This is a genomic window from uncultured Sunxiuqinia sp. (assembly GCF_947495665.1).
GTDB lineage: Bacteria > Bacteroidota > Bacteroidia > Bacteroidales > Prolixibacteraceae > Sunxiuqinia > Sunxiuqinia rutila.
The window spans coordinates 1-57,671 of record NZ_CANLZV010000010.1 but is presented as its reverse complement, the minus strand read 5'-3'; the positions used below and the strand labels follow the sequence as shown (position 1 = coordinate 57,671).

53 protein-coding genes (1 of these 53 running past the window's edge) are annotated in these 57,671 nt (G+C 45.8%); 28 read left to right on the top strand and 25 right to left on the bottom strand.

Going from position 1 to position 57,671, the window contains the following annotated elements:
* Nucleotides 1–712: the 5' portion of an FAD:protein FMN transferase gene (locus Q1A18_RS12985; protein ID WP_299580830.1), read on the bottom strand. The gene continues 293 nt to the left of window position 1, outside the view; 712 of the gene's 1,005 nt are visible here — the first part of the coding sequence; its start codon is at nt 710–712; its stop codon lies off the left edge, out of view.
* A gap of 313 nt (nt 713–1,025) precedes the next feature.
* On the opposite strand from Q1A18_RS12985, the gene Q1A18_RS12980 reads away from it, so the two are divergent.
* Together Q1A18_RS12980 and Q1A18_RS12975 are read left to right on the top strand one after the other, a co-directional pair.
* Nucleotides 1,026–1,736, top strand: coding sequence for a YebC/PmpR family DNA-binding transcriptional regulator (locus tag Q1A18_RS12980; protein WP_299580828.1), 711 nt, complete (start codon nt 1,026–1,028; stop codon nt 1,734–1,736).
* Nucleotides 1,737–1,857: 121 nt separating this feature from the next.
* Nucleotides 1,858–3,039: a transglutaminase-like domain-containing protein gene (locus Q1A18_RS12975; RefSeq protein ID WP_299580826.1), complete on the top strand. Its 1,182-nt coding sequence runs from the start codon at nt 1,858–1,860 to the stop codon at nt 3,037–3,039.
* A gap of 124 nt (nt 3,040–3,163) precedes the next feature.
* On the opposite strand, the gene Q1A18_RS12970 is transcribed toward Q1A18_RS12975, so the two are convergent.
* Together Q1A18_RS12970 and Q1A18_RS12965 are read right to left on the bottom strand one after the other, a co-directional pair.
* Nucleotides 3,164–5,026: an alpha-1,3-galactosidase B gene (locus Q1A18_RS12970; RefSeq protein ID WP_299580823.1), complete on the bottom strand. Its 1,863-nt coding sequence runs from the start codon at nt 5,024–5,026 to the stop codon at nt 3,164–3,166.
* Nucleotides 5,027–5,220: 194 nt separating this feature from the next.
* Entirely contained in the window at nt 5,221–6,687 is a 1,467-nt protein-coding gene (locus Q1A18_RS12965) for a PLP-dependent aminotransferase family protein (protein WP_299580820.1), read from the bottom strand.
* Between the two features lie 87 nt (nt 6,688–6,774).
* Here Q1A18_RS12965 and Q1A18_RS12960 point away from each other — a divergent pair, with 87 nt between their 5' ends.
* Entirely contained in the window at nt 6,775–7,221 is a 447-nt protein-coding gene (locus tag Q1A18_RS12960; protein WP_299580817.1) for a GNAT family N-acetyltransferase, read from the top strand.
* A gap of 130 nt (nt 7,222–7,351) precedes the next feature.
* On the opposite strand, the gene Q1A18_RS12955 is transcribed toward Q1A18_RS12960, so the two are convergent.
* Nucleotides 7,352–8,581, bottom strand: a complete 1,230-nt coding sequence (locus Q1A18_RS12955) for a 3-phosphoshikimate 1-carboxyvinyltransferase (protein WP_299580814.1) — start codon at nt 8,579–8,581, stop codon at nt 7,352–7,354.
* Nucleotides 8,582–8,596: 15 nt separating this feature from the next.
* The gene (gene aroB, locus Q1A18_RS12950) at nt 8,597–9,661 is read right to left on the bottom strand and encodes a 3-dehydroquinate synthase (protein WP_299580811.1); all 1,065 of its coding nucleotides are present in this window, start codon (nt 9,659–9,661) and stop codon (nt 8,597–8,599) included.
* 99 nt (nt 9,662–9,760) lie between these two features.
* Between aroB and Q1A18_RS12945 the strand changes: the two genes are divergently transcribed.
* From Q1A18_RS12945 to Q1A18_RS12935, 3 genes are all read left to right on the top strand, one after another.
* A complete protein-coding gene (locus tag Q1A18_RS12945; protein ID WP_299580808.1) occupies nt 9,761–10,210 on the top strand; it encodes a hypothetical protein in 450 nt (149 codons plus the stop codon).
* A gap of 50 nt (nt 10,211–10,260) precedes the next feature.
* Nucleotides 10,261–11,367 (top strand): DNA-processing protein DprA, encoded by a 1,107-nt coding sequence (gene dprA, locus Q1A18_RS12940; protein ID WP_299580805.1) that lies wholly within the window; start codon nt 10,261–10,263, stop codon nt 11,365–11,367.
* A gap of 174 nt (nt 11,368–11,541) precedes the next feature.
* Entirely contained in the window at nt 11,542–12,855 is a 1,314-nt protein-coding gene (locus tag Q1A18_RS12935; protein WP_299580802.1) for a DEAD/DEAH box helicase, read from the top strand.
* 36 nt (nt 12,856–12,891) lie between these two features.
* Here Q1A18_RS12935 and Q1A18_RS12930 read toward each other — a convergent pair whose 3' ends face one another.
* The 9 genes from Q1A18_RS12930 to Q1A18_RS12890 all read right to left on the bottom strand — a co-directional run bounded on the left by Q1A18_RS12930 (nt 12,892) and on the right by Q1A18_RS12890 (nt 22,020).
* The gene (locus tag Q1A18_RS12930; RefSeq protein WP_299580800.1) at nt 12,892–14,682 is read right to left on the bottom strand and encodes a histidine kinase N-terminal 7TM domain-containing protein; all 1,791 of its coding nucleotides are present in this window, start codon (nt 14,680–14,682) and stop codon (nt 12,892–12,894) included.
* A gap of 42 nt (nt 14,683–14,724) precedes the next feature.
* A complete protein-coding gene (locus tag Q1A18_RS12925; RefSeq protein WP_299580796.1) occupies nt 14,725–15,291 on the bottom strand; it encodes a manganese efflux pump MntP family protein in 567 nt (188 codons plus the stop codon).
* A gap of 33 nt (nt 15,292–15,324) precedes the next feature.
* Nucleotides 15,325–16,665 carry a 1-acyl-sn-glycerol-3-phosphate acyltransferase gene (locus Q1A18_RS12920; RefSeq protein ID WP_299580793.1) on the bottom strand — a complete coding sequence of 447 codons (1,341 nt, stop codon included), beginning with the start codon at nt 16,663–16,665 and terminating at the stop codon, nt 15,325–15,327.
* A 1-nt stretch (nt 16,666) separates the two neighbouring features.
* On the bottom strand, nt 16,667–17,614 hold the full coding sequence (locus Q1A18_RS12915; RefSeq protein WP_299580790.1) for a bile acid:sodium symporter family protein: 948 nt from the start codon (nt 17,612–17,614) through the stop codon (nt 16,667–16,669).
* A gap of 111 nt (nt 17,615–17,725) precedes the next feature.
* Entirely contained in the window at nt 17,726–18,874 is a 1,149-nt protein-coding gene (locus tag Q1A18_RS12910) for an alkaline phosphatase (protein ID WP_299580788.1), read from the bottom strand.
* Nucleotides 18,875–19,044: 170 nt separating this feature from the next.
* Nucleotides 19,045–19,821, bottom strand: a complete 777-nt coding sequence (locus Q1A18_RS12905) for a hypothetical protein (protein WP_299580785.1) — start codon at nt 19,819–19,821, stop codon at nt 19,045–19,047.
* A gap of 148 nt (nt 19,822–19,969) precedes the next feature.
* A complete protein-coding gene (locus Q1A18_RS12900) occupies nt 19,970–20,641 on the bottom strand; it encodes an ATP-binding protein (RefSeq protein ID WP_299580782.1) in 672 nt (223 codons plus the stop codon).
* A gap of 44 nt (nt 20,642–20,685) precedes the next feature.
* Nucleotides 20,686–21,567, bottom strand: a complete 882-nt coding sequence (locus Q1A18_RS12895) for a VIT1/CCC1 transporter family protein (protein ID WP_299580779.1) — start codon at nt 21,565–21,567, stop codon at nt 20,686–20,688.
* 3 nt (nt 21,568–21,570) lie between these two features.
* Entirely contained in the window at nt 21,571–22,020 is a 450-nt protein-coding gene (locus Q1A18_RS12890; RefSeq protein ID WP_299580776.1) for a GNAT family N-acetyltransferase, read from the bottom strand.
* A 79-nt stretch (nt 22,021–22,099) separates the two neighbouring features.
* On the opposite strand from Q1A18_RS12890, the gene yjjX reads away from it, so the two are divergent.
* Nucleotides 22,100–22,624: an inosine/xanthosine triphosphatase gene (gene yjjX / locus Q1A18_RS12885; protein ID WP_299580773.1), complete on the top strand. Its 525-nt coding sequence runs from the start codon at nt 22,100–22,102 to the stop codon at nt 22,622–22,624.
* 13 nt (nt 22,625–22,637) lie between these two features.
* Here the strand turns inward: yjjX and Q1A18_RS12880 are convergent, their stop codons facing one another.
* The 3 genes from Q1A18_RS12880 to miaB form a co-directional block, all read right to left on the bottom strand.
* Nucleotides 22,638–22,946, bottom strand: coding sequence for a NifB/NifX family molybdenum-iron cluster-binding protein (locus Q1A18_RS12880; protein ID WP_299580770.1), 309 nt, complete (start codon nt 22,944–22,946; stop codon nt 22,638–22,640).
* Nucleotides 22,947–22,987: 41 nt separating this feature from the next.
* Complete coding sequence (locus Q1A18_RS12875) at nt 22,988–23,332, bottom strand: carboxymuconolactone decarboxylase family protein (protein ID WP_299580768.1); 345 nt, start codon at nt 23,330–23,332, stop codon at nt 22,988–22,990.
* Nucleotides 23,333–23,433: 101 nt separating this feature from the next.
* A complete protein-coding gene (gene miaB, locus Q1A18_RS12870) occupies nt 23,434–24,765 on the bottom strand; it encodes a tRNA (N6-isopentenyl adenosine(37)-C2)-methylthiotransferase MiaB (RefSeq protein WP_299580765.1) in 1,332 nt (443 codons plus the stop codon).
* 216 nt (nt 24,766–24,981) lie between these two features.
* Here miaB and Q1A18_RS12865 point away from each other — a divergent pair, with 216 nt between their 5' ends.
* From Q1A18_RS12865 to Q1A18_RS12855, 3 genes are all read left to right on the top strand, one after another.
* On the top strand, nt 24,982–25,458 hold the full coding sequence (locus Q1A18_RS12865) for an SPOR domain-containing protein (protein ID WP_299580762.1): 477 nt from the start codon (nt 24,982–24,984) through the stop codon (nt 25,456–25,458).
* Entirely contained in the window at nt 25,451–27,349 is a 1,899-nt protein-coding gene (locus tag Q1A18_RS12860) for an amidophosphoribosyltransferase (protein WP_299580759.1), read from the top strand. The genes Q1A18_RS12865 and Q1A18_RS12860 overlap by 8 nt, the downstream gene beginning before the upstream one ends.
* 477 nt (nt 27,350–27,826) lie before the next feature.
* Nucleotides 27,827–28,216, top strand: a complete 390-nt coding sequence (locus Q1A18_RS12855; protein ID WP_299580756.1) for an HU family DNA-binding protein — start codon at nt 27,827–27,829, stop codon at nt 28,214–28,216.
* Between the two features lie 98 nt (nt 28,217–28,314).
* On the opposite strand, the gene Q1A18_RS12850 is transcribed toward Q1A18_RS12855, so the two are convergent.
* Nucleotides 28,315–29,271, bottom strand: a complete 957-nt coding sequence (locus Q1A18_RS12850; RefSeq protein WP_299580753.1) for a GNAT family N-acetyltransferase — start codon at nt 29,269–29,271, stop codon at nt 28,315–28,317.
* 76 nt (nt 29,272–29,347) lie between these two features.
* Nucleotides 29,348–30,190: a 1-acyl-sn-glycerol-3-phosphate acyltransferase gene (locus Q1A18_RS12845; RefSeq protein ID WP_299580750.1), complete on the bottom strand. Its 843-nt coding sequence runs from the start codon at nt 30,188–30,190 to the stop codon at nt 29,348–29,350.
* Between the two features lie 310 nt (nt 30,191–30,500).
* On the opposite strand from Q1A18_RS12845, the gene Q1A18_RS12840 reads away from it, so the two are divergent.
* From Q1A18_RS12840 to Q1A18_RS12765, 16 genes are all read left to right on the top strand, one after another.
* Nucleotides 30,501–30,956 carry a hypothetical protein gene (locus Q1A18_RS12840; protein WP_299580747.1) on the top strand — a complete coding sequence of 152 codons (456 nt, stop codon included), beginning with the start codon at nt 30,501–30,503 and terminating at the stop codon, nt 30,954–30,956.
* A 2-nt stretch (nt 30,957–30,958) separates the two neighbouring features.
* A complete protein-coding gene (rsmH, locus tag Q1A18_RS12835) occupies nt 30,959–31,861 on the top strand; it encodes a 16S rRNA (cytosine(1402)-N(4))-methyltransferase RsmH (RefSeq protein WP_299580744.1) in 903 nt (300 codons plus the stop codon).
* Nucleotides 31,858–32,226, top strand: a complete 369-nt coding sequence (locus Q1A18_RS12830) for an FtsL-like putative cell division protein (RefSeq protein ID WP_299580741.1) — start codon at nt 31,858–31,860, stop codon at nt 32,224–32,226. Before rsmH ends, Q1A18_RS12830 begins: the two co-directional genes overlap by 4 nt.
* Complete coding sequence (locus Q1A18_RS12825) at nt 32,226–34,343, top strand: penicillin-binding transpeptidase domain-containing protein (RefSeq protein ID WP_299580738.1); 2,118 nt, start codon at nt 32,226–32,228, stop codon at nt 34,341–34,343. Before Q1A18_RS12830 ends, Q1A18_RS12825 begins: the two co-directional genes overlap by 1 nt.
* Nucleotides 34,343–35,800, top strand: coding sequence for a UDP-N-acetylmuramoyl-L-alanyl-D-glutamate--2,6-diaminopimelate ligase (locus Q1A18_RS12820; protein WP_299580735.1), 1,458 nt, complete (start codon nt 34,343–34,345; stop codon nt 35,798–35,800). Before Q1A18_RS12825 ends, Q1A18_RS12820 begins: the two co-directional genes overlap by 1 nt.
* Nucleotides 35,801–35,809: 9 nt before the next feature.
* A complete protein-coding gene (mraY, locus tag Q1A18_RS12815; RefSeq protein WP_299580732.1) occupies nt 35,810–37,060 on the top strand; it encodes a phospho-N-acetylmuramoyl-pentapeptide-transferase in 1,251 nt (416 codons plus the stop codon).
* A 2-nt stretch (nt 37,061–37,062) separates the two neighbouring features.
* Nucleotides 37,063–38,400: a UDP-N-acetylmuramoyl-L-alanine--D-glutamate ligase gene (murD, locus tag Q1A18_RS12810; protein WP_299580729.1), complete on the top strand. Its 1,338-nt coding sequence runs from the start codon at nt 37,063–37,065 to the stop codon at nt 38,398–38,400.
* Between the two features lie 87 nt (nt 38,401–38,487).
* Nucleotides 38,488–39,687 carry an FtsW/RodA/SpoVE family cell cycle protein gene (locus tag Q1A18_RS12805; RefSeq protein WP_299580726.1) on the top strand — a complete coding sequence of 400 codons (1,200 nt, stop codon included), beginning with the start codon at nt 38,488–38,490 and terminating at the stop codon, nt 39,685–39,687.
* 1 nt (nt 39,688) lies between these two features.
* The gene (gene murG, locus Q1A18_RS12800) at nt 39,689–40,789 is read left to right on the top strand and encodes an undecaprenyldiphospho-muramoylpentapeptide beta-N-acetylglucosaminyltransferase (protein ID WP_299580723.1); all 1,101 of its coding nucleotides are present in this window, start codon (nt 39,689–39,691) and stop codon (nt 40,787–40,789) included.
* Nucleotides 40,790–42,175 (top strand): UDP-N-acetylmuramate--L-alanine ligase, encoded by a 1,386-nt coding sequence (gene murC / locus Q1A18_RS12795; protein WP_299580720.1) that lies wholly within the window; start codon nt 40,790–40,792, stop codon nt 42,173–42,175.
* The gene (locus tag Q1A18_RS12790) at nt 42,168–42,917 is read left to right on the top strand and encodes a hypothetical protein (protein WP_299580717.1); all 750 of its coding nucleotides are present in this window, start codon (nt 42,168–42,170) and stop codon (nt 42,915–42,917) included. The genes murC and Q1A18_RS12790 overlap by 8 nt, the downstream gene beginning before the upstream one ends.
* A 5-nt stretch (nt 42,918–42,922) precedes the next feature.
* The gene (ftsA, locus tag Q1A18_RS12785; RefSeq protein WP_299580714.1) at nt 42,923–44,221 is read left to right on the top strand and encodes a cell division protein FtsA; all 1,299 of its coding nucleotides are present in this window, start codon (nt 42,923–42,925) and stop codon (nt 44,219–44,221) included.
* Between the two features lie 21 nt (nt 44,222–44,242).
* Nucleotides 44,243–45,508, top strand: coding sequence for a cell division protein FtsZ (gene ftsZ / locus Q1A18_RS12780; RefSeq protein ID WP_299580711.1), 1,266 nt, complete (start codon nt 44,243–44,245; stop codon nt 45,506–45,508).
* A gap of 20 nt (nt 45,509–45,528) precedes the next feature.
* Nucleotides 45,529–46,947: a cell division protein FtsZ gene (gene ftsZ, locus Q1A18_RS12775; RefSeq protein WP_299580708.1), complete on the top strand. Its 1,419-nt coding sequence runs from the start codon at nt 45,529–45,531 to the stop codon at nt 46,945–46,947.
* A 42-nt stretch (nt 46,948–46,989) separates the two neighbouring features.
* On the top strand, nt 46,990–47,439 hold the full coding sequence (locus tag Q1A18_RS12770; protein WP_299580705.1) for a GatB/YqeY domain-containing protein: 450 nt from the start codon (nt 46,990–46,992) through the stop codon (nt 47,437–47,439).
* 161 nt (nt 47,440–47,600) lie between these two features.
* Complete coding sequence (locus tag Q1A18_RS12765) at nt 47,601–47,984, top strand: hypothetical protein (RefSeq protein WP_299580703.1); 384 nt, start codon at nt 47,601–47,603, stop codon at nt 47,982–47,984.
* Nucleotides 47,985–48,195: 211 nt separating this feature from the next.
* Here the strand turns inward: Q1A18_RS12765 and Q1A18_RS12760 are convergent, their stop codons facing one another.
* From Q1A18_RS12760 to Q1A18_RS12750, 3 genes are all read right to left on the bottom strand, one after another.
* The gene (locus Q1A18_RS12760; protein ID WP_299580700.1) at nt 48,196–48,765 is read right to left on the bottom strand and encodes a YkgJ family cysteine cluster protein; all 570 of its coding nucleotides are present in this window, start codon (nt 48,763–48,765) and stop codon (nt 48,196–48,198) included.
* Between the two features lie 136 nt (nt 48,766–48,901).
* Nucleotides 48,902–49,624, bottom strand: coding sequence for a LytTR family DNA-binding domain-containing protein (locus Q1A18_RS12755; protein ID WP_299580697.1), 723 nt, complete (start codon nt 49,622–49,624; stop codon nt 48,902–48,904).
* Nucleotides 49,612–50,736: a histidine kinase gene (locus tag Q1A18_RS12750; protein WP_299580694.1), complete on the bottom strand. Its 1,125-nt coding sequence runs from the start codon at nt 50,734–50,736 to the stop codon at nt 49,612–49,614. The genes Q1A18_RS12755 and Q1A18_RS12750 overlap by 13 nt, the downstream gene beginning before the upstream one ends.
* A gap of 226 nt (nt 50,737–50,962) precedes the next feature.
* Between Q1A18_RS12750 and Q1A18_RS12745 the strand changes: the two genes are divergently transcribed.
* Nucleotides 50,963–51,346, top strand: coding sequence for a MotA/TolQ/ExbB proton channel family protein (locus Q1A18_RS12745; protein ID WP_299580691.1), 384 nt, complete (start codon nt 50,963–50,965; stop codon nt 51,344–51,346).
* A 54-nt stretch (nt 51,347–51,400) separates the two neighbouring features.
* On the opposite strand, the gene Q1A18_RS12740 is transcribed toward Q1A18_RS12745, so the two are convergent.
* The 3 genes from Q1A18_RS12740 to Q1A18_RS12730 all read right to left on the bottom strand — a co-directional run bounded on the left by Q1A18_RS12740 (nt 51,401) and on the right by Q1A18_RS12730 (nt 55,061).
* Nucleotides 51,401–52,372, bottom strand: a complete 972-nt coding sequence (locus Q1A18_RS12740) for a GDP-mannose 4,6-dehydratase (RefSeq protein WP_299580688.1) — start codon at nt 52,370–52,372, stop codon at nt 51,401–51,403.
* Nucleotides 52,373–52,570: 198 nt separating this feature from the next.
* Nucleotides 52,571–53,260, bottom strand: a complete 690-nt coding sequence (locus tag Q1A18_RS12735; RefSeq protein WP_299580685.1) for a lipid-A-disaccharide synthase N-terminal domain-containing protein — start codon at nt 53,258–53,260, stop codon at nt 52,571–52,573.
* A 103-nt stretch (nt 53,261–53,363) separates the two neighbouring features.
* Nucleotides 53,364–55,061, bottom strand: a complete 1,698-nt coding sequence (locus Q1A18_RS12730) for a family 10 glycosylhydrolase (protein WP_299580682.1) — start codon at nt 55,059–55,061, stop codon at nt 53,364–53,366.
* A 212-nt stretch (nt 55,062–55,273) separates the two neighbouring features.
* Between Q1A18_RS12730 and lepA the strand changes: the two genes are divergently transcribed.
* Nucleotides 55,274–57,061, top strand: a complete 1,788-nt coding sequence (gene lepA / locus Q1A18_RS12725) for a translation elongation factor 4 (RefSeq protein WP_299580679.1) — start codon at nt 55,274–55,276, stop codon at nt 57,059–57,061.
* The last annotated feature ends 610 nt before the right edge of the window (nt 57,062–57,671 follow it).

The following is a 57,671-nucleotide window of genomic DNA, read 5'->3' as shown; positions in this document are numbered from 1 at the left end:
TGCCCGAAGTGGCCAAGGCTCTGTCCTGCAGTTCAACAATGGCTTTTAGCTTCTGCTGGGTGAAAAATTCGTTGTCATCGGGTTTGCTGATCCCAATTGACCAGTAGTTTCCTTTGGCATTTTTTCCTTTGGCAACCACTTCGCCACCAATCTCAACCATCAGGTTTTTACAGCCCTGGCTATACAAATAATCCGCCACCATGTCGCAGGCAAATCCTTTGGCAATGGCACTGGCATCGAGCATGGTGTTGGGATGATCCTTCATAAGCTGACCGTTTTCCAGATGTACTTTTTGGTAGCCAACCAGCTGCTTGAGCGAGTCGATGAGTTGGGGGGTAACCTGTTCTTTGTTTTTGAACCCAAATCCCCAGACATTCACCATCGGAGCCACGGTTATGTCGAAGGCGCCATCGGTGAGTTCCGAAATTTTCTGAGCCTGCTTAAAAATGGTGATAAAGAGCTCGTCCAGTTCGGTGGGTTCATTTTTATTCACCTTCGAAATGGTTGAGGTTGAATCGAAGGTGGACATGGATTGGTTCAACTCCATCATAACGGCTTCAATTTCCGGCTGAAGGTCTTTCCCTTGCGGGCTTTCATAGGTAACATGATAAATTGTTCCGTAAATATACCCCTCGTTTGAAATGTACTGAGCAGGTTGTTGGCAGGATGCCAGCGCGAAAAGAAGGAGGGAAAGAAGGTAAAATGTTCTCATTGATCTTGTGTTTTGAAGTTGTCCTTTAAGCGGTTGAGCCTTTGTTTTGAGCTGATGGGCGCCACAGGGCTGTTTGCTGGTGTAAATATAGCGCATTCCTGTTTGTTGTGGTAATTTTTGAACCTCTTCCATCCAGGCACCTTGCTTTTTATTGGGAGGACAATTTACGGGACAAGAAGTGTGCTTGCAGGTTGTTTTCCAGCTGATTGATGCTTTGAATGCTTCTTTTTTGGCTTTTCAGAAACATTCTTGGATGATTATTTTTAATTTTGCGTTCGGAAAAATAAAACATTCACACTAAAATATTTGAACTGTGGGAAGAGCATTTGAATACCGGAGAGCAGCCAAGGAAAAACGCTGGGGGCATATGTCCCGAATTTTTCCAAAGTTATCACGATCAATCACGATGGCCGCCAAAGAAGGCGGGCCTGATCCGGATATGAATGCCAAATTGCGGACGGCCATTCAAAATGCGAAAGCGCAAAACATGCCTAAAGACAATATTGACGCGGCCATTAAGCGTGCGGCAGGAAAAGATGCCAGCGATTATACCGAAGTCAACTACGAAGGCAAAGGTCCTCATGGGGTATTGATTTTTGTTGAATGTGCCTCAGATAACACCACCCGTACGGTGGCCAATGTGAAGTCGTACTTCAACAAAGCTGGTGGTAGCCTGGTGCCTACAGGTTCGCTCGAATTTATGTTTGACCGCAAAGCGGTGTTTCAGTTTGAAGCTTATGAGGGGCTGGACCTGGAAGAACTGCAACTGGAATTGATTGACGCCGGACTGGAAGAAGTGGAGCAAAATGAGGACACGGTTTACGTGTACGGCGATTATACCAGCTTTGGAACACTTTCGCAGGCGCTGGAAGAGTTGAAGATTGATGTGAAAAAATCAAGCTTACAGCGTATTCCAACATCGGCCGTCGAGTTTACCGAAGAACAACTGGAGGATATTGAAAAACTGCTGGATAAAATTGAAGAAGATGACGATGTGCAGCAGGTATTTACCAACATTGCCTGATTTGAATTTGAAATAAATAATAACAAAACGAAAAGCTGTTGTCCGTTGGGCAGCAGCTTTTTTTGTGCACTCAGGCCGGCAAATTGTTCTGCGATAGCTTAAAAACCATTATTTTTGTGGCATGAGAACTATTTATACCCTTTTGATTTTGATCCTGGTAGTTGCTTCTTCCTGCCAGACCCAATGGACAAATGAAGAACAAGCACAGTTGGAAACGGCTTTTAATAAAGCCGGTGAGAATCGGGTGGAGCTGGAGAAGGCCTTGGAGCAAGCACCCAAAGAGCACCGTAAGGCGGTTTTGTTTTTAGTGACAAACATGCCTGAGCGGGATTTGACCTCGTTGACTGCAGACTTTATTCTTGAAAATACACGGGTGGCCTATCAGGCGCGCGAGCAGTTTGCCTGGTGTCAGGCTTTACCCGACTCCGTTTTCTTTAATGAGGTACTGCCTTATGCCAGCCTGAATGAGCGACGCGATAACTGGCGTCAGGATTTCCTGGACCGGTTTACACCACTGGTGGCCAATTGCTCCACCATTTTTGAAGCCGTGGACTCGGTGACTCAAAATATTAAGGATGTGGTGAAGGTGGAGTACAATACCAAACGCCGCAAAGCCGATCAAAGTCCTTACGAATCGATGGAACAAGGGATGGCCAGCTGTACCGGCCTGTCCATTTTGTTGACTGATGCCCTTCGGGCTGTCGGAATTCCTGCGCGTATTGCCGGCACTCCGCTGTGGACGAATATGCGCGGAAATCATACCTGGGTTGAAGTTTACTTGGATGGCGAATGGTACTTTACCGAGTACTATCCGGATGAATTGAATAAAAGCTGGTTTTTGGCCGATGCCGGAAAGGCTGACCCCGAAAAGCCGATTCATGGTGTTTATGCCACGTCGTTTAAACAAACGGGCTTGAGCTACCCCTGCGTGTGGGACGAAGACATTCAATACATTCCGGGCGAAAACGTAACGGCCAGGTACATTCGATTATACGAAGAGCAGGTGAAGAACAGTGCGTTAAATGACGATGAGTTGTTGGTTGACTTTGTGCTATACCTAAACCAGGATACTACCAAGGGCGACAACCGCGTGTCTGACCGGGTGGAGATTTGGCAGGGCGATAAGAACATCGACTTTGGATATTCGCCGAGCACGATTGATGACCTGAATAAGTTTCTGAAATTTAAGTTGAAAAAGAATTCAGCTTACACCATTCGTTATGCCGATGGCAAGGGTGGTCAGCTGGAAGAAAACATTGAAACCGGCAATCAGGCCGAACTGGTTAAACTATACCAGGAATAGACTTTTACAGGCTTTTGGCCGAAGCAGAAAAGGCGATCAAGACAGTTCATTAAACTGCTTTGATCGCCTTTTTTTCGTTAAGCTTTTCCTGACAAGACAGGCCACTCAAATGCGTAAACGGGAATTAGCGTTTGTCATGTTCAATGGTTACTGAGCCTGGCGCGGAAAGCTCCGTCCGGACGGCTTCGTTCCAGTTCATTTCCTTTCCAAACTGGTTGTTGCTAATCACAATGTTGTTCACTTTCTCAAAAAAGAACGGATGGGTATTCCAGTGGAATGGTTCAAACTCGTGGTTGTATTGAATGGTGTTGTTTCTGAAAATCAGGCCGTCCGTTGATTTGGCATACAGAATCGGTTGGTCGAACATATCGAAGGTGTTGTTTTCGATGACGATTCCCGAGTGGAAAAACTGCTGTTGGTCTTTCAGGTTCGGAATTTCGGGGTAAATGGAAATAACCGCATTGGTAAACTGGTAATTGGCCGTCAGCGCATTGACAAAGCGGTTGTTGCGGATCAGCACATCTTTACAAGCGCCTGTTTCGAACCAGCCATTGCAGTCGCCGCAAAGGAGGATGGCGGTTCCGTGTGTGTGGTCGAACAGGTTGTTTTCGCAAACCACTCTTCGTGGGGTGCTGAACAGCGTGCCCCGGGCACGGTTGTTCCGGATGATGTTGTCTGAAAAGATCACTTCGGGTGTCCAGCTCAGGTTCTCAATGCCAAAACTTCCTGCTTCCGAAATCTGTTCAGGAAGGTCGTCGGTGAAAACCAGCTGAAACTCTTTGGCCCCAAATTCCGTGGGCTGGTCAACAGCCTGAATCGATTGGATGGTATTGATGTGTTGGTTCACCAGTTCCATTTTTTCCGATTCCACAAACTGGACCTTGTCGCCGGCCTCACCCCATTTAAATCCCCAGGCTTGCGGATGCATGTAACGTCCCTGCAGGGTGCGCTTGTCAATGCGTTTGGTTACTTTCAGGTAAGTTCCGTGCACGTTGATGGCATCGTCGGCCATGCCTTCATACAGCCCGTTTTTAGAAATAATCACCCCTTTGCAGGCCGAAAAGTGCGTGGCATCGGCCTGGGTGGTGAAAAAACGTTCGTCATCCTTGCCTCTCAAACACACGCTGAACCCGTCCAGGGTAATGTTTTCGCTCATTTGAGCCACTAAGCCCATCCCTTCGGCGTAGTGAACCGTTACTTGCTGGAAGCTGGTATTGGTACACTCGCTAACAAAAATACCGGGGGTGGGACGATGATAGGAGCGAAGCACAAAGCGTTCGCCGGGCGATGTGTGGGTGAGTTGCCCCCATCCTTTTATGCTCAGGGTGTTGGGTGATTGTTCCGAAACCGATGCCGGATTGAAAGCCACATCGGCCCGCTGGTAAGCCAGTCGTTTGTCGGCCCGGAAAGGCATGCATACGTATGGGGTAAACTCGTAACTTTCGCCTTCCACCACCAGCTTATTGTTCTCAATCCGGTAGTTTCCTTTCGGATAAATTTCGGCAATCACTTCATCGGCCTCTTTATTCACCGCCGTAATCTTTAATTGGCGCAGTGCCGGAACTTCAAAATCAATATGCACATTTTTCAGTGTGACATTGGTGCTGTTCAACAAGGCAAAGGGAATCATCCTTCCGTGGAAGATGAAGTCAGATCCTTGTCCGTCCAGCGTAATGTTTTTCAAATCTTCAAGCGCAAATCCCACTTTCTTTGGGTTGTCCTGGTCATGATTGGAGATGTAGTACTCGCGGGTGAAGGAACCGTCCTCGTAAAAGTCGTACCGTCCTTTGGGAAAGGTAACGGTTAGCGGCGAATCGTCTTCCCGCGACTGCAAATGCTCCATTAATTTCACGGCGGCAACCGATGCGTTTTCCTTTGAATCGGGTTGAACTCCAAAGGTGTCGAAGGAGATTGTTTGGTGCGACTGAGAGCAACTGAAGCACAAAAAGAGAAAAGTCGTTAATAGTAGCGTAGTCGTTTGTTTCATACTTGTTAATATGCTTTTTATAAATGTAGATTGAGTGTTGTCAAATCTTTTGCTAAAATAGCTAAACTATTGCGATCGATGAACCAGGGTGAATGTTGACTTGCGGCTTTACGGGGATTTGTATCGCTTTGTCTTTAGTCGGTTAGTTACTTGCAGGATTGTATGGAAGCTTATTAGATGTGTCATTTGGATGATTAATTCTTTAGAATCAGCTTTTCAACAGCTTGTTTGATCAGGTCAACTGTTTCCTCAAGCTCTTGCTCTTCCATCGATGCAAAGCCAAAGCGGAAGGCATTTTCAGCTTTATTGATGCAGCTGATTTTTAATCTGTTTTTAACCAATGTATCAGTTAACTCCTGAATGTCAATTATACTATTGAACCGGATCCACATGGCCATGCCTCCGGATGGAATTGAGTAAGATACGTGAGAACTTAAAGACTGCTGCAGCAACTGAGCGAGTCGCTCTCTTCGTTGATGGTATACTTTTTTTGCTTTTTTTAGGTGACGACTGATTTCTCGTTCCTGAATCAATACTGCCAAAGCATCCTGCATGTACATATCTCCTCCAATGTCAATGATTTTACGTAGTTCTGTGGCTTGTGCTATAAAATTCACTGGGGCAACCATAAAACCAATCCGAATAGCAGGATCGAGTACTTTGGAAAAGGAACCAATGTAAATGATGTTTCCATGATGTTGAGCACTCGCCAGCGGTAAGTAAGGAGAAGAGCTGTAGTGGTAGTCATAATCATAGTCGTCTTCAATGATTACAAAATTGTATCTTTTGGATAGCTCCAACAGTTTTATCCTTCGTTCGACACTTAAAGTTACGGTCGTTGGATAATGATGATGAGGGATGACATAAACAACGCTTATCTTTGTTTTTTTGCAAAGTTGCTCAACTTTATCAACATCCAACCCATTCGAATCCATTGCGACTTCAATGAGCGTTGCATTCAGTTGGTTAAAAACCTTGTTGGCCATGGGGTAATTGGGTTTGCCAACAATGACTGAAGTTTTTGGTACAGCAAGCAAGCGGGCTGCCAAATAGATACTCATTTGTGCCCCATGGGTAATTAGTAAGTTTTCTTCTGAAATGTTGATTCCTCGGGTTTCCGACAGGTAGTTGGCTAGCTCTATTCGTAAACGAATTGTTCCCTGTGCATTGTCTTGGGCTGTTTTTTTTGAAACAGATTTTCGAGCTGCAAGTAGCCGATAAGTTTTTAGCAAGGACGAGATGGGAGACAATCGGATGTCTGGCCGGCCATCATCAATAAGCCAACGAAATGAATCGGTTGGTTGAACTGTTGTGATCGGCTCAACTTCAACAAAAGGAATATTCAATGAATTTTGATATGGGGGAGTTGTTTCTTCTTGCTCCCATTTTTGAGGACGAAGGTGGGGAATCTTCTCTGAAACATGAACTTGCTTTCGGGGGAGGATTGTAATCCAATCCTGAGCATTTAGCTCATCATAAGCCGCAATGACAGTTTTACGGTGTACGCCCAGCAATCGAGCCATTTCTCGACTACTTAATAGCGGAGTTCCCGGTTTTATAACTCCATTTCTAACAGCCTGAATAATACTTACTGCAATTTGTCTGTATACAGGTAATTTCAGGGATCTGTCTATGGTAATGATGGTTTCAAAAGGGAACATGCTGGACTATCTGTTAGTTTAAAACTGGATGACAAAGATAGTCCAAGCGGGCTTTACTTTTGCAGTACAACATTAAAACTTAATTGTATGAACTTTACAATCAGAAAAGCAAACTTAGAGGATCTGGATGCAGCAGCAGCTTTGTTTGATGCCTACAGAGTGTTTTACCGGCAAGAGTCAAACTATGAAAAAGGGAAAGCATTTTTGAAAGAACGATTCCTTAATAGTGAGTCGGAAATATTTCTTGTTTTTGTGGCTGACAAAGCGGTTGGCTTCGTTCAACTCTATAAGTTATTTCATTACATCAAACTTGAGAAACAGTGGCTTCTGAGTGATTTATTTGTTCATCCCGATTATCGGGGGCATGGACTGTCTGTTGCTTTAATTGACAGGAGTAAGAAGTGGTGCGAGGAAACCCATGCGTGTGGATTGATGCTGGAAACCGAAAAAACAAATGACATTGGAAATCGTCTTTATCCACGTTGCGATTTTAAATACGACGGGTTACACAATTACTATCATTGGTGGAGGTAACTATATTTTTGAAATGTTTCGCATGGAATAGACGTGCTATTTGCTGTGTGAGATGCAATACATCAAAAGCAGAATGGGGAACACTTAGTGCTCCCCATTCTAATATCGTTTTGTCAAATTTTGTATCGATTTAGGACTGGCTGATTTCAAATCCTACTTGCTTCAAATGTTCATAGTACTCCGGGTACGATTTAGAAACCACCATCGGATCATCGATGGCAATGGGCTGGAACAGTGCTGCGGGAGCAAAAGCCAGGGCCATGCGGTGATCGTGGTAAGTAGCAATGCACGGAATTGCTTCTTTTTCAAGCGGAAATGTGCCGTCCCATTTTAGTTCGCCATGTTTGGGTTCGGTAATTTGTGCACCAAACTTAGCCAGCTCATTCTGCAGGGCGGCAATGCGGTCGGTTTCCTTAATTTTCAGTGTTTCCAAACCGGTAAAATGGAACGGAACTTTTTTGAGCACACACAGCATGGCCATGGTTTGAGCCACATCGGGGGTCTCAATGAAATTAAGCTGCAAATGTTTGGGTTGAATGTTGGCTGACTTGGTAAGAATGATGCCATCAGCGGTGGCTTTGCTGTCAACGCCAAACTCTTTAAACCAGGCGGCAATCTGACAGTCGCCCTGCAAGCTCATTAAGCGCAGGTTCTTGAGTTCAATCTCAGCTTCATCGGCCAAAGCGGCCAGCTGGTACCAATAAGATGCGCCGGTCCAGTCAGCTTCCACCGTAAATTCACGGGCTTGATAGGGCTGTTCATCCACCCGTATTTCCTGCCCTTTCCAAACTGATCGGACCCCAAATTGCTTCATCAACTTCAGCGTTAACTCGATGTAGGGGCGCGAGGTAATCTTATTTTTCAGGCGCAGCGTTAGCCCTCCTTCAATGCAGGGGGCAATCATCAGCAAGGCCGAAATATATTGGCTGCTGACACTTCCATCCAACTCAAGAACTTTGCCTTTGAGGTGTGAGCCCCAAATCTTCAGGGGCGGGAAACCTTCGTTTTCCAGGTATTCAATTTTGGCTCCCAGTTGATTCAGCGCATCTACCAGAATGTGAATGGGACGTTGTTTCATCCGTTCTGATCCGGTAATGGTCCACTCGCCAACAATTTGCGATAAGAAAGCGGTCAGGAAACGCATAGCCGTTCCGGCATGCCCAACATCAAACCGGTTGGTGTTGGATGTCAGTACTTTTTGCATCACGTCGATGTCATCGCTTGTTGACAGGTTTTTCAGCGAATAGGGGCTGTAACTCAGGGCATGAATAATCAGTGCCCGGTTAGCAATGCTTTTAGATGAAGGAAGGGCAATGCTTCCTTTGATTATTTTGTCCGCTTTGGAAAGACGATAGTTCATGATTGAATACGATAATTAAAGTTGTTGATAGGCTTCAAGGGCTTCCAAAATGAGTTCTTTCGAACAATCCTGGTTGATTTCAACCTGCCCAATTGCTGAAATAAGGGTGAAATTGATACGGCTGCCCTCATTCTTTTTGTCGTGGGTCATCAGCTCGTAAAGTTCGTCGTAAGCTGACGGCTCGATCTCAAATTTGCCATAGGTTTGAAGTAGCCATTGGTTAATTTCGTTCAGCTTAGCCTGGTCAAAACCACACACTTTTGCCGACAGGAATAACTCGACAATCATGCCATAAACAACGGCAAAGCCGTGTAGGATTGGTCGTCCGGCATGTAAGGCATAGCTTTCAAAAGCATGGCCAACCGTATGTCCAAAGTTCAAAGCCTTCCGAATATTTTTCTCGGTCAGGTCATTCTGAACATGCCAGTCCTTGACAGCTACTGAATGGGCGATAATGTCAGCCAGCAGTTCATAGTTGATGTTCTCCAGGTCGTAGGCCATCAACTCTTCCCAGTGTGCCGGGTTTTTAATCAATCCGTGTTTGAGCATTTCGGCATAGCCCGACAGGAAGTTCGCCTGATCAATGGTTTTCAGGAATTTGGTGTTGATAATGACCGCATCGGGTTCATTGAATACTCCAATTTCATTCTTTAACCCGTTGAAGTTGATGCCTGTTTTGCCGCCCAATGAAGCGTCAACCTGAGCCAGCAGGGTAGTGGGGATGTTGACAAAAGCCATTCCACGCTTAAAGGTAGAGGCTACAAAACCACCCAAATCGGTCAGCATGCCGCCACCAATGTTAATCAATAGCGATTTGCGGTCGGCTCCGTTTTTCGACAAAAATTCCCAAACCTGTTCCACCGAGCGGATGGATTTGTTGGTTTCGCCCCCGGCAATGCTGGTACACAAAATGCCATACTCTTTGATAAGTTGTTCAAGAGGAGGCAGACAGAGTTGTTTAGGGATGTCTTCGGTCAGTAAAAAAACTTTACCGGCCGGGAACCGCTGTACGATTTTTTCGAGTTCTTCCGCTACGTTTTGGGAAAAGATAATATTTGAGTGTATTTTTGATGGTGTCATTTGCAGATTGATTAGAAGAAGGCAAAGTTAAACTATTTTTTTCAGCCCTTTAAAATCGTTAATTAAAAGGGGGGAATATTTACGATTCATTAAAAGAACATGGAGATTTCAAACCAAAAACGATCACGGAAAATTAAACGCGCTTTTTACCTGGGAGGCCTTCTTTTGTTGATTCCGATATTTATTTTTTACTTGATGGATATGGATGTAGCTGCGCTGGTTAGTGGCGGGGTTTTGGTGGTTTTTGTTTTTGGGTTTCAGTTCATCGGTTTGAATTATGTCCATTACCTGTCCAAAGGCGACTTGCTTCAGATTCGGTACTACCCGATTGTTTCGTTTTTTGGAAAAGAATACAGTTCCATCGAGTTTCATAAAAAACGGTTGTTTAAAGCTGAAATTAAACGCTCCTTTCTCTTTCAGGACCTGCACCTTGAAATTCGAACCAGGGAAGGGATTGCCGAATTTCCGGAAGTGAGCCTAACAGCTATGAGTCCGGATGATATTCAGTCCATTGAGAATGACCTGGACGAGATCAGCCATTCAAAATAGCGCTTGCGAGTTTCGGGGCTATTCCGTAAATTGACTGTAAAAGCCCCTGCATGAGTCCTTTCGAACAACTAAAGTATCAAATTGCACTGTCACTTATTCCGGGTATTGGCTGTGCCAATGCCAAGCGTCTGATGGCCTCACTGGGAGGGATTCCCGAGATTTTTAAGGCTAGTAAAAAGCAACTTTTAAAAGTGCCGAACATCGGAGAACTTAAGGCTCTTAAAATTTTGGAAAGCGATGTTTTGGGGCGGGCAGAGGCTGAAATCTCCTTTATTGAAAAAAATCACATTCAGCATGCTTTTTATTGGGATGATCATTACCCGGTGCGTTTGAAACGTTGTGTTGATGCGCCTTTGATGCTTTACTGGAGGGGGAACGTGAATTTCAATGCCGAAAAAATAGTCGCTATGGTTGGTACGCGTAATGCGACTTCCTATGGTCGTGCCTTTTGCGAAGAACTGGTTGAGGCTATGGCACAACGCGGCGGCTATACGGTGGTGAGCGGACTGGCTTATGGTATTGATGTTGCTGCTCACAAAGCCTGTCTGAAATATGAGGTACCTACGCTAGGTGTATTGGCACATGGGCTGGAGCGGGTGTATCCTTCTTTGCATCGTTCGGTGGCTGATCGGATGTTAAGCGATGGTGGTCTGGTCACTGACTTTATTAGTGAAGTGGAAATTGAACGCACCAATTTTTTGCGTCGCAACCGGATCATTGCCGGCCTGGCTGATGCCACCATCATTGTTGAGTCAGCTGAAAAGGGTGGTTCCCTGGTGACGGCTGATATTGCCGACTCCTACAATCGCGATGTGTTTGCGCTTCCTGGACGCAGTACCGATTCGTATTCTAAAGGATGCAACCAGCTCATTAAATCGAACAAAGCTTTGATGATTGAAAATCTGGATGACCTGGAATATGCCATGGGCTGGCAGCAAGCAATTGACCGGCCATCCAAAATTCAGAAACAATTGTTTGTTGAGCTGACTGCTGAGGAGCAGCAACTGGTGGATGTGCTGGATGTGCAGGAAGTGTATATTGATCAGTTGTGCTCGAAAGTGAAAATGCCCATGGGTAAAGTGTCTTCTATTTTGCTAGCCCTCGAATTTAAAGGTTTGGTTATTAGTCTTCCGGGTAAAATGTACAAACTAAGCTAAAAGCACCATCCGGATAGCAAATCGTGTCATTTGTTCTGATATTATTTGAGGTGATCGGTTTGGCCGATGCATTTTTTAATGGTTTTTAGTAGCTTGTCTTGAGACCTGATTCGCTGAGTGTTTGTTGAAAAAGTCATTAGAATTTTGAAATTTTTAAGCGTATCTTTGCGCCCTATGACAAGTTTCAGCGAATTAAAAGTTAATAAATCGATATTGAAAGTGTTGGATGAGTTAGGGTTTGAACACCCCACACCCATCCAGGAAAAAGCAATTCCGGTTATCCGTTCAGGAGCAGATGTGGTTGGAGTAGCGCAAACAGGAACGGGGAAAACAGCCGCGTACCTGTTGCCCATTTTTATGAAATTGGTGAAGGCTGAAGGGATGGACCCACGGGTGCTGATTTTGGTACCTACCCGAGAGTTGGCTATTCAGGTGGGGGAAGATATCGAGGAGTTGACTCGCTACAACAATATTCGGCATGCTGCCGTTTATGGCGGTATTGGGTGGACGAAGCACGCCGCCTTGATCGAGCCGGGGATTGATATCCTGGTAGCGACACCCGGGCGTTTGCGTGATTTGTACCATGCTGGTGCCGTTTCGTTGAAAAAGATTAAAACCTTGGTGATTGATGAAGCCGATCGCATGCTCGACATGGGCTTTATGCCGCAAATTCGGCAGTTGCTGGAGATTATCCCGGTGAAGCGTCAAAACCTATTGTTTTCAGCTACTTTTGATGAGAAAGTTGAGCTGATGACCGAGGAGTTTCTTGATTTTCCGGAGCGTATCGAAGTGGCTCCATCGGCTACACCTGCCCAACTGGTTAAACAATCGTATTATAAAGTTCCGAATTTCAAAACCAAACTGAATTTGGTGCGGCACTGGTTGCAGGATGAAGAAGTGTTCAACCGGGTGCTCATTTTTGTGCGAACCAAGGAGCACGCCGAAAATGTTTACAAAGTTATCAAGCGAAAGACGGAAGGTGAAAAGCGGATTTTGCATTCCAATAAGGGACAGAACACCCGCATGAATGCGATTCAGGCATTTAAAGATGGGGAGTTGAGGATTCTGATTTCGACCGATGTCTCTGCCCGTGGATTGGATGTGTCTCTGATTACGCATGTGATTAATTTTGACCTTCCTCAGCGTTACGAGGACTATGTTCATCGCATTGGACGTACGGCACGCGCGAACAACCATGGGGAAGCGATTTCGCTGATTGACCCTTCTGAAGAATTTCACCTGAAAAAGATTGAGGAAGTGATTCGGATGTCGATTGACGAAAAACCTTTGCCGGAGGATTTGGTTGTTGAGCCTACTGGAAAAGCGGAGCATCAGGAGCAAATGCGTGAAATCGATCGTCAGAAGAAGATGGAAGATCCGGATTACAAGGGCGCTTTTCATGAAAAGAAGAAAAGACCTGCCAAAAATATAAAGCCGGCAGAACGGGCAATGCTGAAACGTAAAAATAAAGGGAAACGCCGGCGCTAAGCACTTTGCGGAATTGGGTGGTGTGAGCCGGTAACCTTAGTCTTGCGGGAGGGTGAAGTAAAAGATGCAGCCTTCTCCCGGAATGGCATTGCTGATCACACCCACATCGCCACCCAGTTTTTCAACAATACGTTTTACAATGGAAAGGCCCAGCCCTGTACCTTCAATTTGAGATTGGTTAAAACGCTCGTATTTTCTGAATAGCTTTTTCTGCTTGGCTGGACTCAAGCCGTCGCCATTGTCTTTGATCCAATAGCGGATTTTCTTTTCGCTGTAAAATTGGGTGGAGCCCAACTCAATAACCGGCGGCTTGCCCCCATACTTAATGGCATTGCTCAAAAAGTTCACCCACACCTCTTCAATCCAGGGACCATAGCCATAGGCCGACGGCCAATCCTTGGGTTTGATGATGGTTGCCTCCGAGGTTTTAATCATATCCGCCAGCCGTTTTTCGCTTTCTTCAAACACCCGAAGCATGTCCACAGGTTCTGATTTTACATCCTGTTGCCGGACACTGGCCAGGGTCAGCAATTCTTTAATAACATGCAAGGATTTGTTGGCTGAAAGCTGAATGAGTTCAATGATTTCACCCAAGTCCTGAAAGTTTTGCTGTTCCACTTCAGACTGAATTAAATCCGTTGAGGTCACAATGGCGCCGATAATATTCTTCAGGTCATGAGCTACCGTATGATCAAAGGCATCCAAATCAGCAATCAGCTTTTCTTTCTCTGCAATTTCTTGTTTTAGCTGCTGGTTCGTTTGATTGATTTTTTGTTCGTAAACCGTTTTCTCGGTAATGTCACGGAGGGTGATTAACTGGCCGGAGAGGCTGTTTTTTGGATCGTAAAGGGGCGTGATCCGAAGGTCAAAATAGATGGTTTCGCCATGAATTTCAGCATCCAGCTCAATGGGCTCAAGAATTTCTTTGGGGGCCAGCTGTTCCATCAACGATTTTACTTTCGGAAATGCGGTAACCAGTGACTTCCCAAGAATGTCATTCCGATCTTGCTGTGTAAGTCGTAAGAATGCCGGGTTGACATCGATAATTCGTTGGTGGCGGTCAACAACGGCAATTCCATCAGGAAGCATATCCAAAAATTTATTGCGGGCAATGGGAACAAGGTCGAAGGTGCCGTAACGAACATTCATAAAGGTGAGTGCCAGTCCTGAAAACACAAAAAAGATGGGCGTCCAGTCGAAGCCCGGTACCGGACTGACGTTGAAAATGTACATGAGGTTACCAACAACCGGAAAGATGCAGGCCATGGTAAGCAAAATAATCTGGGTATGAAAGTTCTCCGGAAATTCGAAAATCAGCGAAACAATGTTGATAATGCTTAAGAACAGCAGGGTGTAACAGAACATAAAAACCAGCCAAAATAGAATCCCATATTCATAATTGGTGGTGTTGAATTCCGGGTTGATGCTGTAAGATGCCCAATGCAAAAAGTGAAGATCATTGGTTAGTACCAGCAGTAAAAAGATTGAAGCCAAGCTAAATAGGCCAATTTTTAATTTTCGGGTTATAGCAGCGTGCTTGGAAGCAAAATGAAGGCTGAAGAGATAGAAAAAAACGGGTGTAAACACAATGCCCAAATAGGAGAGTTTGGACCAAAATATCTTCAAACTTAAAGAAGTTGCAGCATATTCCAACCCATAAAAAAAAGCCCACGCCGCTGTTCCGAATTGCATGAGCGCCAGGTAAATCAGTCCGGTGGATCTTTTGTATTTAAGTAGATATAGACTGATAATCAGGCCCGCAATTCCTGAAAAAACAAGAACAAGTAAAAGTGGGGTGATAAGATATGGACCTACCTCGTGTCTCATTAGTTATAAATGAGCCACGAAGATACAAAACTTTAAAAGAAGTTAGTATGGCAAGAAGAGGTGTTCAATCAAAATTTTAGCACCAATTGACAGTAAAATTAATCCGCCAAGAAGTTCGGCATAATGGGTAATATGCGGTCCGGTCTTTTTGCCGATCAGTATTCCAGTCATGGAAGCAAAGTAGGTGGTTGATCCGATAATCAGAATGGCAATCAGTAGTTTTGAGAACAGGTTGGCCACGCTAAAACCTACAGCCATGGCATCCATGCTAGTGGCCAGCCCCAGGAAAAAAGCGACCCGAAGGTTTAAAGGGTTTTTGATGCTTTGGTTTTCCCGGTTTGTGAAACTGTCGTAAATCATTTTCAAGCCTATTCCGGCGAGAATAAAAAAGGAAATCCAATGATCAATGGGAGCAATGAGTTGGCGGACGCCGCTTTGAAGTCCCCAACCCAATAAGGGCATAATAGCCTGAACGATGGCCAGGATAATGGCCAGGCGGGATGCTTGTAAAAACTGAATTTTGGGCAGGCTGAGACCACTGATAACCGACACAGCAAATGAATCAAGCGATAAGCCAATGGCTAGAATAAGAAGGGTTACGTAATCCATGTGTTCTCAAAATCGCCCCAAAAGTATAAAAAATCAGTCGTTAATCAACTGAAATAATTGGTTTCGGAGCTCAGCCTTTTGGCGCAGTAAGCGGGATGATTGGTTGGGATCTTTTCGGGCGAACAAGAAAAAACGAACATTGTTAATCAAGTCCAGAAGGAATTGCATGGCTTGGTAAGCTAATTTGCCCAGCAGCCAAAAGCCCAGTAAAAGGCAGAGGGTAAGGAGAGCATCCTGGGTGTACCGGTAAAACACAATGCCTAACACAAGCCCAATTACGGAATAAATGATTAGTCCGACAACGAATTGAACCGAACCGTAAAACAACTGATCTTTTACTTTGCGCTGAATGAAGTGGCGCGGGATAAAAAATGGGATTAAGTGCAGGATGAACCCCAGTAAAAACAACGGAAGCAGCAGCAAGGCTCCGAAACTTTTTTTAACCAGGTACCAGGCCGAAAGCTTTGTTTGGCTGACTTGTTGGTTATGAATATTGAGCTGATTCAGTGTTTCCCGGTAGTTGGTTAGTTGTTGATGAAGCTCGCCAAACACCGTCGGTTGACTGGCTTCCTTTTCCTCCAGCAAGCTGATTAGCTTTTGGTCGCTGTAAAAACGGTTTTTCAAACGGTTTTTATCGGCCTTGGATTGGTGTGCATAGTCGGCACCAACCAATTCCCGCATCAATTCATAGTTATCGTAATACTCCTTGCTTTTGATGTTGATGGTCAGGGCTTCAACGCGTTTCGATATTTCGTTTCGCAAGGCCATATTGGCTTTGTGGCTGTCGCGTTTAAATTCAGCTTCATAATCTTTAACCAAAATCGGTTCGCCATAATGCACAATCAGCTCCCGGTTCAGGTGCCAGTAGTGGCTGTAGTAAATTCCGACCGGAATAATGTGAAGATTGAGTTGGAAGTTGTTTTTCTCTTCGGCTAAAAAAGCGATGCGAGGAATGGCTTTTTTGTGAGCCAGCATTTGTCTTTTCCCCGAATGGGCTGCTTCTGGAAACAGGGCTAACTCCCTCTTGTTTTCCAGCACTTCAATGGCTTGTGCAAATACTTCTTCATTTTTCCCCAGGTTGTCTTTGCCATCGCGGAAGCGGTACACAGGCATGATCTTTAAAAACCGAAGGATCGGGCGGGCGGCTTTCAGCTTAAAGATATCTGCCCGGGCGAGCCATACGGGTTGGGTGCGGCTGGTACACAAAACAGCCAGCGGGTCCATCAGGGCATTTTGGTGGTTGGGGGCAAAGATCACCGGCGTGTCCGGGGGAATGTTCGTTTCGCCAATCACGCTTATTCGTTTGTGAACAAGCCACATGGCGGCACGTACTATTTGTTTGACAAAAGCGTAGGCAAAGGACCAGTGTTTCATATTAAGCCAGCATTGGTTTTTTTGCCCATAAACAGGCAACTGTCAATCCGCTTAAAATATGCCAGATTCCCCACCAGGCAGCAATTACAGCCATGCCTCCCAGTTCCAGCTCCGGCGGAAAAATTTTGGGGTTGAACATGAGCGTCAGCGCCAGCCCGGAGTTTTGAATACCTGTTTCTATGGTGATTGTCCGCCGATCAATACGTGGACGTTTCATCAGCGTGCTAAAAAGAAATCCGGTTCCTAAAGCCAGGGCATTATGAATCAAGACAATGAAAAATACCAGGTGCACAAAACGCATGAAATGGTCGAAATTGGCCGAGAGCATGGCCACCACCATCACCACAAAAAAGGCGAGGGAGGCGATCTTTAACGGCTTGATGATTTTTTTTGTAATTGCCGGAAAACGAGAGGCAAAGAAAATGCCCAGAATGACAGGAACGCCAAGCAGGATAAAGACCGTTTCAAACATTTGCATCTGATCGATTTCCAGAGGACGAAGCAGAGCCTGAGCGGACTGGTTGTTGTAAAAACGCACATACATGCTTCCCCATACCGCAAAGTTAAGCGGGGTCATAAAGGTTGCGCTAAGGGTGGCAAATGCCGTCAGACTAACCGATAAGGCAGCGTTGGCTTTGGCTATGGAGCTCATGAAATTGGAGATGTTTCCTCCGGGGCAGGAGGCGACAAGAATCATGCCCAGTGCAATTGTTGGCGCTGGCTTGAAGCTTATAACCAGCAAGAATGTGAGAAAGGGAAGGAGTAAAAACTGGGAAATGATGCCGGTAATGGCCGACTTCGGTTTTTGGATAATGTCTTTGAAATCCTGTAGTCTAATGCTCAAAGCAACGCCAAACATAATAAAGGCCAGGGCAATATTCAGAAAAAGTAAGCCTGAAGGGGAAAAGTTCAACCGCACATGATCCAATACATCCATGGAGGTATTCATAAACTTCAAATTTTAGTATCGGGGGCTAAAAATAAAAAACTATTGAAGGAAAAGGGCTTCCTTGCAATAGTTTTTTAGGTATTTGTCCTTTTCAGGAAAGTTATAAGGGGCTTATAAGCCCAGTAGTTTCATCATTTTTTTCGGGATGTCCGTATTCTGCATAATGCCGGTAAATTCCTCAGCACCCGGCCCAAAAGCAAATACCGGAACCATTACCCCCGTGTGACCTCCGGTTGTATAGCCACCTTTTACCGTTTGTTGGGCAGTGTTGCCGTTGTTAATTCCCATGCCACCAGTTTCGTGGTCTGCAGTCACAACAATCAGTGTTTCTTTGTCTTTGGCTGCAAACTCAAGAGCCTGGGCAATGCATTGGTCAAAATCAAGCACCTCTTCAACAACATAAATGGTGTTATTTTGGTGGCCACCCCAGTCAATTTGTGAGCCTTCAACCATCAGGAAAAAACCATCCTTACTTTTGCTAAGCAGCTCAATGGCTTTGCTTGTGGCTTTCGGTAGCATGCCGTTTCGTTCTGGCGCACGCCCGTTGTGTTCCGGTGCTGTCAGTCCGGCCAGTTTGCCTGACTTGAACTTCTCAATTTGGTTGATGTCTTGCAATACCGTATAGCCTTTCTTCTCCAGATCAGTGGTCAGGTTGCGTCCATCTTTGCGGTCGGTAAAATGTTTGTATCCACCACCAATGAAAACATCAATGTCTGTTTTGAGAAAGTCGGCTGCAATGGCTTCGTACATGCTGCGCGAAGGCTGATGCGCGATGAACGAAGCTGGTGTAGCGTGCGTGATGGCCGAGCTGGATACTAATCCAGTGCCCAGCCCTTTATCTTCGGCTTTTTCTAGAATGGTGGGCTGAGCGATTGTATCGGTATCAACACCGATTGCGCCGTTGTAGGTTTTGTACCCGGAAGACAATGCAGTTCCTCCGGCGGCCGAGTCGGTTACGTAGTTGCTTGCCGAACTTGTTTGTGAAAATCCAACATGCTTAAAATTGGTCAGAAACAATTGTCCACCATTGGCCGATAGACCAGCTTGTACTTGCGAAACTCCCATGCCATCGCCAATCATGAAAATGATGTTTTTGGGCTTTTGGGCTTTGTGCTTTTCCACATAGGTTTTCACCTCGTAGGTTTGCTGTCCAATGTAAATTTTTAAAGAATCTTCCTTGGACAGGGTTTTGTAGTTTTCTTGAGCCAGCAGCGAATTGGCCAGCAGAAAGCTAACAACTATAAGAAGTAAGTTTTTCATACAAATGATATTTTTAAATGGATCTGAGTCAACATCAAAAACAAGAAGCCATAGAATTGGTTCAGGATTCGAGTTGGCGTTTTCTATTTCAATGTAACAAGTGGAACAAAACTAATGATAAAATGCAAAAGTGGATTCGGAAAGTGATTAATAATTGGTTAAACCTGTCTTTATTTGCCGCCATTGCCTTCCAGGTCTTGCAGGCATTGCTCCCGCAAGGAAGGGACATTCCCACCCGGAAAATTGACATAGAACAGACTGGTTGCTGCCGTATAATGCATCAGGCAGAAGTTATTTGAACAGTGGTTGTCATGTTGGGTGTCCAGGTGGTTGGTTAGCATGGGCGTACCTTTGTTGACCAGGCCTAGCAGATGTCCGAATAGGTGTTTTAGCACGGAGGACTCGAGCACATGGGGGGATGGCTGTTCCTCGCCGCCACTAAATTCCTGGATGCTTTTTCCGAATAAGGCGATTGAGCTTGTGGCGTAAGGGATGCCGAGCGTTTTTACGGTGTCTTTATTTTCGGCATAATCGGTATCTACAATGGCAATCCAGGCCGAAAGCGTTTTGTCTATAGGCAAATGCTGGCGGTATTGCACTTCAAGTGCTTGCAGGTCGGCAATGGCGTAGTTGGCTTTTCCCTCAGACGGAATGGCCTTGGAAATAATGGAGATGCCTCCGCTTTTGTGTATGCGCTCTTCCAGAAAAGAGGCCAGCAGGTAGATTGAATTGGCATTCAGCTTGAAGCCTTCCATATAAACGATTTCTACAATCAATTGGTCGTATTGGGCTTCGGACAGAAAGTCGACAGGTTCAACAATGATTTCTTGTGGCTCTTCCGTGTCGGTAGGTTCCGGCTCCTGATCGTTTGGAGAATGGTTGTTGCAAGTGGTTAAAAGTGACAGGCTTGCCAGTGCCAAGAGTGTATATATTATTGAGCGTTTCATTTCAGGCTGTTTCTTTATCAAGTAAACTGATTTTAAGATTAAAAGTTTACGTTTTGCGCCGAAATGATTGGCCGTTTTGCTTATGGTGGGTTTTGTGCCAGTGTCAGATGGATTCAGGCTGTATGGGCTGTGTCAGGAAGCTTTTGGACTAATTGGGATTTTCCGTATCCCATTCTTCACGATCGAAATCTTCTGAAATAACATAGCGGATTTTATCATCCTCTGTGTTGATCTCCAAAACACCCAATACAATCAGGTCTGAAAGAATGCGTACAGACTCGCGGTAGGTGATGCATGCCTGCTTGCTGAAAGCCGATTGGCTGATGGAGCCGCTTTTCTCCAGTAAGTCAAGCAACAGTTGTTCTTTTTCGGAATAGTGAAGCAGGATGCCTTGTTTGCGTTTTTGCTTTCTCCAGACCTCAATCATGACTTTGTTGGCCAGTTTGTTTTCATCCTTCAGCCGGAAATAGGCAAGCCATTTTCCCTCCTCAGTCTTTGCAAAATGGGGTTTGTTTTGGCTGGATTCAATCGTTACTTCAAGCACCGTCTTGCCTTCCGCCTGATGTTGGCGAGTGGTAAAATCAATTTGGGGTTTGCTGAATACTTTAGCGGCCGCCTCCACCATGTAATATTCTTCTTCGGACTGCACACCTACGATATTGCCATTGTCCTTAACGCCAATCAGCAGGCGGCCACCGTCAGTATTGGCAAAGGCAACCAATGATTTGGCGATCTTTTTAGAGTCGCTGATGCAGTATTTAAAATCCTGCTGTTGGTGCTCACCTTCTTGTATCAATTTGGCCAGGTAATAGCTCCCCATAGTCCTTCACTTTTTGAAATCAACAAGCCCGTGATGGGATTGTTTTATAGTTCAATTCCGAATGCAATTCGTACCAGATAACCCAATCCGAACGAGATGAGCCCGACGACAGTGCTTAAAACAACCATTTCGCCAAAGCGCTTCCGGAAAGGCTGATCGTTGGCAATGGAAATGTAGTAACTGTATAGAAACACCACAAAAATGGAATCAGCAACAGCTACGGCCAGGGCTACAAAGGGCGAGGTGAAAATTAAGTAAGGGGCCACCAAAAACACCACGGCAAACAAATAAGCAATGCCGGTAAATACTGCTGATTTGAGAGCTCCTTCGTCATTGCCTTCTGAACGATGAGAAAGGTACTCGGAAGAAGACATGGACAAGGCCCCGGCGATTCCGGCAATGATTCCGGTGAGCGCTACAATTTTAGTGTTTTGCAAGGCGAAGGTCAATCCGGCCAAGGTGCCTAAAATTTCCACTAAGGCATCGTTTAGTCCCAACACAATGGAGCCAATGTATTCGAGTTTGTCTTCTTTCAGGATTTTGATCAGTTCTTCTTCGTGGTCATTTTCTTCCTGGCTGATGGTGGTTGCTTCGGGAATTTCTTTGGCCAGCTGATTGTAGTTGATCTGTGCATTTTCTTCTCCTTTTTCCATCAGCTTAATCCCGAAGGTGATTCCAAAAATACGGGCGATCCAGTAAAATTTGAAAATCTCCCAGCGACTGGGGCTAACTTCACGGCCGGTGTATTTTTGCCAGATTTTGTAGTGTTTCAGCTCATCCTCGGCAATGGCCCGCAAGACCCGACTGTTGTGCTCGTCTTTTATTTTTGAAGCCAGTCGGTGATATATGGCGTGTTCCGTAATTTCGCTGCGCTGGGCAATGATTAGTTGCCGGCGTGCTTCCGGAGAAATCGGTTTTCGTTCCATCAGTTAGTTTTTTAACCATTCAAAAAGTTGGTAGTGCTCGGCGGTCATGCCCAGTTTTTGGTAAACCTGCTGGGCGCGGGTGTTGCTTTGGTCAACATACAAGCGGATTCCCTTCAAGTTGGAGTCTTTTTCAACCAACTGCTGAATGTGCTGGTACATTTTTTTATATACCCCACTTCCGCGGAAAGCCGGCAACACATAAACAGACTGGATCCAAAGGACGGTTCCGTTGCGCCAGTCGCTCCACTCGTAGGTGGTAAGCAGGGAGGCAATGACCTGTCCGTTTTTTTCGGCCACATAGTAGGTTCCTTTGGCACGGTCATTAAATACGTGTTCAACACCAAGGGTAACCGTATTTTTATCGAGTTGAAGGTTCTCGGTTTCCATAGCCATTTCCAGCTGGAAAGCTGCTATTTGCCCGGCGTCCTCTGTTTTAGCTTCGCGGATAATCATTTTCGGATTGAAAATTTGATGTTTTTAAAATGTAAAAGTAGTTTTATTGCCTCAATAACGATTTAAACGATTCATTCGAATGAATATTCTCATTGCCTCGCAAAATCCGGTCAAAGTTAATGCCGTAAAAGAAGCTTTCAAAATTTGTTTTTCAGAGCCTGTGCAGGTTTATGGCCGGACCTCTGATTCTGGTGTTTCCGCACAGCCACTAACTGACGAAGAAACACGGACAGGAGCAAGAAACAGGGTGCAGGGCTTGCTGCAGAGTGGGGAGTCGGCTGACTATTTTGTTGGCATTGAAGGGGGCATTGAATTGGTGGATGGAAGCTTACAGGCGTTTGCGTGGATCGTGGTTTCGGATGGGGAAAAGCAGTCGCTGGGGCGATCCGGAAGTTTTGAGTTACCGCCTGAAATTGCCCGCCTGATAGCCCAGGGAATGGAGCTGGGTGAGGCTGATGACCACGTGTTTGAAAAGCAGAATTCGAAACAGCAGAACGGCGCGGTGGGGTTGTTGACCCAGGACCGGGTTACGCGCCAAAGCTTATACCAGCACGGCTTGGTGCTGGCTTTAATTCCATTTATGAATAAAGGGCTTTATCCCTGATTGAAGCGGGGGATCAGAATTGAATTTTCTTGACAACCTGGCTGATTTTGATGCGCTCTTCTTCGAGCATAATGATCTGAATATTTTTCTGCTGCAGTTTGGTATGCGCCTTGGGACCAACTTCGCCGGTAATTATGCGGTCCACTTTTTCCTCGGACAATAATTTAACGACCCTAGGGGCTACATCATGCTCTTCCTGACAATAAGGGTTGACGATAAACCGCGACTCTTTGCCGTCAGTAAGGTAGAAATAAGGGGCGCGCCCGAATCGTAAATCCATCGGAGCGGTCAGTTTTTTGTCAGTAGCGCTGATTGCGATCATCTTTTTTTGTTTTAAGTATTCATGTTTCCGGGCAAGGCGGCTTATTGCTGTTGAAGGGCTTCCCAATACTCCACGGCTCGCCTGGTATGAGGAATAACAATTGTACCTCCCACAAGGTTTGCAATACTGAAAACTTCAAAGATTTCTTCGGTGGTGGTGCCCTGTTCAAAACATTTTTCCAGATGGTATTTAATACAATCGTCGCAGCGCAAAACCATGGATGAAACCAGCCCCAGCATTTCTTTGGTTTTCACGCTTAAAGCACCTTCCTGGTATGCCAACGTATCTACGCTGTAAATCCGTTTCATGACTTTATTGTCCGCCGAAAGGATTTTGTCGTTCATTTTTGAACGGTATTCCTGAAATTCATCGATTAAGTTACTCATCGTCATTGATCTATTATAAGTTCCAAATTTGAAGGTTTCAAGTAACCGGCTTGGTAGCAAACGTATTTGTTGCCAAGCCGGCTTTGGCTGAGCTGCCGGTTTTAGTCAACCAGCTCGCCAATCAGGGTTGTTTGTGTGCAACGGGTTACCCTGACTTTTACCAATTCGCCCTTCTGAAAGTTGCGGTTTGGGAAAACGACCACTTTGTTGGTTGAGGTTCTTCCAAAAAGTTCCTCATCGCTTTTTTTCGAAGTGCCTTCAACCAGGGCTTCTACCACCTGGCCAATGTCTGCTTGGTTACTTTCAAGCGACAGCCGGTTTTGAAGTGCAATAATTTCGTTTAAGCGGCGGGTTTTGATGTCTTCCGCAACGTCGTCATCCAAGTGCTTGTGGGCATAGGTTCCGGGCCGTTCAGAATACTTAAACATGAAAGCCATATCGAATTTTGCCCATTCCATCAGCGAAAGTGTTTCCTGATGATCTTCTTCTGTTTCGGTGCAGAAGCCTGAGAAAACATCGGTTGAAATCCCACAGTCCGGAAGAATGGTCCGAATGGCTTCAATGCGTTTCATGTACCACTCGCGGTCGTACTTGCGGTTCATCAGTTGAAGTATTTTGGAGCTACCCGACTGCATGGGCAAGTGGATGTGGCGACAAATATTGGGATGAGCGGCAATAACTTTCAATACTTTGTCCGACATGTCTTTCGGGTGCGAGGTGGTAAAGCGGATGCGCATCTCCGGGAATTCGGTAGCAACCAGCTCCAGCAAATCCCAAAAACGTACAGGTTTGCGTTCGCCTTCCGGCAAGTATTTGTAAGAGTTTACATTTTGCCCCAGCAGGGTAACTTCCTTATAGCCTTTTTGACTCAGGTCACGAACTTCATTGATAATATCCTGCGGAAGGCGGCTGCGCTCACGTCCGCGGGTATAAGGAACAATACAATAGGTGCAGAAATTATTGCACCCGCGCGTGATGCTTACAAATCCGCTAATGTTTTTGTCTCCCAACCTTACGGGAGTGATGTTGTCGTAGGTTTCGTTTGTGGAGAGCTCTACATTGATGGCGGGTTCATGGTCCAGTGCCTTATCCATCAGGTAAGGAAGGTCACGGTAGGCATCAGGTCCGGCAACCAGATCAACAGTTTCATGTTCCAAAAACTGGTCGCCTATGCGTTCGGCCATGCAACCCAAAATACCCACCACCAGGTTTTTGTTTTTCCTTTTAAATGCTTTCAGGTGGTTCAATCGCCCCCAGATACGTTGTTCGGCATTGTCGCGAATGGAGCAGGTATTGATGAAAATGGCATCAGCCTCTTCTGCTTTATCACACAATTGATATTGGCGGTCTTGCAGAATTGCGGCCACCACTTCGCTGTCGGCTACATTCATTTGGCAGCCATAGGTTTCAATAAATAGTTTTTTCTCTCTCATCTCTTTCAAAATCAGTTGGCAAATTTATTGATTTTAAGCAGAATCAGAAATGCAAAATTTTTTCTTTGTACAGGCGTTATGAGATAACAAGGGAACAGAGGAGCCGAAGCATCTGATGTTAATGTAAAGTTTTTTGATTTTTTGGAATGATAAAAACCATGTGCCCTTGTTTTCCATCAATTAAATATATATTTGCACTTTTAAAAGACACCTGTTATGAAATTAGTATTTGTAGGGATCTTTTTTATCCTTTTTGGCTTGACCCTCAGCGCTCAGGAATCTTCTTACAACCCCAACCCAAATGCTTCTTCAAACACCACCGAAACAGTTTATCAACATCTTCCGGTGATGCAAGATGCCCGAATTGACACCTTGTTGGAACGGCATATTGAAATGAATAAGCGGCTGAATGGTACTGATGGGTATCGTCTGGAGATTTTTTTCAGCTCGAGCCTGCGGGCTCGGGAAGAAGCGATGGAAGTAAAAACGGAGTTTTTGAAGAAGTTTCCCGAAGAGCAGGCTTACATGATTTTTAGAAGCCCGGATTTTAAAGTGCGGGTCGGAAATTTCAGGACAAAAAATGAAGCATTGGCCTTGAAAGCAAAGATTAAAAAAAGCTACCCCAATGCCTTTATAGTGAAAGATATTATTCAGTTTCCAAAATTATTTACTGACAAACAGAGCAATGAGTGAATCGATAAAACACGAGTGTGGAATTGCGCTAATCCGACTGAAAAAACCGCTAAGTTACTACCAGGAAAAATATGGCACCTGGCAATACGGGATCAACAAGCTTTATCTTTTGATGGAAAAACAACACAACCGCGGGCAGGATGGTGCCGGGGTGGTGAGTGTTAAAATGAACCTGAATCCAGGACAGGAATACATTAATCGGTATCGTTCGATTGAGCAAAACCCCATCAAAGATGTTTTCGATAAGATTACCAGAACGGTAAAAAAAGCCATTGATGATGGATGTGACATAGATGACACCCAGTGGGCGTATGAAAATCTGCCATATGCCGGTGAGTTATATCTTGGGCATTTGCGCTATGGTACGTTTGGCCGGAACAGTATTGATTTTGTGCATCCGGTGATGCGTCAGAATAACTGGAAATCGCGCACCTTGGTTTTGGCGGGCAACTTCAACCTAACCAATACCGATGAGTTGTTCCAGAAGTTGATTGATTTGGGACAGCATCCTAAAAACTATACCGACACGGTTACGGTACTCGAAAAAGTAGGACACTTTTTGGATGAGGAAAACCAGTTCCGCTTCCGTCAATATAAAAACGAAGGTTACAGCAACCGCGAAATTTCGCCCTTAATTGAAGAAAACCTGGATGTGCAAAGTGTGCTTGAAAATGCCAGCAAAGACTGGGATGGAGGTTACGCCATTGCCGGAATGGTTGGGCATGGCGATGCTTTTGTGACGCGTGATCCGTGGGGAATTCGTCCGGCTCATTTTTACGAGGACGATGAAATCGTAGTGGTTGCATCCGAGCGTCCGGTAATTCAGACGGTCATGGATGTAAAGGCTGAGCAGGTGCAGGAAATTAAGCCTGGTGAGGCGATGATTATCAAACGCAATGGAGAAGTGTCGCATGAAATGGTTCGGGTGCCACACAAGCGGGTGTCCTGTTCATTCGAGCGCATCTATTTCTCGCGTGGTAGCGATAAAGATATTTACCAGGAGCGGAAGCAGCTGGGACGTTTGTTGGCTCCTTCCATTTTAAAGTCGATTGATTTCGACATTGAAAATACCGTGTTTAGCTACATTCCGAACACATCGGAAACGGCTTTCTACGGAATGATGCAAGGCGTGAACCAGCATTTGCTGGAGCGTAAGAAAAAACTGATTCGTGCCGGTAACGGAACCATGACCGAAGAGGAATTGGAGGATATTATTTCGCTGGAACCCCGGGTTGAGAAAATTGCGATCAAAGACGTTAAGCTGCGTACGTTTATTGCAGATGATGCCAGTCGCGATGACCTGGTAGCTCACGTATATGATATTACCTATGGTGTGATTCGTGAAAACAAGGACACGCTGGTGATTATTGATGACTCGATTGTACGGGGTACGACACTTAAAACCAGTATCCTGAAAATTCTGGATCGTCTGAATCCAAAGAAAATCATTGTTGTCTCCTCGGCTCCACAAATTCGCTACCCCGACTGCTATGGAATTGACATGGCTGTGTTGGAGCGGTTCATCGCTTTTGAAGCGGCTATTGAATTGCTGAAAGATAAGGGGCTGCAGTCGGTTATTGATGATGTTTATGCGAAGTGCAAGGCTCAGGAAAATCTTCCAAAGGAAGAGATCATGAACTATGTGAAAGATATTTACCGCCAGTCTACTGCCGAGGAAATTTCGGCTAAGATTGCCGAGCTGCTTAAACCGGAAGGATGCAAGGCAGAAGTTGAAATCGTATACCAAAGCATTGAAAACTTACATGAGGCTTGTCCGGGCGATAAGGGCGATTGGTATTTCACCGGCAACTATCCAACTCCGGGAGGAAACAAGGTGGTTAATACCTCGTTTATTAATTTCGTTGAAGGCAAGGAAGGTCGTGCCTATTAAGCAGGCGGGACGCCCTTACCTTAATTCGTGATGACTTGCTGACACCGCACCGGGCTTGAGACCCGGTCATTGAATAAGCCGAAGGCCATTGAATACACGTATTCAATGGCCTTTTGTATAATGCCGCATTTAAGAATACAACTACTCCGCAATGGTTCTCCCGTTCATGTTTTCGGGCAGCTTTCCTGCTGTGCTGCGCCGCAGGAAGCTTTGGCGGGGCGTTATCTGCCCGGCAGCTGCATAACAATCAGGCAACATTTGATTAAACCCATGGGAGCTATTGACAATTTCCTCAGCAACTATTAATTTTATATTATAGGTCTTGAAAGTGTAAATCCTAGGTGATAATGTAGTAAAACCTACAATGTAGTGTGTTGTGACTTAGGTCTTCAAATTAAATTGACGGCAGTTTTTGCTTAGCCCAACAGATCCCTGAACTTAGTTGATGGGCTGACATTCACTAAAACGAAAAGCATCATGAGTATTTTTTACCGTTTAGATGAACAGACCGACAATCTGAACCCGGAAGAAAAGCGAAAGCGGGGCCTGTATCCTCGTGTTATTCGTCAGCGAACGGTGGGGCTTCGCGAATTATGCGAACGCGCCGCCAAGGGGACAACCTTCAATGCAATTGAATTGGAAGCTGGCGTGCAATTGGCTGTTAAGCGGCTGGTCGAAGAATTGGCTGATGGCAATCATGTTTGTATTGAAGGCTTTGGAACCTTTTCGGTAAGCGCCAAGTCCAGTCGTCCCGCCACGGAGCAGCACGACATCCGGGCCGAATCGATCAGCCTGAAGCGAATCGTATTCAAAACCTCAAAAATATTGATGAAGCGCTCCATCTTTCAGTTTCGGCGAAAGTCATAGCAAAAACAAGTCCGTACGAGCGATTGGGTTGGAATTGATAAGGCATAAAAAAAGCAGGTCGTTAAACCTGCTTTTTTATTATCGAATTATTTGTTTGCTTATTCCGGCATTGGGAAGTCGTCTTCTTTTCCTTTGATGTAAGTCTCGATGTGACGGTCTTTCTTTGCTTCGTAGATGTCTTTAATAGTCAGGATAATTCCTGTTTCTTCTACATCGCCAAACCGGTCATTCAAAACTGCTCCAAAGGTTTTCATCGAAGGACTTAGGTTCATGTATGCATTAATCAGTGGTGGAATGTTTTCACCATGCTCCCGAACCTGTTGCGTTAAAATTTTGTAATCTTCTTTGTACGATCCACCATTGAAAATCTTTCCCAGGGCTTCCATGTCCATGTGCATTTCCAATGGTTTCTTAGGAGTTACCAAGTTGTCATGGTCGCGGAAATACTTCAGAAAGAAATACTGGATCAAGTTTCTGGCATCCGACTGGAAGTGCGAATACATGGTTACCTTTCCAAAGAAATATTTCATTTCCGGGTGATCCACGATCAGGGCGCCAAGACCATCCCACAGGTTGTCCAAAGCGAAAAGCGCTTTGGCTCCGGCCTTGCTCGATTGGTAAGCTGGCTGTACAAACGAACGGCCTAGTTCCAAGGTATAGGGCAGGTACTCTTTTTTAAACTCTTCTGAAAAATGAAACAGGCGGGAAGTCGCCAGAATTACATCTCCATTTTCGTCAACAGGAAGGTTGGGGCACATGATGTAGCGATAGCCTCCAAGGATTTCCTGCGCGTCGGGATCCCAAACAATTAGTTGTTTGTAAGGGTTTTCACTCGTGTCGTATTGGTCAATGTCGATCTCTTTCCCTGTTCCGCCTCCTGCATCGCGAAATGTAATTTCACGCAGGCGGCCAATTTCATGCATAATACAAGGAGAATCGTGATGCGTAATCACGTAGATCTCATTGGCACCTTTGTTAGTTTTCCGTAAGAGCTTCTCGGGTGTTAACTCCGCGATTATCGCTTCTTTAGGCATCGGTGCAACAATATCTTTCATACTTCGTTCGCTAATTTTGTTGAGGTACAAAACTATAAAAATTTATTGAAGAAATAGGTTATGGAGTTCTTTAAATTCAGTGCTTTTGTGATTCGGACATGGCATATACTTTGTCACGAACAACATCGGCCCATTGCTTGTGATTCTTGCTCTTGTCAAAGCTTGTCCAAGGGATTGGTTTTCCAAAGGAAATGGTGAATTCCTGGCCACGATGTTTAAAGGTTTCATCGGGTAGAAAGAACTGCTCCAAATTCCATTTCAGGTGTAGGTGTTTACGCAAATTGGCCAGCCGGTAGAAGAAATTTGAATTCCGTCCACTAACATGAACCGGGATGACATCGCGCTGGTATTGAATGGATTTTTGGATGAAGTGTTTTTTCCATTCCATGTCGGTAATTTGTCCCTTAATTTTTCGGGATGCATAACCCGAGGGAAAGATCAGAATTTGTGCATCTGACTGGTATTGTTCGTGGACAATTTTGGCAATGTCGCGGCTGTGGCCTCCCTGTTTGTTGATCGGCACAAATACGCCTTCAAGTTGAGGGATGTTCATGAGTACATCGTTCACCAGGAAGCGGACATCTCCGAGCAATTTGTTGACATTGGACATCAGTAGCAGTCCGTCGAAGCCTCCGAGGGGGTGGTTGGCTGCAAAAATAAACCGTCCCTGACTGGGGATGTTTTCCAGCCCAATTACGCGTTCCTTGACATCAAAATGCTTTACAATTTGATGGACAAATTCAATGCCCTCAAGCTCTCCGTAGTTTTCCAGAATTACATTAATATCGTTGATGTGCACAATGCGCGTGATGTAGTCGTACACAAAGCCAGGAATAAATCGGGCTAGTTTTGGATTTTTTTCCTGAAAAACTTTTCGAATGTCAATAGGCTTTACTTTCTTTGGACTCTGATCATCCATGCTCTTTTATTTTTAGGGTCGAAAAATAGAAAATAAAATTGAGCTCCGCGTCGTTTGACCTGATTTTGTATTTTTTTAATCTTTGCACTTCCATTTTATTAACCGCTGTTGAAAAGTTTTTCTTTTGATGCTTACTCCTGGTTATTAGGGGTTTGTGTTGTTGTGTTTTGATTTGACATCAGATTATCAACAAGATATAAACAACCAGTAAGCGCTCTCAAAGTGGAGAGAAGTGACTTAAAGTGACTTGAAGTGGTATTTGGACGGAGAAATTACTATTTTTACAATAGGAAAATAGACGTTGAACACTATGGATTTCTCAGCAGAAAAGAAAGCAACATTTGATGAAAAGGGACGTGTTGTGCTGCCTGTCGACTACAAAAATGAGATGGGTGGACGGGTTCCTAATGGGCAGCTTGCTGTGGAGATTGATCCGTTTGAGAAATGTCTAAATATTTATCCAATTGAGGCTTGGGAGAAAAGACTGGCCTCGTTTAAAGCAAAATTGAATCGAAACAATCGCCGGCAAAGTCGTTTGCTGGATATGATTTACCGCAACTTTAAGATCATAAGCGTTCCGGAAAATTGCCGCATGAATTTCCCCAATAATTTTTTGGAGGAGGTCAATATCACCAAAGATGTGGTCTTTGTTGGTGTTGGTGATCGGATTCGTTTGTGGGATGCCTTGGAATACGACGCTTACCTGGATTCAGGTGGCGACTACGGAGAATTGTTTGCAGAGTTTTTTGGATCAGAGGAGGAATAATAGTGGAGCAGCCGTATCATATACCGGTTTTATTGAATGAAAGTGTCGAAGGACTAAACATTCAAAAAGAAGGTGACTATGTAGATGTCACTTTTGGAGGGGGAGGTCATTCCCGCGAAATACTAAAGTTTATTGAGTCGGGACACTTGTTTGGTTTCGATCAGGATGAAGATGCCGCCAACAATGCGTTTGACGACCCGCGTTTCATTTTTGTAAGACACAATTTTAAATATATCCGCAATTTTTTGCGTTACCATGGAGTTGAAAAGGTTGATGGCATTTTGGCCGACCTGGGAGTTTCATCGCATGATTTTGATGTGGCTGAGCGCGGTTTTTCTTTCCGTTTTTCAGGCGCGTTGGATATGCGCATGAATCGCGATGCCAAAATAACCGCAGCTGATGTGGTGAATGATTACAGTGAGGAACAGCTGATTAAAATCTTCCGGGAATATGGTGAAGTAGACAATGCTTACCGGCTGACCAAACAGATCGTTGCAGCTCGCCAGCAGCAGCGCATTCAAACCATCGATGAATTTAAAGCGGTTATTGCCGAATGTGTGTCGAAAAAGAATGAAGCCAAGTACCTGGCCAAGGTCTTTCAGGCGCTTCGGATTGAAACCAACCGGGAACTGGATGTGCTGAAAGACTTTTTGGAGCAGAGCGCAGAATTGCTTAAGCCAGGTGGCCGGCTGGTAGTAATAACTTATCATTCGCTGGAAGACCGCTTGGTGAAGAACTTTATTAAAGCCGGAAACTTTGAAGGAAAGCAGGAGAAAGACTTTTACGGCAACGTGAGCTCGGTGCTGAAAGCAGTTAACCGGAAGGTCATGATTCCGACTGACGAGGAAATTGCAAGAAATCCGAGAGCGCGAAGTGCCAAACTTCGAATAGCGGAAAAGGTATGAGTGTAGAGGAGCCGAAATCAGGAAAAAGCAAAACCCGCCGGATTGGGTTGAAATCGTTTTTGGGCGGCAGCTTGTTGGCCAGCGAAAAAGCGTTGAAGCACATGCCTTTTGTTTTTTTTATTGCATTTCTGGCCATTTTAATGATTTCGAACCGTTACTGGTCTGAAAAGACTATCCGGAAGATGGAGGCGGTTCAGGATTCGATTAAAGAGTTGCGTGCCGAATCGGTGACTTACGAAACGGAATTGATGAAGATGAACCGGCCATCGGAAATCGTCAATAAAGTTAAAGCCAGTGGTTTGGATTTGTTGGAGCCAACAGAACCGGCCCGGAAGCTGAATGTTGAAAATTTGGAAGAGGAGTAATGGAGATTAGAAAAGACATAACTGCCCGCTTTGGGATTATTTATTTTCTGGCTGCGTTGATAGGAATTATCATCGTGGCAAAAATCTTCATGATTCAAAATATGGATACCAATAAATGGAAATCCATTGCGAAGAATCTGAAAAACAATACGGCTGAAATTCCGGCGAAGCGCGGAAATATTTGTGCCGACGACGGAAGTATTTTGGCCACCTCTGTGCCGAAATACGCATTGCGTCTGGATTTGGCAGCACCGATGGTTAAGCGTGTTTATCAGGAAAAAGCCGATGCTTTTGCGCTGGAAGTTGCTGAATTCTTCGGCATTTCCAAAAGTCAGTTTAAGCGAAATATGGATCGGGCGTTTAAAAAAGGAAGCCGTTGGTTTTTGATTTATCCGCATGAAGTGAATTACAACCAGCTACAACGGTTCAAGCGTCTGTCTATGATGGAGCGCAGCAGTTTTGGGTCGGGGCTGATTGTAGTTACCGATAACGAACGGGTCATGCCGCACTCTGATTTAGCTAGCCGTACGATTGGCACCTTAAATAAAGGTGCCTTTGGTGGTATTCATGGTAATGTTGGTTACTCCGGCATCGAAGGATTGATGGAGGGGTACCTGAGTGGTGAGAATGGGAAAGCGGTAAAGCGCAATTATTCCGGACGCTGGATCAATGTGCCGATTGTTGAACCCAAGGACGGCAGCGACGTGATTACAACGCTGAATGTCAACCTGCAGGATTTTGCCAGCAATGCATTGCATCGTCAAATGAAGACTTCACAGGCGGAATGGGGAACAGCCATCGTGATGGAAGTAAAAACCGGCGAGGTAAAAGCGATTGCCAATTTGGGGAGACGCAAGGACGGTGAATATGCTGAGATATATAATTATGCCTTGGGTAATGAAGGATGCAGTGAGCCCGGTTCAACCTTTAAACTGATGTCGTTGATGGTTGCCATGGAGCATGGTTTTGTAGATACCTCCGATGTGTTTGATACAGGCAATGGTGCCTGGAATTACCACGGCCAAACCATTTACGATAGTGACTATCATCACGGAGGTCATGGTAAATTGACCATGAAACGGATATTTGAGCTGTCTTCCAATGTGGGGGTGGCTAAAATTATAACGAAGTATTACGAAGGACGCGAAGAAGAATACATCGACCGGATTTACAATTTTGGCTTGAATAAACCGCTGGGATTGGGGTTTGCCGGTGAAGGTGTTCCCTATATTAAATATCCCACCGACAAGGTTTGGTGGGGGCCGTCGCTGGCCTGGATTTCCTACGGCTATGAGATTAAACTTACTCCCTTGCAAACGGCCACTTTTTACAATGCGGTTGCCAATAACGGGAAAATGGTAAAGCCAAAGTTTGTCAAAGAAGTGCGTCGAAATGGACTGTTGGAAAAAGAGTTTAAAACAGAAGTGATCAATCCGGCTATCTGTTCGAAAGAAACCCTGGTGAAAGCTCAGGAGCTTTTGAGTGGGGTGTGCAGTGCCGGAACCGGACGCTCGCTAAATAACCCCTATTTTCCCATTGCCGGAAAAACGGGAACCGCGCAGGTTGCCTACAATGACCAGGGGTACACCAAAGATGGTCGAAAAAATTACCAGGCTTCGTTTGCCGGCTATTTTCCGGCCGACGACCCGCAATACACCTGTGTGGTGGTGATTGTTGGGCCCAAGGGCTTGTATTATGGAGGTTCTGTGGCTGGGCCGGTATTTAAGGAGATTGTTGGGAAAGTGTATGCCAGTTTTATGGAACCACGCAAAAACGAGGAAGAGCAGCTGGCCAAGCTACCTGATGTGAAGTCGGGTTTTAAAGATGAGATTGCCCTGGCTGTTGATGAACTGGACCTGGATGTGGATGCGGGTGATGTTGACTCGGACTTGATTCGGGTGAAGCCGGATCAGGAAAAGTTCAGTGTTGAAAAACTGGCTGTTGGAGAAGGTTTGGTGCCTGATGTTCGAGGAATGGGCGGAAGCGATGCGCTCTACTTGCTTGAAAGTTCCGGATTAAAAGTAAAAATGAAAGGAATTGGCAAGGTAAAAAAACAATCGCTGAAAGCAGGCCATAAGATTAGGGCCGGACAAACTATTTATATTGATTTAGGCTAATGATGAATTTAAAGAAAATATTAAACAAGCAAACCTATGAGTTGGTCGAAGGCAACTTGGCTATTGAAGTCGGAAACCTGCATTTTGATTCAAGACAGGTAAAGGCGGGTGATGTTTTTGTTGCCGTTGCCGGCACGCATGTGGATGGCCATCAGTTCATTCAAAAAGCCATTGATCAAGGTGCTGTAGCAGTGATTGCCCAGCAGTTTGAGGGCATTGAAGCAACTGGTGTTAGTTTGATTAAAATGGCTGATACGGCACTTGCCTTGGGGCAATTGGCTGCCAACTATTACGACAATCCTTCTGCAAAGTTGAAGGTGGTTGGCGTTACCGGAACCAATGGCAAAACAACTATTGCGACTTTGTTGTACCAGCTGTTTCAAAAGCTGGGCTACCAGGTTGGTTTGATTTCTACCATTAAATATTATGTAGGCGACCACGACTTGCCTGCGACACATACCACTCCTGATGCTTTGCAAATTCAGTCGCTGATGGCCAAAATGGTTGATGCTGGCTGTGAATACTGTTTTATGGAGGTTAGCTCGCATGCGATTCATCAGGAACGGATTTCAGGCGTGGCGTTTGACGGCGGAATTTTTACAAACCTGACCCACGATCACCTGGATTACCACGAAACCTTTGCGGAGTATCTGAAAGCCAAGAAGAAGTTTTTTGACCAATTGCCACAAGCGGCCTTTGCGTTGACCAATGCGGATGAAAAGAACGGTATGGTCATGCTTCAGAATACCAAGGCTGTGAAAAAAACATATGGTTTGAAGTCTTTGGCAGATTATAAATGCAAGGTGTTGGAAAAACATTTTGATGGCATGTTGCTGCGGATTGGCGAACATGAAGTTTGGACGCATTTTGCCGGGGTATTTAATGCTTACAACCTGATGGCTGTGTATGCATCGGCCTTGTTGCTTGGCGAATCGGCTGAGTCTGTTTTGCCTGTTATCAGTGACTTGAAGCCTGTGGCAGGGCGGTTTGAAATGTTGCGTTCGCCCGAAGGTAAATATGCGGTGGTGGACTATGCGCACACACCCGATGCCTTGAAAAATGTGTTGAACGGAATTACGGAAATCCGAACCGGAAACGAACAGGTGATTACGGTGGTTGGTGCCGGTGGCGATCGTGATAAAACCAAACGACCAATAATGGCGCAGGAAGCTGTTCAGCAAAGTGATAAAGTGATTTTGACTTCGGACAACCCGCGTAGCGAGGTGCCTGAGCAAATTATTGCAGATATGCAAACCGGTGTTGAGCCGCACCAAACCGGCAAAGTGCTGGCTATTGTTAATCGTCGGGAAGCAATTCGTACGGCATGCATGCTGGCACAACCCGGCGATATTATTCTGGTAGCCGGCAAAGGGCATGAAGATTACCAGGAAATTATGGGTGTGAAACACCACTTTGACGACAAAGAAGTGATTAAAGAGGTATTCAATTTAATATAGGAGAAGCAGATGGTTTATTTTCTGTACGAGTGGTTAAGAGATTTAGATATTCCGGGATGGGGGATGGTTCCTTACATTTCATTCCGGTCGGGAGCTGCGGTGATCACTTCGTTGCTGATTACAATGGGTTTTGGCCGTAAATTGATCAATTACCTGCAGCGGAAGCAAATTGGAGAAGAAGTGCGCGATTTGGGGCTGGAGGGACAATTGCAGAAAAAAGGCACGCCTACCATGGGGGGCTTGATTATTTTGGCATCGATTATTATCCCCACATTGCTGTTTGCACGCCTGGACAATATTTACATTCTGCTGATGTTGGTAACCACCGTGTGGCTGGGGCTGATTGGTTTTGCCGATGATTACATCAAAGTCTTCTTAAAGGACAAAAAGGGATTGGCAGGCCGGTTTAAAATTCTGGGGCAAGTGAGTCTCGGTATCATTGTGGCGTCTACCCTTTATTTTTCAGAGGATGTGATTGTGCGTGAGAAAGTGCTTTCGGTGACCGGCGATTATAAAAAAGAAATTGTGGTGGATGTTGAAACAGGCATGCAGGAGGTTCGTGTCATTACCAATGATGTGAAGTCGACCCGCACGACCATTCCATTCATTAAAAATCATGAGTTTGACTATGCCTGGCTGGTTCCTTTTGCCGGAGAACGTGGTGAGTTCTGGCGCTGGCTGATCTATGCGTTGGCCATCATTCTGATTATTACGGCAGTTTCCAACGCCGCCAACCTGACGGATGGCATTGACGGACTGGCAACCGGAACTTCGGCGATTAGCGGAGCTACCTTGGGTATTCTGGCTTATGTAAGTGGAAACATTATTTATTCCGATTATCTGAATATCATGTATATCCCCAATATTGGAGAGCTGACCGTGTTTATCTCTGCTTTTATTGGGGCCACCGTTGGGTTTTTGTGGTACAACTCGTATCCGGCCCAGGTATTTATGGGCGACACCGGAAGTCTGGCCTTGGGAGGAATCCTGGCCGTTTTTGCGGTGGTCATTCGTAAGGAAATTCTGATTCCGCTTTTGTGCGGCATTTTCCTGCTCGAAAATTTATCGGTCGTTATTCAGGTGGCTTATTTCAAGTACACCAAGAAGAAATACGGTGAAGGTAGAAGGGTTTTCCTGATGAGCCCGATTCATCATCATTACCAGAAAAAAGGAATTCCCGAACCCAAAATCGTTACCCGGTTTTGGATTGTAGGAATTATCCTGGCTGTATTTACCATTGTGACTCTTAAAATGCGTTAACCATGGCAAAGCGGCTTGTCGTCATAGGTGCTGGTGAAAGCGGTGTGGGATCCGCCATTTTAGCTCAGAAACAGGGTTTTGATGTCTGGGTCTCGGATGCCGGAAAGATTCAGGATAAATATAAAGACGTTCTAATCAAGTATACGATTCCTTTTGAAGAAGGAAAACATTCGGAAGAGCAACTTCTGAATGCTGACCTGGTGGTCAAAAGTCCGGGGGTGCCTGATGCGGCTCCCTTGATAAAGCAGCTCAAAGCACGGGGCGTTCCCGTGATTTCGGAAATTGAATTTGCCGGTCGTTACAACCAGGCAAAAACCATTTGTATTACCGGAAGCAATGGCAAGACCACCACAACCATGCTGATTTATCATTTGCTGCAAACAGCTGGCTTAAAGGTCGGATTAGCCGGAAATGTGGGGCAAAGTTTTGCCTGGCAGGTGGCCGAAAAAACGTATGAGTACTATGTGCTTGAGTTGAGCAGCTTCCAGCTCGACGGCATGTATGAGTTTAAAGCAGACGTGGCCATTCTGTTGAACATCACTCCGGATCATCTGGACCGATATGACTATCAACTGCAGAATTATGTGGACTCCAAGTTCCGGATTCTGCAAAACCAAACAGCAAATGACTTTTTCATTTACGGAGCAGATGATCCAATCATTCAAAAGGAGCTGGATAAAAGATCCATTTCAGCTACCTGCCTGCCATTTGGCTGGGAAAAAGCTCCGGGAAATGGAGCGGGAATTGAAGGCGAAGATTTAGTTATCAACTGGAAAAAAAAATCATTCAATATGTCCATTTTTGATATTGCATTACAAGGAAAACATAACACCTACAACTCGATGGCCGCAGGCTTGGCGGGTATGGTGTTAACCATAAAAAACGACAAGATCAGAGAAAGTTTATCTGATTTTAAAGGAGTCGAACACCGACTCGAACGTTTTTTAACCGTACATGGGATTGAGTTTATCAACGATTCTAAAGCGACCAATGTGAATTCGACCTGGTATGCTTTGGAAAGTGTCAGCAAACCGATCATCTGGATTGCCGGCGGTGTTGATAAAGGGAATGACTATGAGGCGTTAAATGATTTGGTGAAAGACAAGGTCAGGGCCATCATTTGCCTGGGGGTTGACAATCAAAAGATCAAGGAAGCTTTTGCCGGTTTAGTGCCTGATATTATTGAAACTGAAGATATGACCGATGCGGTACGATCGGCTTATTACCTGGCTAAAAATGGCGAGACCGTTTTATTGTCGCCGGCTTGTGCCAGCTTCGATTTGTTCGAGAACTACGAAGATCGTGGGCGTCAGTTTAAAAACGCTGTTCGTGAATTGTAGCCACATCCATGTGACGATGGATTTTTGATTTGATTTTTTTTGTGTAGCATATAAAACTGGAAACAGGACTAAAAAATAGAAACTGGAATGAATTTCTCCTTGGGAAAATTATTGAAAGGTGACCGGATTTTGTGGGTGGTACTTGGTCTTTTATCACTCATTTCACTGTTGATTGTCTACAGTGCAACCGGGCGTTTGGCTTATCGCGAAGCAGGCGGTAATACCTTTTATTACCTGGGACGACAGCTCATATTTTTACTGTTGGGATTTGGGCTCATAGCTTTCCTGGTCAATGTCATTCCGGTCAAATTTTATACGTACATCGCGCCCTTGCTTTTGGTGGTTACGGTGGGTGCGCTGGTGGCAGCCTTTGTCCAGTATAAGCTGAGCCCGGGCAAAGCCACTCCGCGTTCGCTTGACCTGGGCTTTCTGAGCTTTCAGCCGGCTGAACTGGCCAAAATATCGTTGATGATGTTTGTGGCTAAGGTGTTGGCCAAGAGACAGAAGTCGCGGGAAGAACTGAGAAAAGCTTTTTATTGGGTAATGGGTGCTAGCGGCCTTGTTTGTGGCATTATCTTTTTGGGAGATATTTCCACCGCAGGACTGATTTTCATGTGCATCATGATTTTGATGCTGATTGCCCGTATTCCTGCCAAATACTTATTGATTACGGTAGGCGGAGGCTTGCTCTTATTAACGACAGTGTACTTTACCGCTGACTTTATTCCGGCCTCGGTTGGACGTGTTCACACCTTCAAGGAGCGAATCGACGACTTTATCTTTGGCGATGATCATGCCGAACTGGGAACTACCCAGGCCGATTATGCCAAACTGGCCATTTATGAAGGGGGAATGCTTGGGAAAGGACCGGGACAAAGTGAAGTAAGCAATTACATGGAAGCGGCGTACAATGACTTTATCTATGCCATCATTATTGAGGAGTATGGCATTTTTGGAGGATTTTTTGTTGCCTTACTGTACCTGATTCTTTTGTATCGGGGAGTGGTCATTGTCCGAAGGTCCAACAGGACATACCCCGCATTTTTAACAGCGGGGCTGGTTTTGTTGCTGGTCTTTCAAGCCATAATTAATATGGCGGTTTCCGTGGGAGTTGCTCCGGTAACGGGGCAGCCGATGCCCTGGGTTAGTATGGGAGGTACTTCCATGCTGTTTACCGCTGTTTCTTTTGGCGCAATTTTATCGGTCAGTTATCACAACCAGCGAAACAAAGAAGTTGTAGAACCACCGGTCATGATTGACATGCCGGATGAAGATGAGGAACTGTAAAATGGAAAAATTAAAAGTAATAATCAGCGGAGGAGGAACCGGAGGGCATATCTTTCCGGCCCTGGCCATAGCCAATGAAATTAAGGCGCAAGTTCCTGAAGTTGATATCCTGTTTGTAGGTGCGCAAGGCAAAATGGAAATGGAGCGTGTACCGATTGCTGGTTACCCAATTATTGGTTTGCCGGTCATTGGCTTGCCGCGTAAGTTGTCCTTGAAACTTTTCAGTTTTGTGTGGTTCTTATTTGTAAGTATGCTTAAAGCCCGCAAAATCGTTCGGGACTTCAAGCCGGACGTGGTGGTTGGTGTTGGTGGATTTGCCAGCGGACCGGTATTGAAAGCGGCCTCACGAAAAGGCATTCCAACCATTTTGCAAGAGCAAAACTCGTATGCCGGAAAAACCAACAAGTGGCTGGCTAAACGGGTCAAAAAGATTTGTGTGGCCTATCCCAATATGGAAAAATACTTTCCCAAATGGCGGATTGTGCTTACGGGAAACCCTTTTCGTCAAACCTTGTTGAACAAGGTGGACAAACAAGTGGCCTATAAAACCTTTGGCCTGAGTGAAGGGAAGCCGGTGATACTGGTCATGGGGGGAAGTTTGGGAGCCCGCACCTTGAATGAAAGTATTCTGAAAAACCTGGATTTGATATCCAAATCAGGAGTACAGATTATCTGGCAATCCGGATCATTTTATTATAAAGAAATATTGGAGCGGTTCAACGGACAACTGCGTAAGAATATTCACCTCTATGAGTTCTTGTCGCAAATGGATTTGGCTTATGCCGCCGCTGATCTGGTTATTTCGCGGGCAGGAGCAAGTACAATCTCTGAAATTTGCTTGCTGGGAAAAGCTTCCGTGTTGGTGCCTTCACCCAATGTGGCTGAGGATCATCAAACTAAAAATGCCATGGCCTTGGTAGAAAATGATGCCGCTGAAATGGTGAAAGATTTTGAGGCCGTTAAAAAATTGTTCCCGGTGGCCCTGGAACTGGTTCAGAATGAAGAACGACTGAAGACATTGTCGGAGAACAGCCTGAAAATGGCAAAACCGAATGCCACGGCCGATATTGTCGAAGTAATATTAAATGAAGTAAAGAAATAAATGATTGGGTTAACACATATTAAGCAGGTTTATTTCCTTGGAATTGGAGGAATTGGGATGAGCGCCTTGGCTCGCTACTTCAAGCATGCCGGCTATGCCGTGTCAGGCTACGACCGAACGGAGACCAAGCTTACCCAAACCCTGCAGGCCGAAGGCATAGATGTGCATTACGAGGATCAGCCTGACTGGCTGGCTGATCATTTGCAAAAAGAAGTTTGCCTGGTCGTTTATACACCTGCTGTTCCCGCTGATTTGGGAGAGCGGACTTTTATCGAAACCCATGGTTTTGTGATGAAAAAGCGCTCGGAAGTGCTGGGCATGATTTGCCACGAACTGCAATGTTGTGCGGTGGCTGGTACCCATGGAAAAACTTCCGTTTCGACGATGCTGGCGCATATCCTGCATAGCTCGGAATTGGGGTGTACGGCTTTTATGGGGGGCATTTCCAAAAACTACCAAAGCAACCTGCTGCTGGATGGACAAAGTGATTGGGTCGTTGCTGAAGCTGATGAGTTTGACCGTTCGTTTTTGCAGCTGTTCCCTAACCTGGCGGTGATCACTTCAATGGATGCCGACCATTTGGATATTTATGGAACGGAGCAGGCTCTGGTGGATTCGTTTAACGCTTTTGCCGGTCAGGTAAAGGACGGCGGAGCCTTGGTCGTGAAAAAAGGCCTGGTCGTTGATCAACAACCGGATAGTGCGGTTCGTTACTATACGTATTCGCTTAACGAGAAAGCTGATTTTTATGCCGAAAATATCGAGCTGGTTGACGAAGCTTACCAGTTTGACCTGGTTCATCCGAAAGGGAAGATTGAAGGGGTGCACCTGAATTATCCGGGACTAATGAATGTGGAGAATGCGGTTGCTGCCTCATCGCTGGCCTTGCTGGCCGGAGTAACTTCCGAAGAACTAATGATTGCCTTGGCTGCTTACCAGGGCGTGAAACGTCGCTTCGACATACAGTACCGTAGCAAACGGTTCATTTTGATTGATGATTATGCACATCATCCGGCAGAATTGAAAGCGACGATTGCTTCGGTGCGCGACATGTTTGCCGGTCGTAAGGTAACCGGTATTTTCCAGCCGCACCTGTTTAGCCGCACACGCGACTTTGCTGACGACTTTGCCCGGGAGCTGGACCAATTGGATGAAATCATTTTGCTGGATATCTATCCGGCGCGTGAAAAGCCGATGGAAGGCGTGAGGTCAGCCTTGATTTTTGATCAGCTTAAAAACGAAAACAAGCAACTGGTTACCAAAGCAGCATTCCCCGCCTGGGCTGAAAAGCTTGACGATGGGGTGATTCTGATGATGGGAGCCGGTAATATTGACACCTTGGTGGAGCCTGTTAAAGCTATTTTGAAGGAGGTAGAGCATGTTTAAATCGGTCATAAAAATAGGGGCTTTGGGACTGCTGGTGGTTGTGGTTGCCATCACCATGGCATTCTCTTCAGGTAAGTTGGCACGGGTCAGCTGTCAGGACCTGATCGTGCGAATTCACGAAGATTCGCCCCGTTTTATTGACGAAGAAGAAATTATGCGGCTGGTGAAAAAGGCAGATGACAAACTGTTTGAAAAAAAGTTGAATGAAATTAACACCGAGCAGCTTGAGCGGGCTTTGAAAAAGGAAACCGCCATTAAAAATATTGAGATCTACCGCCGGGTGGTGGGGCAGGATATGGATTTTAAAGGCAAACTGATTGTGGAAGTGGCGCAGCGAGAGCCTGTCGTGCGAATCAGAAATGCCAAGGAAGATTTTTACCTGGATAGCGAAGGGGTGCGTATTCCGGCAAGTGGTGCTTTTACCAGCCGGGTATTGCTCGTTAGCGGACAGCCCAGTGAAAAATATGCCCGGGAGGAATTGTTGCCGCTGATCAATTTTATTCATGGCGATGAATTCTGGCATGCCCAGATTGAGCAGATGCAGGTGAATGCCAATGGAGAGCTGATTATGTCAACACTGATTGGCGATCAATTGGTTGAATTTGGAAAACCATCCGATTATAAAATCAAACTGAGGAATTTGAAAGCCCTTTACGAGCAGGCATTTTCTTCAACAGGATGGGATCATTATTCGAAAATAAATTTGAAATATACGAACCAGGTCGTGTGCACTAAAAAATAGAGTATATGAGCAAGAGTGGAAAAATAGTAGCAGCCGTTGATGTCGGTACCACCAAGGTGGTTGTAGTGGCCGGCAGGAAAAATGAAGCCGGTAAAATTGAGATTCTGGGTTACGGAAAAGCTCGCTCCATGGGAGTGAAGCGTGGTGTCGTGCTGAATATCGATGAAGCCTTTTCTGCTATTCACGAAGCTATTCGTCAGGCTGAAGATGCCTTTCAGGGAGATATTGAAGAGGTTTACGTCAACATTGTTGGGCAGCAGCTGAAGACTTTGACCAACAAGGGGGAACGGTACATCGGCGAGCGTCGGATTGTGTCGGAAGAAGATGTGGATGCCCTCTTTCAGCAGGTGAAAAAGGTTGACCTTCCTGCCGGATACAAAATTTACCATACTTCTCCCCTGCTTTTCACCATTGATCATGAGGCGGGGATTCCGAATCCCGTGGGCATGGCGGGCGAAAAGATGCAGGCTGATTTTAAATTGCTTGTTGCTCCTGAAGTGTACGAAGAGAACCTGAAACTTTGCTTTGAGCGGGCGGGCATTACCATCCGTAAAACGATGATTGATCCGTTGGCTTCCTCGGAAATGCTGCTTTCAGAGGATGAAAAGGAAGCGGGCGTTGTGCTGCTCGACATCGGAGGCGGAACCACCAAAATGGCTGTCTACCGGGATGGCGTTTTGTGTTACTCAGCCCTGATTCCGTTTGGAGGCAATGTGATTACACACGATATTAAAGAAGGCTGTACGATTTTGGCGCGTCAGGCCGAATCGTTGAAAGTACAGTTTGGACAAGCGATGGGCGATTTTGCCCCGGAAGATAAAGTGGTGACCATTCCCGGTATTTCGGGTTGGGAGCCTAAGGAAATTTCATTCAAAAGCCTGGCTTTTATTATTCAGGCCCGCATGGAAGAGATTATTGAAGCCTTTTTCTTTCAGCTCGAAAAATCGGGTTACATGGATCAGGTTGGAGCCGGCATTGTGCTTACCGGTGGTAGCGCACTGATGCCCAACCTGGGGCAACTGATTAAGTTTCAGACCGGGTTGGACGTTCGCAAAGGCATTCCGCGCTTAAAACTGGGCGACCAGTATAAAGAGCTGGAAGACCCTCGGAATGCGACGGTTTTAGGCTTGCTTCAAATGGCATTGAATGAAACAGAACAAGAACCGACTAAAGAGTTTTTCTTCAAAGCGAAGAAAAAGAAAGTACGCTCCACTCAGCCTGGCTTCTTCTCGCAAATGAAAAAGGAAGTAACGCGCCAGGTGACGCTGTTCTTCGATGATGAACAGGATACGGAAATGTTTTAAAATCACGAAAAATCCCCGAATATGACGGAGGACATCTTAAATTTTGGATTTCAGGAATCAAAGTCGTCTATCATCAAAGTGATAGGTGTGGGAGGTGGCGGATGCAACGCAGTCAACCACATGTTTGGAGAAGGCATTGAAGGTGTTGACTTTTTGATTTGTAACACGGATGCACAGGCCTTGCGGACAAGTCCCGTGCCGATAAAAATTCAATTAGGTGTCAGTTTGACGGAAGGACGGGGCGCCGGAAACATGCCTTTGCAGGGTGAACAGGCGGCCATTGAAAACCTGGATGATATTCGTGGGGTGCTGGAAGGCACGACCAAGATGCTGTTTATTACGGCGGGACTGGGTGGCGGAACCGGTACCGGAGCGGCGCCGGTGATTGCCGGACTGGCCCGGGAATTGGATATTCTGACAATTGCGGTGGTAACTATTCCTGCTCCGGCCGAAGGGAAACGACGCTTCCAACAGGCTTTGGAAGGGGTGGAAAAACTCAAGGAACATGTGGATAGCTTGCTGGTGATCAGTAATGAAAAGCTACACAAGATTTACGGCGATTTGCCGGCCTCTCAGGCGTTCAAAAAGGCTGATAACATTTTAGGGACAGCTGTAAAAGGAGTCGCCGAAATCATTACGCTTCACGGAAACATTAACATTGACTATGCCGATGTGCATACCGTGATGGCCGGAAGTGATGTATTTATTATGGGAACCGGAGTGGCCGAAGGCGATGGCCGGGCTATGGAAGCGGTGCTTAAAGCGCTGGAGTCACCTTTGCTGGACAGTAATGACATCAAGGGGACGAAAGATATTTTGCTGAACATTACCTCGGGAGAAGAGGAAGTCAGAATGGGAGAGATTGGCGATATCATCGAATTTCTGCAGGAAAAGGCGGGGCAGGATGCGAACATTATTTGGGGAAACAGTCTGGATAAACGGCTCGAAAACAAAGTTAGTGTCACCTTGATTGCAACTCGGTTTGACAAAAACCCGAACAGTTTGTTACAGAAAAAGGAACCCAAAGAAGAAGTGGTTTTGGAAGAACAAGCCTGTGAAATTAACCTGGAAGATGAAGAAGACCAGCTGATTCTTGAAAATGAAGTACATCAGGTGCAGCCCCAGGCAGCATCTCGCACTCGAAAAAACCAATCCGGCAAGTCGAAAGCAAAACGAAAGCAGGAACTGGTCTCTGAAGAAAACCAGGAAAATGGAACAACTGACAGCTGGTTTCAGCGCCAGTTTAACCGTTTTTTTGATGATCAGGATGAAGAAATTGAGAATTAACGATTAAGAAGAAAAAGTCTATGGCAAGCGATATCATAAACTTCGATTTAAATACAAGCTCAGAAGAAATTATTAAGGTAATAGGTGTAGGTGGTGGAGGTGGAAACGCAGTTAACCACATGTTTCAGCAAGGAATTAAAGATGTGGGATTTATGCTGTGCAATACGGATGAGCAGGCGCTGAAGAACAGCCCTGTGCCGTTGAAACTTCAGCTTGGAGAATCGCTGACGGAAGGACGTGGTGCGGGAAACAAGCCGCAAGTTGGCCGCGAAGCAGCAATTGAAAGCATTGAGGAGATCAAAAATACCTTGCAGGCTTCCACCAAAATGGTGTTTATTACCGCCGGAATGGGGGGCGGAACCGGTACCGGAGCTGCTCCGGTAATTGCCGAAGCCTGCAAAGAACTGGACATTCTGACCGTGGGCATTGTTACCCTTCCGTTCCGCAACGAAGGGCGCCGACGCATTAAGCAAGCCATTGACGGGATTGCAGAAATGGAGAATCATGTGGATTCGTTGCTGGTCATCAACAATGAGCGTATTCGCGAGATGTACGGTGACTTTAAAATCTCGGAAGCGTTTGCCAAGGCGGATAATGTGCTGACTACGGCTGCCAAAGGTATTGCCGAGATTATTACTGTTCCGGGCTATATCAATGTGGATTTTGCCGATGTGGAAACGGTGATGCGTACCAGTGGTGTGGCCATCATGGGATCGGCCAAAACCGAAGGTGAAGACCGGGCCCTGCGTGCCGTTGAAGAAGCCCTGAACTCACCCCTGCTGAATAATAACGACATCAATGGAGCCCGCAATATTTTGCTGAACATTACTTCAGGAGAAGAAGAAGTGACGATGGATGAAATTGGTCAGATTACGGACTATGTGCAGGCCAAAGCCGGACATGATGCGGATTTGATTTGGGGGAACGGGCATGATGAAAAGCTGGGGAAAGAAATTTCGGTCACCATTATTGCCACCGGGTTCAGCGTGAGCAGTATTCCGGAGATGATGGCTGCCCGCAAAGTGGAGAAAACCTACCATACCCTGGTGGATGAGCCGCAATCGGTAGCGCCGCCACGTCCAAAGGCAGAGGCCCGGGTGCCCTTTACCGGGGGTGAGCCCAAACGGGCAAGCATTAACCAGCAGGCAATTGAGTTCGAAATCAATAAGCCCAAAGATGAATTTGACGAGCTGTACGGAAGCTCAACGTCAGTTGATCCTGCGAAAGAATATTCGGTGAAGCTGGATTATTCCTCATCCTCCGATGAAGAAGTGGACGAGCTGGAGAACATACCGGCCTACCGTCGGAAAAAGGTGAATCTTCAGAATGTGAAAAAGAAATTTGAAGAGAAATTGTCGCGCTTTTCCTTATCGCCCGATGAGGAGGATAACACCAAATTGCGGGACAACAACTCCTACCTGCACGACAAAGTTGACTAAGGGTTAGAACACACGAATTAATCATTTTAAAATTACCAAGCAATGGGATTATTTGATCAGATTAACGAAGATATGAAAGCGGCCATGAAAGCCCGCGAAAAGGATAAATTGGAAGCGATCCGTGCGATTAAGAAAGTTTTGCTTGAAGCACGGGCGGCCAAAGGTGCCAACGCCGAACTGGACGACCAGGAAGTGGTGAAGGTGATTCAGAAACTGGCCAAGCAAGGACGCGACTCGGCTACCATTTATAAAGAACAGGGCCGCGAAGATTTATACGAGCAAGAGATGAAGCAGGTGGAGGTATTTGAAGTGTACCTGCCCGAGAAAATGAGTGATGAAGTGTTGGAGGCAACCATTAAAACCATTATTGCATCAGTAGGTGCCAGCGGCATGAAAGACATGGGTAAAGTGATGGGAATTGCTTCGAAACAACTGGCCGGACAGGCCGATGGAAAAGACATTGCCGATAAGGTGAAAGCTTTGTTGGCTTAATCTATAGCCAGGAAGTAACCGAATTAAGTCACGGAAGAAAGTTTGCAAAAACTTCCGTTTCGATAAAAGCTTTGGAAGGCGGAGAGAAACAGCAGATACGCTGGTTTCTTTCCGCCTTCATTGGTTTGGGGTGAAAAGCCTAAACGGGAACGCTTCCAGCTTTGCGGATTCGCTGCCCACGCCATGGGGACGCTTTCCGGGCTGACGGATTGGTCGCCCATGCCATGGGGAAGCTTTCCAGCGTTACGGATTGGCTGCCCATGCCATGGGGAAGGTTTCCGGGCTTGCGGATTGGTCGCCCACGCCATGAGGACGCTTTCCAGCGTTACGGATTGGTTGCCCATGTCATGGGGACGGTTTCCAGAGTTGACGGATTGGTTGCCCATGTCAAGGGGAAGGTATTCCAAGCTTCTGATTGTGTTGCTCATGAGGGGAGGGATCCTTTTCGGTACCAGAAAGGTGTAGAATACGGATTCGAATACTTGATTATCACTCCAAGCTTTGTGGTTGTGCATGAACAACGATGCTTTAAGCTGATTGGATGAAGAGCGAATAGCCTGGTACAAATGTCTCTCAATAAGGAGACAAGGTTACTGGCAAGAAGGATGCCTTGGGCTACGGTGCAATGCACGAAAGATAAGCTTGCCGGAAACACACTCATCGGACTTCATCGCTGTACCCTCCAAAATCAGGGAACCCAAAGCGCCTAAACCCCCAAAATGGGTTAACGATGTAGCTGTCTGCGCTTCAATTTACCTAAGCACTCCACTTGTTGTCGGTGTACGTGAAATAGGTGAGCACCATTTCTATGGCGCGTTTGATGGCTTGGTTGATCGGCAGGCTCTCGTTGGCCAGCTGCCAGTCGATGGAAGCCAGCTGCATGTAGTAATCCTGAAATAAAGGCGCCTGCTGAAGGGTGTCGGGCTGCATGGTTTGGTACTCGCGCGTTTCCTTCAGGGGTTTGCAGCTTACCATGCGCCTTTGAGCCATTTTATCCGAGGTGGTTGAATAGCCAAACAGCCGACAGATCAAGCCGCGGTATTCGTATTCAATACATCCCCAGCCATCGGAGCTGAGTGGGCTGAAGAGGGCGCATATGGTTTCCGTGCGGCTTTCCAACTGATCGTAAAAAGCATCTGCCTGCTTGGTTTCATACAGGTGATAGGCAAAAGGGAGAAATTCCAGCGGGCTGGCGTAAATGTCTTTTTTAAGACAGCACTTGAAGCATCCCGACAGGCAGCTTATTTGACTTGTTTTTTGAAATTGCTGGGTGTGCAAAGCAGCTTCTTCGAGCACTTTTTGCACTTGCTTTATTTTCTTGATCATCCTTTTTGTGAACCTTGGAAAGCGATTTTAATTTCCAGAAACAAAAGTAATTATTTGAATAATAGGTTGATTCAAAAAAATGCACTTCAAATAATTTTTTTTTCGGTCTGGCGTTTGCCCTTTTTTTATGCGCCTTTCAGGGCTTTGGAATTAATTTTTCGAGTGCCGATTTGTAGCTGCGGCCCACCGGAATTTTGAATTTGCCCAGCTCAACCAGCCCCGGCTGGATGGCTGAAATCTTGGTTGTGGCAATAATGAAGCCGCGATGAACGCGAAGAAAGCGGTCTTGTGGTAGCTGCTCTTCCAAATGACTGATACGTTCTTTGGTGGTTATCTTCCCTTTTTCAGTGTGGGCAATGACGTAATCGCCAAAGCTTTCCAGGTAAATAAGTTCTTCAAACAAAACCTTGTGCAGTTTCTTGTCTGCCTTCAAAAACAAATGGTCTGGTTTGTGAGCCGAGTCGGTGGGTGGAACTTCAGCAGGGCTTGTTTCGTTCATTCGTTGGTAGAACCGGTTGATGGCTTTGGTGAAACGAAGCAAGGAGATGGGTTTCAGCAGGTAGTCCACCACATCCAGTTCAAAAGCTTCGATGGCATAATCGCGGTAAGCCGTGGTGAAGATGACCTTAGGCGGATGATTCAGGTTTTTTAGCAACTCAACGCCGGTAATCTGGGGCATCTGGATGTCTAAAAACAACAGGTCTACCCGGTGCTTCGACAGCACTTCAATGGCTTCAATGGCATGGTTGCATTCGCCTACCAGTTTCAGGTTTTTAAATTCCTGAAGGTGATTTTTGATCACCCGAATGGCAATGGGTTCATCGTCAACAATCAAACAGTTATAAGTTAGTTCGTCCATAGGTTTTCTTGTTGAGGTGCGCTTAGCGCGTCCAGTTTTAGCTGAAGCTTAATTTCAAAGGTATTGGCTTCGGGTTTGATTTCCAACTGATGGGTGTCTGGATAAATCAACTCCAGCCGCTTTCTGACGTTCTTCAGGCCGATACCCTGGGTATAGTCTTCGTTTTGAGTGGTTAGCGGGTTGCGGCTGTTTAAAATCCGAAGTTCAAACTGCTGGCCGGTAATGCGCAGGTCAATTTGGACAAACGGATTCTGAATGGACTTGCTGACCCCGTGTTTAAAGGCGTTTTCGAAAAAAGCCAGTAAGAGCATGGGCGCAATCTCCAGGGAGCTGGGATCACCTTCCTGCCTGAAGTCGATTTTCAAGTGCTGCCCGTAGCGTATCCGCTCAATTTCCATATAATTCTTCAAATGATTCAGCTCGCTCTCCAGAGGAACTTTGGGGCGGTTGCATTTGTAAAGCATGTAGTCCATTAAATCGGAAAGTTTGAGTACCAGCTCCGGTGCCAGCTCCGATTTTTCAAGCGTTAAACCATACAGGTTGTTCAGGGTGTTGAAAAGAAAGTGGGGGTGAATTTGTGCCCGAAGCACTTTTAGTTCAGACTCCCGCAGTTTGAGTTCGGTTTCCAGCTGTCGCTTTTCCAGTCGGGTGTTTTCTTTTTTAATATCGAAGGCCCGCTTAACCTGCTCAATGGCAATGAAGGCAAGGATAATGAAATACAGCCCAACCAGCAGAAAGACCATGTCGAAGGAAGTGGGGTCGAGCTTGTAAAACTGAAAATCGCTGACAATGACAAACACAAACATGCTGATGATGAGCTCGGCCCAAAGCGTGAATACGATGGTATAGCCCAGGAACAGCACGAACTTACCTGTCTTGTTTTTGTATAGAAAATGGGGAATCAGAAAATAATTCAGGAAGTAGCTGGTGACGATGGCCAATGGAAACAGGAGTGAGGCAAAAATAATCGTGGTTTGGTAGTCGCGGTTGGCGCGTCCAAAAAACAGGATGAAAAACAAATACGAAACAATCCAAAACAGCAGATGCTGGCCGACTTTCATAATTCCGATCGGTCGCATCGTTTCTGCTATTCGTTTTTGGAAGATCTTCATGGGCATCAAATCTGAGGATCAAATTACTGAAAAAAAGGGCTGAGATGAAAAGAATGTCGATGAATAACTTCAAAAGGTGGTTGAAAGGTATTGGGCTTTGGGCTGAGGCTGAAAAATTCAGGTCGGGTCGAATCCTTGCCTTTTGGTGCTGTTGGTCGATAAAATGAGGTGAAAAAATGCGCCGTTCCTAACTTCGTATCATGATTTAACCTTAAATTTAACGATCATGAAACTGTTTGATTTATTCTACATGGGAGGACCAACGTTTATGTCACTTGTTACCATTTGGGGAATTGGCATGCTGGTCTTTACTGTACAAAAGCTGGTTCATTTTTTTGTACAGGGGAAAGTTACGAAAAGTGGCCTTGGATTGATATTACTCTTTGGAAGTTTAGCCATGGTTACAGGTTTTTTGGGGCAGGCTATTGGCTTGATTATGGCCTTTGATGCCATTGAGGTGGCTGGCGATATATCTCCGTCGTTGGTGGCCGGTGGCTTAAAAGTGAGTATGATTACCCCGGTTTACGGAACCATTCTCTTTATTCTTTCACTGATTTTTTGGGGAGCGCTAAAGGAAGTGTACACCCGCAAAAGTGAACAGGAAGCTTAAGTAGAAAATGGGATTGTTCCGATCGTACTTTCGGTCGGAACAATCCTATTTTTGTTAGCTGGTCTGAAGCTGGCGGTACCAGTCCACAAAGTTTTTAACCCCTTCTTCAAATGAATACTGCGGATTGTACCCCAGCATTTTTTTTGCTTTCTCAATATTGGCAAAGGTAATGTCCACATCGCCGGGCTGCATGGGCAACTGCTTGATGTTTGCTTTTACCCCGCAGGCTTTTTCAATGGCTGCAATCATTTCGCTGAGTTTTACCGGTTGGTTGTTCCCCAAATTCAGTGTCTCGTAAACTCCCTGGTTGGTTTGCAGGTAGTCAATAGCCCCTTGAATTCCGGCTACCGTATCTTCGTAATACGTGTAGTCGCGCGAGGTGCTGCCATCGCCAAACATCGGAATTTCTTCCCCGTTTAAAATCAGCCGGGTAAATTTGTGAATGGCCAGGTCGGGCCGTTGGCGCGGACCAAACACGGTGAAAAAGCGCAGGTTGATGATGTCCAGTTCATACAAAGAGTGGTAGGTGTAGTTGAGCAGTTCGCAGGCTTTTTTTGTAAAAGCATAGGGCGAAATGGGACGGCTTACATCCTGCTCTTCATGAAAGGGGGTTTCCTTGGTGTTGCCATAAACCGACGAGGACGAGGCAAAGGCTAATTTTTTGATGCCTTTGTTTTTCATGACATCTAAAATGTTTTGGGTGGCTGCAATGTTGGCCCGAATATACCCCTGCGGATCTTCAATGGACGGACGAACCCCGGCTTTACCGGCTAGGTGAACAATCACATCAATCTGCTCCTGAGCAAGCTCCCGGCTCAAGGCTTCCTGGTTGGCCAGATCCACTTCGATGAAGCGAAAGTGGGGATGGTTTTGAAAACCTGACAGGTTGCGTTCTTTGACCTGGCGGTCGTAAAACGGATCGAAATTATCGATACCGATGACCTGATTGCCTGCTGCCAGCAGTTTTTCACTCAGGTGAGAACCTATAAATCCGGCACATCCGGTAACAACGATGGTTGATTGCATAAGCTTGAATATTCTTAATACGATGCCTGCAAATTTAAGGAAGATCAGGCAATAGTCATTTCTTTCGGTTAAAAAGATTGAAAAGACTGCTTTCAGTGGTTGCCCCTTTGGGTATTAACCGAATGACAATTGGGATTCACGACCAAAGAATCCATGAAGGTCAGCCGGGGGTGAACTTTTCAGTTCGAAATGTATGAGCTACTTGATCTTTCCCGAAACAAAGGCAATGAGCTTCTCCAACACCGGGATGTTCAGCCGGCTGAACAGGCTGCGGCGGTTATAGTGAATCAGGATGTTACGCAGGTAAACAAACATGCCCAGGCTGTGTGCTGCCACCAGAACCGGGTCAAGCCGATACACCCCATAGATAAAGTTCATGGCTGATCCAACAATGCTAATGATCCAAAAACCGAGAGGCAGAATCGATTCTTTACGGTTTTCCGAGTAAAGCCATTGGTAGAAGAAGCGGGAAATGAAAATCAGTTGCGCCAAAATTCCCCAGATCATGAGCAACAGCGGGTTGTTTTCATTCTTGAAAAAGGTAGCCAGCGAGTAGTCGGTACCTATAAACAAAAAACTCAGAATAATTGCAGGCATTATCAGAATGCCCCCGCGCATAACGGGCGACATGGTTTTCCAGTCGTTTTTGAGCTGGATATTTCGCACATAGATAAAGTAAACCAGGATTTGCCCGATCAGAATGGCGGCATCGTTGCGCATAATGCCGTAGATCAGCATTAAGATTGAAGCCAGCAGGCTGATCTTCCAAAACAGGGTAGGCGATAATACTTTGCCTTCGTGCTCCGACTTGAACCACTGGATGATGGTGCGCGCAAAAAACAGGATCTGGCTTAAAAATCCGATACTATAGATCAGGTAATCTTTCATGTAAAATCATTATCAAACGGTGCAAAGATAACTGAATTCTTGTGGATTTTAATTTCCCGCCGACGCATTTAGGGAATCGTCGGCGGTGTGGGCCTGCTAAAGCTTATTTACGGTAAGGGCCTTTCCGGAGGGCATATTTTTGCTCTTCGGTGAGGGCGTTGTACAGGAAAAGACAGGTGCCATCAAGTTGTTTGAGGCGGCCCAAGTCAATTTCTTTGACCAAAATTTCGGGTTTCATGCCTTGAAAAGGTCCCAGGCCGGCAATGCCCCGGTGTTGGTCATCTGTTTGAGCTACCATGTAGTCGATATGACAGGCCACCAAATCCACATCCGAAGAGTAAGACATGATGTAAACCGTGTTGAGCCAGTTGTTGTCAAGCCATTTTCCCCAATCCTGTTTTTTGTGCTTAAGCGAGGCTTCCCGGTCGGGCACCACTGCAGCCGAGATATTCACCCCGGGAAGCAGGTCGCTTACCGCTTCTACAAAACGATTGACATTGGCCTGCCTGTATTTATCCCATTTCACCCAAAGTTGTGGATTGGCCTCAGGGCTAATGTCAAGCGGGTCGACACCATCGTTTTGCTCGGCAAACTTTTGGCGGCATACCTCACAGTAGCAATAATCATTGGTCCAGGGCTCTCCGGGGTAGCGGATGTAATCCAGTTGAAGATCCTTGATTTGATATTTTTCATGCATGTGCTGATAAATCTGCAGCCAGTAGTCTTTTACTTCATCGCGGCTTGGGCAGAAGTAGTAGAATCCGGCTTCGACAACCGACGGGTGTTTGCCTTGGCGTGATACGGCCAGCCATTCCCTGCGGTTGTTAATCAGATCAGGGAAATGATCAACCCCAATAAAATACACCCAGACCCAAGGGATTACCTTAATGTTGTATTTTTCACCCAGCTCAATCATTTCCTGCATCGGATCGCGGCCAATGAAATCGGGGTATTGGTTTAAGCCATTGGGGGCATCCGGAAAGATTGACCAGCCCCGGTAAATCACCTCCGGGCAAACGGCATTAAATCCGATTTCTGCCAGGTCTTTAAATACCGCTTCCAGCTCTTCCTGGCTCATTCCGTGTATTTCCAGCCAGGCCGATCGCTCGTCATTCTCAAGGGCCGGAAAGGTGTAATAGAAATAGTCTTTTCCAAGCAATAAACTTTCTTCGGCCAGCTGTTGCACTTTGGACGAATCACCGGCTTGCTTGGCTGCTTTAAAGGCTTTAAGGGTGGTGTTAAATGTTTGTTCAAGCGCAGTTAGATGTTCCGGATTGATGGACGGGTGCTTGATTTCCGCGCTTCTGCTTTTTCCGTTACGGATGAATACCTGGGCCCGGTTGACCAGTGAATTTTCAGACGAAATAACGCGAATGATGCGGCCGTTTTTTTCAACCTTGTCGCCCACTTCAAGGTGATCATTAATCCAATTGGCTGCTTTTCCATGACCCGACAGAACCATTCCGCTTGAGGGAATCGGAGAGTCATTTCCGCCTACATTAACCACAATGCCATCTTCAATGATGGCTTCCACGCCCCAGGGGTTGGTGTTGGTATGATCGCCATAGGCTGCGGTGTAAATTATCATTTGATCGGCACTTCGTCCGCCATTTTCTGCATAAGGTGGGTTTACCTGATCGGCCTGGTAGGTTTCTTCAGACGCAAAAAACGGTTGCTTCCAATGATCTTCAACGGCAGGAGCCGTGGGTTGATTGAGGTCATTCGTGTTGTCATCGGCACAGGCGGTTGCAAACGGAACCAGCAAAAATAAAAAGAGATGAAATAAGGGTGAAGTGTTCATGTTGGTTTAACTAAGTATTCCTGTGAAAGTAGGAATGTTCTTGAATTAGGTTGACTAGGCGGCCAAAATAGCCCCTATTTTTCAATTTCCACAATATCTTAAATCGACATTAAACTTTCTTGCGGGCTTGAGCATTGTATTATTGTTATCAAATTTTAAATATCTTTGCGCGGAATCGATCAGGAGTAATTGAAAGAAAGGTTTTTAAATACATGAAGAATATACGTAACTTTTGCATTATCGCACACATTGACCATGGGAAGAGTACCCTGGCTGACCGACTTTTAGAAGTGACCAAAACCGTGAGCGAACGGGACATGAAAGCACAAGTGCTTGATAATATGGACCTGGAGAAAGAACGCGGGATCACCATTAAAAGCCATGCCATTCAGATGGACTATGAGCAGGATGGGCAAAAGTATGTGTTGAACCTGATTGATACTCCGGGACACGTTGACTTTTCGTACGAGGTGTCGCGTTCGATTGCGGCCTGTGAAGGTGCCTTGCTGATTATTGATGCCACGCAGGGAATTCAGGCGCAAACCATTTCAAACCTTTACCTGGCCATTGAACACGACCTGGAAATTATTCCGATTCTGAATAAGATGGACTTGCCCAATGCCATGCCGGAAGTGGTGGAAGACCAGATTATTGATCTGATTGGTTGCAGTCGCGAAGACATTATTCGTGCCAGCGGAAAAACCGGTGAAGGCGTAGCCGATATTTTAAACCGGATTGTGGAAGTTATTCCGGCACCGAAAGGCGATGCGGAAGCGCCATTGGAAGCACTGGTATTCGACTCTGTGTTTAACTCGTTTCGCGGGGTGATTGCCTATTTCAAGATTGTCAACGGAACCATCAATCAAGGTGACTTGGTGAAGTTTGTCAACACCAAGAAAGAATACAATGCCGATGAAATTGGGGTGCTGCGCTTGAATATGGAAAAACGTAAAACGCTTAGCACGGGTGATGTAGGCTACATTATTTCGGGTATTAAAACCGCCAAAGAAGTGAAGGTGGGAGATACCCTGACCCATAAAGCACGTCCTTGTCCGAAAGCCATTGAAGGATTTGAAGAGGTAAAACCCATGGTATTTGCCGGAGTTTACCCCATCGACTCGGATGACTATGAAGACCTGCGTTCGGCCATGGAAAAGCTGCAGCTGAATGATGCTTCGCTGACTTACGAGCCCGAATCATCGGCCGCCTTAGGGTTTGGTTTCCGCTGCGGATTCCTGGGAATGCTGCACATGGAAATTATTCAGGAACGGCTGGATCGGGAGTTCGATATGAACGTGATTACCACCGTGCCCAACGTGTCGTACAAAGTACACACCACCAGCGGTGAAACCATTACGGTGTATAACCCGTCGGGCTTGCCGGCATCCACAACCATCGAAGAAATTGATGAACCTTATATCCGGGCACAGATTATTACCAAGTCTGATTTTATTGGGCAGGTAATGACTTTATGCCTCGAAAAACGGGGAACCCTGACCAAACAGGATTACCTCACCGCCGAGCGTGCTGAGTTGACATTCGACTTGCCACTGGGCGAAATTGTGTTTGACTTCTACGATAAACTGAAGTCCATTTCGAAGGGCTATGCCTCATTCGACTACCACATTATTGGATACAAACCGGCCAAACTGGTGCGTCTGGATATTTTGCTGAACGGCGAAATGGTTGATGCCCTGTCTTCGCTGATCCACTTCGACAATGCTTACCCCATGGGACGTCGCATGTGCGAAAAGCTGAAAGAGCTAATCCCGCGTCAGCAATTTGACATTGCCATTCAGGCGGCTATCGGCGCTAAAATTATTGCCCGCGAAACGGTGAAAGCTGTTCGAAAAGACGTGACCGCCAAATGTTACGGGGGTGATATTTCGCGGAAACGCAAGCTGTTGGAAAAGCAGAAAAAGGGTAAGAAACGGATGAAGCAGGTTGGTAACGTTGAGGTGCCGCAAAATGCCTTTATGGCGGTATTGAAGCTGGATTAGCAGATTTTACCCCTTACTTTTTTAGGGTTGGGAATTTCATAGGAGTTCCTGAGTCCCTTGATGGTAAAGAGCTTGGAGCATAGGGCAAAGGGGATGGGAATTCACCTTCTGCCTATTTTCTTCATTCTTTGCGGTTAAGGAGAGGGTTTTCAGTTATCCGTTATCGGTTTTCAGCTCCGTAGCTTCATGCGTTTGGTAGCTTTGCACTTCCTTAGCGCTCTTTGCGGTTAAAAGAAAAGTTTGTCATTGATGGTCATTATTTGTCAATAATGGTCATTGGTTGTTAGTCAACAGTTATTTACGTGGTAACCAGACAGTCAGGTTTTCGGATGCTTAGCTAGTCAGCTATTCGGATTCTGCGTGAGTTCGTACGTTCATGCGTTCGTGACTTCGTGCCTTCTTAACCCATCCGTCCCGGTTCCCGGGCCACCTTCCCTTCGAGAATGGAAGGAAATCCAACCACTAGCGTAAGGAGCGGCCTATTGGTTTCCTACTTTAACCTTTCTCCTTGATTCTTTAGCCTTTTCAATTAATAATTGATTGTCAGATTTTCGGATGCTCAGATTGTGCGTGCGTTCATGACTTCGTGCGTTCGTTTCTTCGTGCCTTC

Excerpts from the sequence above, each read along its gene's own strand:
- Q1A18_RS12975 (WP_299580826.1), top strand. The coding sequence starts at position 1,858 with ATGAGAACTATTTATACCCTTTTGATTTTGATCCTGGTAGTTGCTTCT.
- Q1A18_RS12970 (WP_299580823.1), bottom strand. The coding sequence starts at position 5,026 with ATGAAACAAACGACTACGCTACTATTAACGACTTTTCTCTTTTTGTGC.
- Q1A18_RS12965 (WP_299580820.1), bottom strand. The coding sequence starts at position 6,687 with ATGTTCCCTTTTGAAACCATCATTACCATAGACAGATCCCTGAAATTA.
- Q1A18_RS12960 (WP_299580817.1), top strand. The coding sequence starts at position 6,775 with ATGAACTTTACAATCAGAAAAGCAAACTTAGAGGATCTGGATGCAGCA.
- Q1A18_RS12955 (WP_299580814.1), bottom strand. The coding sequence starts at position 8,581 with ATGAACTATCGTCTTTCCAAAGCGGACAAAATAATCAAAGGAAGCATT.
- aroB (WP_299580811.1), bottom strand. The coding sequence starts at position 9,661 with ATGACACCATCAAAAATACACTCAAATATTATCTTTTCCCAAAACGTA.
- Q1A18_RS12945 (WP_299580808.1), top strand. The coding sequence starts at position 9,761 with ATGGAGATTTCAAACCAAAAACGATCACGGAAAATTAAACGCGCTTTT.
- dprA (WP_299580805.1), top strand. The coding sequence starts at position 10,261 with ATGAGTCCTTTCGAACAACTAAAGTATCAAATTGCACTGTCACTTATT.
- Q1A18_RS12935 (WP_299580802.1), top strand. The coding sequence starts at position 11,542 with ATGACAAGTTTCAGCGAATTAAAAGTTAATAAATCGATATTGAAAGTG.
- Q1A18_RS12930 (WP_299580800.1), bottom strand. The coding sequence starts at position 14,682 with ATGAGACACGAGGTAGGTCCATATCTTATCACCCCACTTTTACTTGTT.
- Q1A18_RS12925 (WP_299580796.1), bottom strand. The coding sequence starts at position 15,291 with ATGGATTACGTAACCCTTCTTATTCTAGCCATTGGCTTATCGCTTGAT.
- Q1A18_RS12920 (WP_299580793.1), bottom strand. The coding sequence starts at position 16,665 with ATGAAACACTGGTCCTTTGCCTACGCTTTTGTCAAACAAATAGTACGT.
- Q1A18_RS12915 (WP_299580790.1), bottom strand. The coding sequence starts at position 17,614 with ATGAATACCTCCATGGATGTATTGGATCATGTGCGGTTGAACTTTTCC.
- Q1A18_RS12910 (WP_299580788.1), bottom strand. The coding sequence starts at position 18,874 with ATGAAAAACTTACTTCTTATAGTTGTTAGCTTTCTGCTGGCCAATTCG.
- Q1A18_RS12905 (WP_299580785.1), bottom strand. The coding sequence starts at position 19,821 with ATGAAACGCTCAATAATATATACACTCTTGGCACTGGCAAGCCTGTCA.
- Q1A18_RS12900 (WP_299580782.1), bottom strand. The coding sequence starts at position 20,641 with ATGGGGAGCTATTACCTGGCCAAATTGATACAAGAAGGTGAGCACCAA.
- Q1A18_RS12895 (WP_299580779.1), bottom strand. The coding sequence starts at position 21,567 with ATGGAACGAAAACCGATTTCTCCGGAAGCACGCCGGCAACTAATCATT.
- Q1A18_RS12890 (WP_299580776.1), bottom strand. The coding sequence starts at position 22,020 with ATGATTATCCGCGAAGCTAAAACAGAGGACGCCGGGCAAATAGCAGCT.
- yjjX (WP_299580773.1), top strand. The coding sequence starts at position 22,100 with ATGAATATTCTCATTGCCTCGCAAAATCCGGTCAAAGTTAATGCCGTA.
- Q1A18_RS12880 (WP_299580770.1), bottom strand. The coding sequence starts at position 22,946 with ATGATCGCAATCAGCGCTACTGACAAAAAACTGACCGCTCCGATGGAT.
- Q1A18_RS12875 (WP_299580768.1), bottom strand. The coding sequence starts at position 23,332 with ATGAGTAACTTAATCGATGAATTTCAGGAATACCGTTCAAAAATGAAC.
- miaB (WP_299580765.1), bottom strand. The coding sequence starts at position 24,765 with ATGAGAGAGAAAAAACTATTTATTGAAACCTATGGCTGCCAAATGAAT.
- Q1A18_RS12865 (WP_299580762.1), top strand. The coding sequence starts at position 24,982 with ATGAAATTAGTATTTGTAGGGATCTTTTTTATCCTTTTTGGCTTGACC.
- Q1A18_RS12860 (WP_299580759.1), top strand. The coding sequence starts at position 25,451 with ATGAGTGAATCGATAAAACACGAGTGTGGAATTGCGCTAATCCGACTG.
- Q1A18_RS12855 (WP_299580756.1), top strand. The coding sequence starts at position 27,827 with ATGAGTATTTTTTACCGTTTAGATGAACAGACCGACAATCTGAACCCG.
- Q1A18_RS12850 (WP_299580753.1), bottom strand. The coding sequence starts at position 29,271 with ATGAAAGATATTGTTGCACCGATGCCTAAAGAAGCGATAATCGCGGAG.
- Q1A18_RS12845 (WP_299580750.1), bottom strand. The coding sequence starts at position 30,190 with ATGGATGATCAGAGTCCAAAGAAAGTAAAGCCTATTGACATTCGAAAA.
- Q1A18_RS12840 (WP_299580747.1), top strand. The coding sequence starts at position 30,501 with ATGGATTTCTCAGCAGAAAAGAAAGCAACATTTGATGAAAAGGGACGT.
- Q1A18_RS12830 (WP_299580741.1), top strand. The coding sequence starts at position 31,858 with ATGAGTGTAGAGGAGCCGAAATCAGGAAAAAGCAAAACCCGCCGGATT.
- Q1A18_RS12825 (WP_299580738.1), top strand. The coding sequence starts at position 32,226 with ATGGAGATTAGAAAAGACATAACTGCCCGCTTTGGGATTATTTATTTT.
- Q1A18_RS12820 (WP_299580735.1), top strand. The coding sequence starts at position 34,343 with ATGATGAATTTAAAGAAAATATTAAACAAGCAAACCTATGAGTTGGTC.
- mraY (WP_299580732.1), top strand. The coding sequence starts at position 35,810 with ATGGTTTATTTTCTGTACGAGTGGTTAAGAGATTTAGATATTCCGGGA.
- murD (WP_299580729.1), top strand. The coding sequence starts at position 37,063 with ATGGCAAAGCGGCTTGTCGTCATAGGTGCTGGTGAAAGCGGTGTGGGA.
- Q1A18_RS12805 (WP_299580726.1), top strand. The coding sequence starts at position 38,488 with ATGAATTTCTCCTTGGGAAAATTATTGAAAGGTGACCGGATTTTGTGG.
- murG (WP_299580723.1), top strand. The coding sequence starts at position 39,689 with ATGGAAAAATTAAAAGTAATAATCAGCGGAGGAGGAACCGGAGGGCAT.
- murC (WP_299580720.1), top strand. The coding sequence starts at position 40,790 with ATGATTGGGTTAACACATATTAAGCAGGTTTATTTCCTTGGAATTGGA.
- Q1A18_RS12790 (WP_299580717.1), top strand. The coding sequence starts at position 42,168 with ATGTTTAAATCGGTCATAAAAATAGGGGCTTTGGGACTGCTGGTGGTT.
- ftsA (WP_299580714.1), top strand. The coding sequence starts at position 42,923 with ATGAGCAAGAGTGGAAAAATAGTAGCAGCCGTTGATGTCGGTACCACC.
- ftsZ (WP_299580711.1), top strand. The coding sequence starts at position 44,243 with ATGACGGAGGACATCTTAAATTTTGGATTTCAGGAATCAAAGTCGTCT.
- ftsZ (WP_299580708.1), top strand. The coding sequence starts at position 45,529 with ATGGCAAGCGATATCATAAACTTCGATTTAAATACAAGCTCAGAAGAA.
- Q1A18_RS12770 (WP_299580705.1), top strand. The coding sequence starts at position 46,990 with ATGGGATTATTTGATCAGATTAACGAAGATATGAAAGCGGCCATGAAA.
- Q1A18_RS12760 (WP_299580700.1), bottom strand. The coding sequence starts at position 48,765 with ATGATCAAGAAAATAAAGCAAGTGCAAAAAGTGCTCGAAGAAGCTGCT.
- Q1A18_RS12755 (WP_299580697.1), bottom strand. The coding sequence starts at position 49,624 with ATGGACGAACTAACTTATAACTGTTTGATTGTTGACGATGAACCCATT.
- Q1A18_RS12750 (WP_299580694.1), bottom strand. The coding sequence starts at position 50,736 with ATGAAGATCTTCCAAAAACGAATAGCAGAAACGATGCGACCGATCGGA.
- Q1A18_RS12745 (WP_299580691.1), top strand. The coding sequence starts at position 50,963 with ATGAAACTGTTTGATTTATTCTACATGGGAGGACCAACGTTTATGTCA.
- Q1A18_RS12740 (WP_299580688.1), bottom strand. The coding sequence starts at position 52,372 with ATGCAATCAACCATCGTTGTTACCGGATGTGCCGGATTTATAGGTTCT.
- Q1A18_RS12735 (WP_299580685.1), bottom strand. The coding sequence starts at position 53,260 with ATGAAAGATTACCTGATCTATAGTATCGGATTTTTAAGCCAGATCCTG.
- Q1A18_RS12730 (WP_299580682.1), bottom strand. The coding sequence starts at position 55,061 with ATGAACACTTCACCCTTATTTCATCTCTTTTTATTTTTGCTGGTTCCG.
- lepA (WP_299580679.1), top strand. The coding sequence starts at position 55,274 with ATGAAGAATATACGTAACTTTTGCATTATCGCACACATTGACCATGGG.